General features: G+C 60.7%; 50 protein-coding genes and 4 pseudogenes (2 of these 54 cut by a window edge). 41 read left to right on the plus strand and 13 right to left on the minus strand.

Annotation, left to right across the window (positions count from 1 at the left end):
* From potE to HJC04_RS18135, 6 genes are all read left to right on the plus strand, one after another.
* Positions 1 to 255: the 3' end of a putrescine-ornithine antiporter gene (potE, locus tag HJC04_RS18110; protein ID WP_210628824.1), read on the plus strand. The gene continues 1104 nt to the left of window position 1, outside the view; only the last 255 of its 1359 coding nucleotides appear in the window; the start codon falls outside the window, past its left edge; it ends in the stop codon at positions 253 to 255.
* Positions 256 to 271: 16 nt separating this feature from the next.
* Positions 272 to 1198: an amino acid ABC transporter substrate-binding protein gene (locus HJC04_RS18115; RefSeq protein ID WP_221120441.1), complete on the plus strand. Its 927-nt coding sequence runs from the start codon at positions 272 to 274 to the stop codon at positions 1196 to 1198.
* Positions 1199 to 1304: 106 nt separating this feature from the next.
* Complete coding sequence (gene cax / locus HJC04_RS18120; RefSeq protein WP_210628822.1) at positions 1305 to 2396, plus strand: calcium/proton exchanger; 1092 nt, start codon at positions 1305 to 1307, stop codon at positions 2394 to 2396.
* Positions 2397 to 2584: 188 nt separating this feature from the next.
* Entirely contained in the window at positions 2585 to 2890 is a 306-nt protein-coding gene (locus HJC04_RS18125; protein WP_210631680.1) for a potassium channel family protein, read from the plus strand.
* Positions 2891 to 3040: 150 nt separating this feature from the next.
* Positions 3041 to 3286 carry a hypothetical protein gene (locus HJC04_RS18130; RefSeq protein WP_221124265.1) on the plus strand — a complete coding sequence of 82 codons (246 nt, stop codon included), beginning with the start codon at positions 3041 to 3043 and terminating at the stop codon, positions 3284 to 3286.
* A 486-nt stretch (positions 3287 to 3772) separates the two neighbouring features.
* Positions 3773 to 4729 (plus strand): hypothetical protein, encoded by a 957-nt coding sequence (locus tag HJC04_RS18135; protein WP_221146771.1) that lies wholly within the window; start codon positions 3773 to 3775, stop codon positions 4727 to 4729.
* A gap of 5 nt (positions 4730 to 4734) precedes the next feature.
* Here the strand turns inward: HJC04_RS18135 and HJC04_RS18140 are convergent, their stop codons facing one another.
* Positions 4735 to 6510: a hypothetical protein gene (locus HJC04_RS18140; protein ID WP_221122586.1), complete on the minus strand. Its 1776-nt coding sequence runs from the start codon at positions 6508 to 6510 to the stop codon at positions 4735 to 4737.
* Between the two features lie 280 nt (positions 6511 to 6790).
* On the opposite strand from HJC04_RS18140, the gene HJC04_RS18145 reads away from it, so the two are divergent.
* Positions 6791 to 7027, plus strand: coding sequence for a hypothetical protein (locus tag HJC04_RS18145; RefSeq protein WP_210628818.1), 237 nt, complete (start codon positions 6791 to 6793; stop codon positions 7025 to 7027).
* A 12-nt stretch (positions 7028 to 7039) separates the two neighbouring features.
* Here HJC04_RS18145 and HJC04_RS18150 read toward each other — a convergent pair whose 3' ends face one another.
* The 3 genes from HJC04_RS18150 to HJC04_RS18160 are packed head-to-tail and all read right to left on the minus strand — an operon-like array spanning position 7040 to position 10791.
* The gene (locus tag HJC04_RS18150) at positions 7040 to 8188 is read right to left on the minus strand and encodes an AI-2E family transporter (RefSeq protein ID WP_210628817.1); all 1149 of its coding nucleotides are present in this window, start codon (positions 8186 to 8188) and stop codon (positions 7040 to 7042) included.
* Positions 8189 to 8226: 38 nt separating this feature from the next.
* Positions 8227 to 9069, minus strand: coding sequence for a polyphosphate kinase 2 (gene ppk2, locus HJC04_RS18155; protein WP_210628816.1), 843 nt, complete (start codon positions 9067 to 9069; stop codon positions 8227 to 8229).
* A gap of 21 nt (positions 9070 to 9090) precedes the next feature.
* Entirely contained in the window at positions 9091 to 10791 is a 1701-nt protein-coding gene (locus HJC04_RS18160) for a SulP family inorganic anion transporter (RefSeq protein ID WP_221146882.1), read from the minus strand.
* A gap of 4 nt (positions 10792 to 10795) precedes the next feature.
* On the opposite strand from HJC04_RS18160, the gene HJC04_RS18165 reads away from it, so the two are divergent.
* The 4 genes from HJC04_RS18165 (at position 10796) to HJC04_RS18180 (ending at position 14088) form a co-directional block, all read left to right on the plus strand.
* On the plus strand, positions 10796 to 10960 hold the full coding sequence (locus HJC04_RS18165) for a hypothetical protein (RefSeq protein ID WP_221146772.1): 165 nt from the start codon (positions 10796 to 10798) through the stop codon (positions 10958 to 10960).
* A gap of 387 nt (positions 10961 to 11347) precedes the next feature.
* On the plus strand, positions 11348 to 11662 hold the full coding sequence (locus HJC04_RS18170) for a hypothetical protein (protein ID WP_210628813.1): 315 nt from the start codon (positions 11348 to 11350) through the stop codon (positions 11660 to 11662).
* Positions 11663 to 11701: 39 nt separating this feature from the next.
* A complete protein-coding gene (locus tag HJC04_RS18175) occupies positions 11702 to 13120 on the plus strand; it encodes a DUF3300 domain-containing protein (RefSeq protein WP_210628812.1) in 1419 nt (472 codons plus the stop codon).
* Positions 13121 to 13149: 29 nt separating this feature from the next.
* A complete protein-coding gene (locus tag HJC04_RS18180; RefSeq protein WP_210628811.1) occupies positions 13150 to 14088 on the plus strand; it encodes a DUF2950 family protein in 939 nt (312 codons plus the stop codon).
* A gap of 4 nt (positions 14089 to 14092) precedes the next feature.
* Here HJC04_RS18180 and HJC04_RS18185 read toward each other — a convergent pair whose 3' ends face one another.
* Positions 14093 to 14581 carry a CYTH domain-containing protein gene (locus HJC04_RS18185; RefSeq protein ID WP_210628810.1) on the minus strand — a complete coding sequence of 163 codons (489 nt, stop codon included), beginning with the start codon at positions 14579 to 14581 and terminating at the stop codon, positions 14093 to 14095.
* A 35-nt stretch (positions 14582 to 14616) separates the two neighbouring features.
* Positions 14617 to 15084, minus strand: a complete 468-nt coding sequence (locus HJC04_RS18190) for a hypothetical protein (RefSeq protein ID WP_210628809.1) — start codon at positions 15082 to 15084, stop codon at positions 14617 to 14619.
* A gap of 260 nt (positions 15085 to 15344) precedes the next feature.
* On the opposite strand from HJC04_RS18190, the gene HJC04_RS18195 reads away from it, so the two are divergent.
* The 5 genes from HJC04_RS18195 to HJC04_RS18215 all read left to right on the plus strand — a co-directional run bounded on the left by HJC04_RS18195 (position 15345) and on the right by HJC04_RS18215 (position 22563).
* Positions 15345 to 17144, plus strand: a complete 1800-nt coding sequence (locus tag HJC04_RS18195; protein ID WP_221146773.1) for a hypothetical protein — start codon at positions 15345 to 15347, stop codon at positions 17142 to 17144.
* A 244-nt stretch (positions 17145 to 17388) separates the two neighbouring features.
* Positions 17389 to 18600, plus strand: a complete 1212-nt coding sequence (locus HJC04_RS18200) for an alpha/beta hydrolase (RefSeq protein WP_210631679.1) — start codon at positions 17389 to 17391, stop codon at positions 18598 to 18600.
* Between the two features lie 37 nt (positions 18601 to 18637).
* Positions 18638 to 20791 (plus strand): mechanosensitive ion channel family protein, encoded by a 2154-nt coding sequence (locus HJC04_RS18205; RefSeq protein ID WP_221146774.1) that lies wholly within the window; start codon positions 18638 to 18640, stop codon positions 20789 to 20791.
* 60 nt (positions 20792 to 20851) lie between these two features.
* Positions 20852 to 21334, plus strand: a complete 483-nt coding sequence (locus HJC04_RS18210; RefSeq protein WP_210628806.1) for a hypothetical protein — start codon at positions 20852 to 20854, stop codon at positions 21332 to 21334.
* Between the two features lie 2 nt (positions 21335 to 21336).
* The gene (locus tag HJC04_RS18215) at positions 21337 to 22563 is read left to right on the plus strand and encodes an HlyD family secretion protein (RefSeq protein ID WP_210628805.1); all 1227 of its coding nucleotides are present in this window, start codon (positions 21337 to 21339) and stop codon (positions 22561 to 22563) included.
* Between the two features lie 206 nt (positions 22564 to 22769).
* On the opposite strand, the gene HJC04_RS18220 is transcribed toward HJC04_RS18215, so the two are convergent.
* On the minus strand, positions 22770 to 23351 hold the full coding sequence (locus HJC04_RS18220; RefSeq protein WP_210628804.1) for a dihydrofolate reductase family protein: 582 nt from the start codon (positions 23349 to 23351) through the stop codon (positions 22770 to 22772).
* Between the two features lie 186 nt (positions 23352 to 23537).
* On the minus strand, positions 23538 to 25244 hold the full coding sequence (locus tag HJC04_RS18225; protein ID WP_221146775.1) for an adenylate/guanylate cyclase domain-containing protein: 1707 nt from the start codon (positions 25242 to 25244) through the stop codon (positions 23538 to 23540).
* Between the two features lie 566 nt (positions 25245 to 25810).
* Here HJC04_RS18225 and HJC04_RS18230 point away from each other — a divergent pair.
* The 4 genes and pseudogenes from HJC04_RS18230 to HJC04_RS18245 form a co-directional block, all read left to right on the plus strand.
* Positions 25811 to 26007, plus strand: a pseudogene (locus HJC04_RS18230) (hypothetical protein); the annotation flags it as partial.
* 94 nt (positions 26008 to 26101) lie between these two features.
* A complete protein-coding gene (locus HJC04_RS18235; RefSeq protein ID WP_221122593.1) occupies positions 26102 to 27034 on the plus strand; it encodes an L-lactate dehydrogenase in 933 nt (310 codons plus the stop codon).
* A 64-nt stretch (positions 27035 to 27098) separates the two neighbouring features.
* Positions 27099 to 27353: pseudogene (locus HJC04_RS32240) on the plus strand (tetratricopeptide repeat protein); the annotation flags it as partial.
* A gap of 250 nt (positions 27354 to 27603) precedes the next feature.
* Positions 27604 to 28229, plus strand: a pseudogene (locus HJC04_RS18245) (tyrosine-type recombinase/integrase).
* 189 nt (positions 28230 to 28418) lie between these two features.
* On the opposite strand, the gene HJC04_RS18250 reads toward HJC04_RS18245, so the two are convergent.
* Positions 28419 to 29528 carry a sulfite oxidase gene (locus HJC04_RS18250; RefSeq protein WP_210628800.1) on the minus strand — a complete coding sequence of 370 codons (1110 nt, stop codon included), beginning with the start codon at positions 29526 to 29528 and terminating at the stop codon, positions 28419 to 28421.
* A 348-nt stretch (positions 29529 to 29876) separates the two neighbouring features.
* A complete protein-coding gene (locus HJC04_RS18255; protein ID WP_210628799.1) occupies positions 29877 to 30827 on the minus strand; it encodes a LysR family transcriptional regulator in 951 nt (316 codons plus the stop codon).
* Between the two features lie 98 nt (positions 30828 to 30925).
* Here HJC04_RS18255 and HJC04_RS18260 point away from each other — a divergent pair, with 98 nt between their 5' ends.
* From HJC04_RS18260 to HJC04_RS18300, 9 genes are read left to right on the plus strand one after another with little or no spacing between them, the layout of a single operon-like run.
* On the plus strand, positions 30926 to 31801 hold the full coding sequence (locus HJC04_RS18260) for a dioxygenase (protein ID WP_221146776.1): 876 nt from the start codon (positions 30926 to 30928) through the stop codon (positions 31799 to 31801).
* Positions 31798 to 32859 (plus strand): maleylacetate reductase, encoded by a 1062-nt coding sequence (locus HJC04_RS18265; RefSeq protein ID WP_221146777.1) that lies wholly within the window; start codon positions 31798 to 31800, stop codon positions 32857 to 32859. The genes HJC04_RS18260 and HJC04_RS18265 overlap by 4 nt, the downstream gene beginning before the upstream one ends.
* Before the next feature lie 56 nt (positions 32860 to 32915).
* Positions 32916 to 34196, plus strand: a complete 1281-nt coding sequence (locus HJC04_RS18270; protein WP_210628796.1) for an ABC transporter substrate-binding protein — start codon at positions 32916 to 32918, stop codon at positions 34194 to 34196.
* Between the two features lie 50 nt (positions 34197 to 34246).
* The gene (locus HJC04_RS18275; RefSeq protein ID WP_210628795.1) at positions 34247 to 34966 is read left to right on the plus strand and encodes an ABC transporter ATP-binding protein; all 720 of its coding nucleotides are present in this window, start codon (positions 34247 to 34249) and stop codon (positions 34964 to 34966) included.
* 2 nt (positions 34967 to 34968) lie between these two features.
* Positions 34969 to 35688 carry an ABC transporter ATP-binding protein gene (locus HJC04_RS18280; protein WP_210628794.1) on the plus strand — a complete coding sequence of 240 codons (720 nt, stop codon included), beginning with the start codon at positions 34969 to 34971 and terminating at the stop codon, positions 35686 to 35688.
* Positions 35675 to 36538 carry a branched-chain amino acid ABC transporter permease gene (locus HJC04_RS18285; RefSeq protein WP_210628793.1) on the plus strand — a complete coding sequence of 288 codons (864 nt, stop codon included), beginning with the start codon at positions 35675 to 35677 and terminating at the stop codon, positions 36536 to 36538. The genes HJC04_RS18280 and HJC04_RS18285 overlap by 14 nt, the downstream gene beginning before the upstream one ends.
* A gap of 7 nt (positions 36539 to 36545) precedes the next feature.
* On the plus strand, positions 36546 to 37661 hold the full coding sequence (locus tag HJC04_RS18290; RefSeq protein ID WP_210628792.1) for a branched-chain amino acid ABC transporter permease: 1116 nt from the start codon (positions 36546 to 36548) through the stop codon (positions 37659 to 37661).
* A complete protein-coding gene (locus HJC04_RS18295) occupies positions 37654 to 39408 on the plus strand; it encodes an FAD-dependent monooxygenase (RefSeq protein WP_221146778.1) in 1755 nt (584 codons plus the stop codon). Before HJC04_RS18290 ends, HJC04_RS18295 begins: the two co-directional genes overlap by 8 nt.
* Positions 39409 to 39415: 7 nt before the next feature.
* Positions 39416 to 40306: an intradiol ring-cleavage dioxygenase gene (locus tag HJC04_RS18300; protein ID WP_221146779.1), complete on the plus strand. Its 891-nt coding sequence runs from the start codon at positions 39416 to 39418 to the stop codon at positions 40304 to 40306.
* Between the two features lie 161 nt (positions 40307 to 40467).
* Here the strand turns inward: HJC04_RS18300 and zwf are convergent, their stop codons facing one another.
* Positions 40468 to 41937 carry a glucose-6-phosphate dehydrogenase gene (gene zwf, locus HJC04_RS18305; RefSeq protein ID WP_210628789.1) on the minus strand — a complete coding sequence of 490 codons (1470 nt, stop codon included), beginning with the start codon at positions 41935 to 41937 and terminating at the stop codon, positions 40468 to 40470.
* 495 nt (positions 41938 to 42432) lie between these two features.
* On the opposite strand from zwf, the gene HJC04_RS18310 reads away from it, so the two are divergent.
* The 4 genes and pseudogenes from HJC04_RS18310 (at position 42433) to HJC04_RS18325 (ending at position 47908) form a co-directional block, all read left to right on the plus strand.
* The gene (locus HJC04_RS18310; RefSeq protein WP_221146780.1) at positions 42433 to 44394 is read left to right on the plus strand and encodes an elongation factor G; all 1962 of its coding nucleotides are present in this window, start codon (positions 42433 to 42435) and stop codon (positions 44392 to 44394) included.
* A gap of 459 nt (positions 44395 to 44853) precedes the next feature.
* A complete protein-coding gene (locus tag HJC04_RS18315; RefSeq protein WP_221146884.1) occupies positions 44854 to 45387 on the plus strand; it encodes a TetR/AcrR family transcriptional regulator in 534 nt (177 codons plus the stop codon).
* A gap of 84 nt (positions 45388 to 45471) precedes the next feature.
* Positions 45472 to 46892: pseudogene (locus HJC04_RS18320) on the plus strand (MFS transporter).
* 326 nt (positions 46893 to 47218) lie between these two features.
* Positions 47219 to 47908, plus strand: coding sequence for an aspartate/glutamate racemase family protein (locus HJC04_RS18325; RefSeq protein ID WP_221146781.1), 690 nt, complete (start codon positions 47219 to 47221; stop codon positions 47906 to 47908).
* Positions 47909 to 47963: 55 nt separating this feature from the next.
* Here HJC04_RS18325 and HJC04_RS18330 read toward each other — a convergent pair whose 3' ends face one another.
* Positions 47964 to 48890: an AraC family transcriptional regulator gene (locus HJC04_RS18330; protein ID WP_221146782.1), complete on the minus strand. Its 927-nt coding sequence runs from the start codon at positions 48888 to 48890 to the stop codon at positions 47964 to 47966.
* 77 nt (positions 48891 to 48967) lie between these two features.
* Between HJC04_RS18330 and HJC04_RS18335 the strand changes: the two genes are divergently transcribed.
* From HJC04_RS18335 to HJC04_RS18355, 5 genes are all read left to right on the plus strand, one after another.
* Entirely contained in the window at positions 48968 to 49795 is an 828-nt protein-coding gene (locus HJC04_RS18335; RefSeq protein ID WP_221146783.1) for an oxidoreductase, read from the plus strand.
* 56 nt (positions 49796 to 49851) lie between these two features.
* On the plus strand, positions 49852 to 50442 hold the full coding sequence (locus HJC04_RS18340) for a TetR/AcrR family transcriptional regulator (RefSeq protein WP_221146784.1): 591 nt from the start codon (positions 49852 to 49854) through the stop codon (positions 50440 to 50442).
* 66 nt (positions 50443 to 50508) lie between these two features.
* On the plus strand, positions 50509 to 51135 hold the full coding sequence (locus tag HJC04_RS18345; protein WP_221146785.1) for a hypothetical protein: 627 nt from the start codon (positions 50509 to 50511) through the stop codon (positions 51133 to 51135).
* 109 nt (positions 51136 to 51244) lie between these two features.
* The gene (locus HJC04_RS18350) at positions 51245 to 52099 is read left to right on the plus strand and encodes a cytochrome b/b6 domain-containing protein (RefSeq protein WP_210628781.1); all 855 of its coding nucleotides are present in this window, start codon (positions 51245 to 51247) and stop codon (positions 52097 to 52099) included.
* Positions 52096 to 52872: a molybdopterin-binding protein gene (locus HJC04_RS18355; protein ID WP_221146786.1), complete on the plus strand. Its 777-nt coding sequence runs from the start codon at positions 52096 to 52098 to the stop codon at positions 52870 to 52872. The genes HJC04_RS18350 and HJC04_RS18355 overlap by 4 nt, the downstream gene beginning before the upstream one ends.
* Positions 52873 to 53140: 268 nt before the next feature.
* Here the strand turns inward: HJC04_RS18355 and HJC04_RS18360 are convergent, their stop codons facing one another.
* Positions 53141 to 55489 carry a PAS domain S-box protein gene (locus HJC04_RS18360; RefSeq protein ID WP_221146787.1) on the minus strand — a complete coding sequence of 783 codons (2349 nt, stop codon included), beginning with the start codon at positions 55487 to 55489 and terminating at the stop codon, positions 53141 to 53143.
* A 343-nt stretch (positions 55490 to 55832) separates the two neighbouring features.
* Here HJC04_RS18360 and HJC04_RS18365 point away from each other — a divergent pair, with 343 nt between their 5' ends.
* The 3 genes from HJC04_RS18365 to HJC04_RS18375 form a co-directional block, all read left to right on the plus strand.
* Complete coding sequence (locus HJC04_RS18365) at positions 55833 to 56033, plus strand: hypothetical protein (RefSeq protein WP_210631676.1); 201 nt, start codon at positions 55833 to 55835, stop codon at positions 56031 to 56033.
* Between the two features lie 2 nt (positions 56034 to 56035).
* A complete protein-coding gene (locus HJC04_RS18370; protein ID WP_221146788.1) occupies positions 56036 to 56356 on the plus strand; it encodes a hypothetical protein in 321 nt (106 codons plus the stop codon).
* 256 nt (positions 56357 to 56612) lie between these two features.
* Positions 56613 to 57362, plus strand: the 5' portion of a protein-coding gene (locus HJC04_RS18375; RefSeq protein ID WP_221146789.1) for an SOS response-associated peptidase. The gene runs 21 nt beyond the window's last position; only the first 750 of its 771 coding nucleotides appear in the window; its start codon is at positions 56613 to 56615; the stop codon falls past the right edge of the window.

A 57362-nucleotide genomic window follows, 5' to 3' on the forward strand; every position in this document is an offset into this window, starting at 1 on the left:
ACCAACGTACTGCCCTATATCATCGCGCTGTCTGCCCTTTTCGTCATGATGAAGGCCGCCCGCGTGCCACAGCCGAAATATCGGCTGAACGCCACCATCGCCTTGGTCGGCATGGCCTACAGCGTCTTCGCCATCTATGCCTCCGGCAAGGACGCGGTTCTCGGCGGCATGATCGTCACAGGCATCGGTTTCATCATCTACGGCCTGATCGCCCCGCGTTTCGCCAGCAACACGAACCAGCTTCCGGCCGAGTAAGAGAGGAGGATCAGACATGTCAGGAACAAATGATCGCTGGGCGGGTATCGCCGCCTCTGTCCTCACCGCGGCGGCCATGTTGGCCTTCGGCATGCCCGTGCAGGCTCAGACGCTCGACCGTATCAAAGCGGGCAGCGCTCTGAAGCTCGGCTACGATCCGGATGCAAGGCCCTTTTCCTTCAACGGGGAACAGGGACGGCCGGACGGCTATGCCGTCGCCCTCTGCAACAAGATTGCCGATAGTCTTAGGGCACAGCTGAACCTGCCGAAGCTCGATGTCGAATGGGTTTCGCTTTCAGGCGACGCCAAGATGCAGGCAATAGGAAGCAGTACGGCTGATCTTGTCTGCGCTGCGGAGCCGGTGACATTGACGCGGCGGCAGCAGGTGTCGTTTTCCATCCCGATTTTCCCAAGCGGCACCGGCGCGCTCTTGAGCACCAGCTCGCCGCTGGCTTTGCGCGAAGTGCTGCAATATGGCGAACCCTCGAGCCGTCCGCTCTGGCGTGGTTCACCGGCCCGCACGATCCTGGAGCACAAGACCTTCTCCTCGATCGCGGGCACGACGAGCGAAGGCTGGCTGAGCGACAGGATCAAGACTTTTCAACTCGCGGCAACGGCTGCGCCGGTCGACAACTACCAGCAGGGGATCGAGCGCGTCATGGACGGCAGTTCGGCGGTGCTCTTCGGCGACATGCCGATCCTCATGGATGCCGCCGCCCGCAGTGACAATTCCGGTAATCTGATCGTCCTGCAGCGCCACTTCACCTACGAAGCGCTCGCTCTTGAGTTGGCGCGCGGCGATGAGGACTTCCGCCTTGCCGTCGATCGTGCGCTCAGCCAAACCTATGCCGGGCCGGATTTCCGGACATTCTTCACAACCTGGTTCGGGCCGCCGGATGAGGCGACGGTGACATTCTTCCGGCAAACAGCGCTGCCGGAGTAGCCCTGCATGACGGATCATCAACCGTCAAGCAACTGGCGCGCCCGGAGCAGGTCATATTGACCCGTAACCCGCGGCACGCCTGAAGCAACTGAACGGGGAGTGACGGGTGAACCTCCTTTGGAAAGAAATTCGTGCCAACCCCATGCTTTGGCTGCTCGTTGCGGTGCCGGTGGTCTTTGTCGCGGCGCGCGTTGCCCCCGAGGCTCACACGTTGCTGTTCATCTTGTCGGTCCTTGCCGTGATACCCCTGGCTGGCCTCCTCAGTCACGCCACCGAGTCCGTTGCGGCAAAAACCGGCGACGCCGCTGGCGGACTGCTCAACGCCACGCTGGGAAATCTGACGGAGCTTGTCATCGCCTTGGCCGCCCTGCGTGCCGGACAGTATACGCTGGTAAAATCATCGGTTGCCGGTGCAATCGTCACCAACACGCTGTTCATGCTTGGAGCCTCGTTTTTGCTCGGCGGCCTGAAGCATCACACTCAGGAATTCAACCGAGCCAATGCGCGTCTTCAGGCCGGCCTGCTGTTCCTCGCCACCATCGCCCTGCTGATACCGTCGGCGGTTGCTTCAGATTCGACCTCGGCTACGGAAGTGCTTAACAAGCTCAGCTTAGGCTTGGCCATCCTGCTTATTGTCGGATACGCGCTGGGACTGCTGTTCACGCTGAAGACGCACCGCGAGCTCTTTGCCGCCGCCGAGCACGCCGAGGCGGACGAAACCCCGTGGCCGATTGGCCTGGCATTGTCCACGCTTGCCGGTGTCACGATACTGGTCGCGCTGGTCAGCGAGATCTTCGTCGAGTCCGTGCAGGAGGCTGCCAAGGTTTTTGGAATGACGCCTGCCTTTGTCGGTTTCATCGTCGTCGCACTGGTCGGCGGCGCAGCCGAAATGGCTTCGGCATTTTCCGGTGCGCGCAAGAACCGCCTCGACTTGAGCGTCGGCATCGCGCTCGGAAGCGCCTCGCAGATAGCTTTGTTCGTGGCGCCCGTGCTTGTGCTGTTGAGCTACGTCATCGGTCCGACACCGATGGATCTGCAGTTTTCGCCGGGCGTTGTCGTCATGGTTTTCCTGGCGACCATGACGGCGATGTTCGTTACCAACAGCGGGCGTTCGGCGTGGTTCGTCGGCATATTGGTGCTGATGGTTTACATGATCTTCGCCACGACTTTATATGTTCTGCCCGATCGGGGCTTATGAAGCGGGTCTGGAGAGCATCGAGGTAGGGCACCGCAGCGGTTGCCTTGGCAAGCATGGTGCACGGGATGAATGTGGGGCGCGCGGATTCCAGCCCCATGGACTGCGTCAGTCTTATGAATGTCCTGAACCAATTGCAGGGAGGTCGAAAGGTGTCGGTAAGAACTGGCCGAATATCGAACCCTAGACAGATGCGGCGGCTGTTTTTCGTCGCGCTCGCAAGGCAGCTTCATGTGATCTGGCCAATCGTCTCAGCGATCGTCTCCCTGATGGTCGGATCCGGGCTCGCAATCTGGCGTATCGAAAACTGGCGCATTGACGAAGCCATGTATTTCACTTTCGTCACCGGCTTGACGATCGGCTACGGCGATTTTACCCCCAAACATATCTCGTCGCGGATATTGGCGTTGATGATCGGCTTTGCGGGCATTGTGCTGACCGGCATCGTCGCCGCAGTCACCGTGAAAGCCCTGGATGCGGACGACCGGGAGCCTTGAATCCTGTTCTGCTGCACATTGACCTGGAAATGCGCATCCGTTCTGCGAGCGCACCGCCGGACGGATGATCGGAGCAGGTGAGGGGGAACGAACGGGGTTCCATCGAGTTCGGATTGTTTACCGGTGCGTGCAAATATCCGGAGTTACACTATGAGCCGAGAGCGTGGACGAAGGAAATTGATGCTCCGCCTGCCCGATGTTCGTCATCGTCTCGCTGACGTGACCAGCGAGACACTGGGGGAGATGTTTGAAGCCTATGACCTTGCCGTCGATGCATTGGATCGGTTCCGAAATGAGCGTCCGAGAGAAGATACGCTGATCACCGAATATGAGCAGCTCTGCCGCGAAATAGAGCAGGAAGTCGTCGCCTATTGCACTGGAGCTTTTCCGGGTTAGATTGAAGTATTGTGTTGGCTCAAACGGAGTCGGATGGTCGACCGGCCGGCGCGCGTCGTAGCCCAGCCCTACGGCCAAGCCGGCCGGTCGATCAGCCGCCCTGTTTCAGCCAACCCTCCCGCAGATTTGGCTGGCAAATCTGCAAGACTTCAGAATCGCCGGACGCACATCGCTTCGCCACGGCGAAGCGGTGCGGCCGGTGGGCCGGGCATCTCTAGCCAGGATCAAAGGCGATTGGCTCGGACGTACCTTGGGGTATGCCCTTCGCCAATCGCCTTTGCCCTGACGAAAACCTGCTCCGGCAGAATGCTTCAATCTAACCCGGAAAGGCTCTAGGCGGTGAAGCGTCCGAGTCGGCTGTGAACCGTCATCTGATCCGGCAATGTCGCTGGCGGCCAGGTCCAGGCTCTCATTTACGTATTGCTACGGAAGTCCTGAACCATCGACAGGTGTATAAGGCAACAGGTGGCGTCGCGGGAGGGCTCGATGGTATCGGATGAGGAGGAAACCAGCCGCGAACCCTACGACCCTGCAGCCGTTCGCGCGCAGCTTGAGCGCATCCTCGCCAGTCCCGAATTTCATGCTCCTGAGCGTGGGCGGCGTTTCCTGCGGTATATCGTTGAGGAGACGCTGGAAGGACGCAGCGAACAACTCAAGGCCTATACGATTGCGCAGGCGGTTTTCGCGCGGGGCGCCTCCTTCGATGCGCAGAATGATCCGGTCGTCCGCATCGAGGCGGGGCGTATCCGTCGCGCACTTGAGCGATATTATCTCGTCAGCGGAAGCAGTGACCCGATCGGGATTACCATCCCCAAGGGAGGCTATTCGCCGCAATTTTCGAGCAGCAATGGCAGCGCGAATCCAGGCGAAGGGAGGGATTTGCAAAACCGCGGAAACAAGAGGGTCGGCCTGGAGCGCTCTGTCGCCTATCGCGATCTTCTGCTGCCGATCGGCGTACCGGCGCTGTTCGGCGTGATCGCGGTTTTGGCTCTCATCCGCCCGTTGGAAGCCTATTTTTCAAGGCCGAGAGCGCCGCCGGCGCCCGCCGCGTCGACGGTCGCGAGCAAGGTCAGCATTGTGGTCGAGCCCTTCGCGGCCCTCGGCGGCAGCTCCGAAGGCGTGAATTTTGCGAAAGGCCTGGCCGACCAGCTGCTGACGAAGCTGATGAAAGCGGAAAATCTTGTCGTGCTCGCGCCCGACAGATCCGACACCCAACCGATCGTTCCGCTGTTCAGTCTGCAGGGAAGCGTGGTTATCGAGGGCGCCGTCCTTCATCTGCATGTCCGAATGATCAATGGCGCCGACGGCACGGTGATATGGGCAAATCAATATGATCGCCAACTGCGCGGCCGGACCTTTCTCGATGTCGAGGACGAGATCGCCATGCAAATCGCTCTGGAGATTTCGAACCGCAAGCAGAGCGCCGCACCGACCAATCGATAGCGGCCTTATCTTGCCGGGGTGGCGTCGATATCAAGTCCCGAGGCACGCAATCCATTCAGGACGCGCTCCTGATCGTCAAGCCGTTGCAAGCGCAGCGAAATTTCCTCGCGGATGTTAGCCATCAATGCCGGCGCATGGCTATGAAGCCAATGCTCTTCCGCTTTGGCCTCCTCGGTCTTCCCGGCGGCCCCCAGAATGGATAGCAGCACGAGACGATGGACGGGGTTCGAGCCGAGATCGGACTTTCGCGACCAGCGCTCCGCCTGTTCGAGATCGCCCTTCATGAATGCACACAGCGCCATGCCGGCTTCGTAGTAGCCACTAGGACCGACGCCCCTGTTGACGGCGATCGAGAGCAGTTCGCAGCCTGATTGCCATTTCCCGGAAAGCGCCAGTCGATAACCATATTCGCCGGCGAGTTCGACGTCACCGGGATCGGCGGCATAGGCCGCCATGCCAGCCTCCAGGGCCTTGTCGATGTCTCCGCGGAAGAAGCTCACCAACATCAGCGCCTGCAGCACGCGGGGATCGCCGGGCGCGAGAGATGCCGCCCGCTCCACCGCAGCGGTTGCCAATTCGAGCGGTTGAACCGAAGAGGAAGTGCCGAGCTGGTAGCGATATCGCAGCTCGTCAAGATAGACTATGGACAGCAATGTCCAGGACGCAGCGTTATCGGGGAAGCGCTGCGTCGCCTGCCGCAGGCATTCCAGCGTCGAGCCGTGGCTTTGCGCGGTCATGGCCTGACGGTAGCTGTAATAGGCGCGCGTGCAGGCATAGGCATCCTGGTCGCCATTTTGAGCCGGTCCGACGATCTGGTTCGTTCCGGTTTGAAGGATCGCCCCATCAGGATGCGCGATCGCACTGGAGATCTGCCGGGAGATGTTGCCTTGGATGACAAGCTTGCTCTCGGCTTGAAGATCGGCATCGAAGTTCCTGGCCCAGACGACCGCGCCATCCGATTGACGCACCAGCCTGACCGCGGCGCGCAACCTGCTTTTGTCGAGCTGGATATTGCTCTGGAGCGAATAGTCGGCGCCGGCGGCACGCCCGGCGCGCAGCGGATCGGCGACAATGACAATGTCGTCGAAGCGGGCAAGCTGGCCGATCACGTCGTCCCTCAGGCCGCGAGCGATATCCGAACCAGCGCCGGTGGAACCGCTTTCGGAAAAGAATTCGACGATCACCTTCGGATGAGCGGTCGCCGGCGGCGTTGACGCAGTCGGTCGCCCATTCGGAACAGACAATGCATATGCAAGGGCTAAGGCAAACAGAGCAACCACGACGATTATGACGATCCCGAAGCCGTGAGCGGCCGAAAGCATCGGAGCACGCATCTTCCGAGGAGAGCCTTCTTGCGCATTGAACTCTGCGGCCTGGGCCTGCTCCAGGCCGCCCGCCGATGGAAGCGGCAATCCCTGAGCATATTCGAAATGCGGTACATATCCGCCTTTGGGCACGGTGATGATGACCTCGTCCGTGCGCCCCGCGACGAGATAATAGCGCTCGAGCGCCTTTCTGATCCGACCGGCCTCGATCCGGACGACCGGGTCATTCTGCGGGTCAAATGAAGCTTCCCGGCCGAAAACGACATTCGCTATGGTGAAGGCTTTCAGGAACTCCGAGCGGCCGGCAAGCGTCTCATTGACGACGAACTCGAGGAAATCCCGCCCCCGCTTCGGCGCGTGAAATTCCTCGCTTCCGAGAATTCGCTCGACCTGACGGCAGATTTCATCCACCGTCGGCTCAAGACTGCCCAAAACATTGACCTTTGCGTTCCTCATGATCGCCCCACGATAAGTCACGCAATTATCTAAGCTACTTCTAATACATCATAGCGCGCGAGCCCCTGGTTGCAAGCTTTGCTTTAGGGTTCGCCCATAAGGCCACAAATTTGGGCGCGGACCGTTCTTGACGGGAATGAGCGACACCGATTGTCCGCTACCGAACTAAGTTGGCAAGAATGGCTTGCGGTCTGATACAGTAATTGTGACCTCGGGAACAATTCGGCACCTTACTGTCTTCTTATCAATTGCAGACGCGGTACCAATGCGGAGCTAGTTCATGAGCCAAGAACGCGGCCGCAGAAAACTGATGTTGCGGCTTCCAGATATCCGCCATCTGCTGGCGGACGTTACCAACGAGACCCTCGGCGAACTGTTCGAGGCCTACGATCTTGCAGTCGACGCGCTGGCTCGGTTCCGGACCCAGAACCCGAGGGAAGACAAGCTCGTTGCGGAATATGAGGAGCTCTGTCGCGACCTAGAGCAGGAGGTCGTCGTCTACTGTACCAACAGGTAGACCGGCCGTGGCCTATCCGGCACGCTCGGTTTCCACGCTGAGAGCCCGTGCGTCATCATGTTCTGATCCTTCCGCCATTGCCGCAGGCCAGGCCCAGGCTCTCAGCAGCTCGTAAAAGACACTGAGAACGACCGGTCCCAGAAAAAGCCCCAGCAGCCCATGGGCCAGAGTGCCGCCGATCACGCCGATCAGGATGACGGGCATGGGAGTGGAGAGGCCTCTCGCCATCAGGATAGGCTTCAGGATGTTGTCGACAATCGAGATCGGCACCGCAAGGCAGGTAAAGGCAAAGGCGCCGGCGAACGGCCAGGAGAACCAGGCCCAGATGACGAGGGGCAGGAGGACCAGCGCTGGCCCGAGTTGCATGACGCACAGTAAGAAGACGACGAAGGTCAGCGCTCCACGCGCTGGAACGTCGAAGACGGCAAAGCACAGTCCGCAGAGCAGGGTCTGCAGGAAAGCCACGCCGATGACACCGCGTGATACATTCCGCACCGTGCTTCCCGACAGCCGGGCGAAACCGACGCCCTTGTCGCCGGCGACCCGGCTTGCCAGAACCTGTATCGCCGCGGCCAAACGCGTTGACTGGGTGAGAAACAGGCCGGAGAGCATGATGGAGACGACAAAACTCAGCACGTCGCCGCCGATCGAGGCTAGTTTTGCCACAACAGCGCCCATGACCTCACGAATCGGCGCCTGAAACTTGATGATCGTCGAAGCCAGATCGCTGGCGACGCGATTCCAGATATCATGGAGCCGCTCGCCGACGACAGGCCAATTCCTGATGGCGTCAGGCGCTGCCGGCAGGGTAAATTCTCCGGTCCGCAACCTGCCGATCAACGCCTCTACGGTGTCGGCGAAATTGACTGCGACGAGGGCGAGCGGTGCTATGATCAGCACGAGGCAACCGGCGACTATAACGATGGCAGCGATCACCGGCCGGTTTCCGATCAACCGCGAGAGCGTCGCAAACATCGGGTAGAGAGCAACGGCAAGGATGGCGGCCCAGATGAGGATAAGCGCGAAAGGAGCAATCAGCGTCATCGTCCAGTAAGCGAACAATCCGATGATGCCCAAGCGGACCAGATCGCTTACTCTCGCCTCTATCGAAATCTGACCCGCGCCGGTCCCTGGCGTTGTCGTATCAACTGTCTGCTCCATCGTCACATCCGTGAGGTTACAGGCCGGACCCACCATGCCTATGACGTCGTGTCAGGCACGACATGGCGGATGCTGCGGTCCTCAGTGAAGTCGGCCGGTCGTTTCTGCCGTTTCCCCAGATCGGGCTCGTCAAATTTCACTCGTTCATACGGAATGGACTGCAGGATGTGAGAGATGCAGTTGATCCGTGCCCGTTTCTTGTCGTCGGAAGGCACGATCCACCACGGTGCATGGTTGGAGTCGGTCATCCGCAGCATCTCGTCATAGGCGCGCGTATAATCCCACCAGCGCTGGTAGGATTCGACATCCATGGGACTGAGCTTCCATTGCCGCACCGGATCATGGATCCGGCGCCTGAAGCGGCGCTCCTGTTCCTCCTCGGTGACCGTCAGGAAATATTTGAGAAGGATGACGCCGCTTTCGACGATGGCGGCTTCGAAGCGGGGCGCGAGTTCGAGAAAGCGCTGCGCCTTCTTGTCACTGCAGAAGCCCATGACACGATCGACGCCGGCACGGTTATACCAGCTGCGGTCGAATATCACGACTTCGCCGGCTGCCGGCAGGTGGGCGATGTAACGCTGCATGTAGATCTGCGACTTTTCCCGGTCGGTGGGAGCCGGCAGAGCCACAACGCGGAAAACACGCGGGCTGAGCCGTTCCATGATCCGCTTGATCATGCCGCCCTTGCCGGCGGCGTCGCGCCCTTCGAAGATGATGACGATCCTTGCGCCTGACTTCTTCACCCAGGCCTGAAGGTAAGCCAGCTCCACCTGCAGCCGGCCGATTTCCTTGTCATAATCCCAGGATTTCTTCTTCTTTTTATCTTTGCCGTTGCGGGTTGCCTCTGCTTCTGCCTCTCTCGGCTCGTAGTTTTCGTCCATGGCTCTCCCTCCTTCTCTCAACTAGGGTATATTGGCGGCCGGGACGGTGCGGTCGGGCTGGTCGATGTCGCCGATCAGCGTCCGCAAGGCTTCTTCCCTGCCATTGAAAAGATTGTCGGCGCCGATCGCGTTGATCACGCCGGCACGATCAAGAATCGCGCGGCTTTCCTCGCTGAGATCGGCGATCGCGAAGGTGATGTTGCGCTTCGCAAGCATGTCAGCGACAGCCTCGAGCGCGGTCGCGCCGGTGCTGTCGATATAGGTAATGGCGCTTGCATCGAGCACCAGGTATTTGGTTTCGGCGGGAAGCGCCTTGATCACCGAAATCATCCGCAAACGCACGTAATCGGCGTTGTAAAACAGGATGCTGCCCTGGACCGCGAAGACGGCCGCCCCCTCGATCGGACGGGCTTCCGGAAAGCGCTGCAGATCGAAGAAGCCGTGCCGCCCCTCGATGCGGCCAAGAAGGCCATCGCGCGGAAACATCGTCTGACGCAGCAGATAGGCGAAGGTCGCCGCGATCGCGACAATCACGCCGTTAAGGACGCCGAAGCTGATCGCTCCCCACATGGCGATCAGCGCAAAGATGAATTCGATACGGCTGATGCGCCAGATCTTCCTGAGCTCATCGATATCGATGAGGCTGATGGCAGCCGTTGCCAGGATCGCCGCCAGCGCCGGGATCGGGAGAATGCTCAGCGCATCATTCAGGAACACCAGGGCCGCGATCAAGGTGGCGGCCGAAACCAGCCCTGCAAGCTGAGAGACGCCTCCCGTCGACAGGTTTATGGCCGTGCGGGAATCGGACATGCTGATCGGAAACGAGCCGAAAAGGCCAGGTGCGATATTGGCGGCGCCAAGTCCGATCAACTCCTGGTTCGCGTCGACTTCCTCGCCGGTGCGTGACCCGAAGCTGCGCGCCGTCACTATTCCGGCGCCGAAGCTGACGAGAAAAATCGCGGCTGAACCGAGCACGGTCTTGTCGAGAGGCATCTGATGAAATGCTGGCAGGGAGAGGGCCGGCAGGCCACTCGGCAGGTCGCCGATCACGGCGATGCCGCGGCCGCGGAAATCGAAGATGGCTGACAGGACGACCGAGACCACCACTACCAGCACCGGGCCCGGAACCTTCAACTGCAGAGCCCGGACGACCCAAAGCAGCGCAAACATGGCAAGGCCGAGGATCAGGGAAGGCCAATGGATGAGGCCGCTCTTGGCGAGCATTTCGATGAGCGGAGCGATGAGCCCGTCGGATTCGATCTTCACTCTCGTAAAGCGGCCGATCTGTCCGACGAGAATTGAAAGCGACACCCCGGCGAAAAACCCGACCAGAATCGGCCGGGACAGGAAGCTCGCGAGAACGCCGAGCCTCAATAGTTTCGCGGCGATGTAGAAGACGCCGACGCCGATCGCAAGCGCCGAAGCGATCGCCACCCGGTCGACAGCGGTTCCGGGCGGCGCGACCGCGATGATGGCGCCCATGGCAGCGGCAAGCACCGTCATCGTCGCCGCGTCAGGCCCGACGATCAAGAGCCGCGAGGGGCCGAAAATCGCGTAGGCGATCGGCGCGAGGATGCTGGCATAGATGCCGGTCTCCGGCGGCAGGCCGGCGATTGCCGGGTAGGCGATGGCGCTCGGCAGGCCGACGGCAGCGATCGACAGCCCGGCGGGGATATCGCTGCGAAGCCAATCCCGGCTGAAACCGCTCAGGCCCCGCAACATCGGAATGCTACCTATCACCGCTGGCTCCTATGCTCTCACCGTTGGTCCTTCCCAGGTCATCACACTGCTTGGCCGCACGGTCGGGATTGGCGTCAACTGGCACGGCCAGATCGCAACAACCACCCGTTCGGCAGTGTTCAGCGGCGTGCTGATGGGCGCGGCGTGCTGATGGGGTGGTTTCGTGCGTTGGCGATCAGATCTGGAACGTCGATCGCGATCATGATGCTAATCGAAACACGGCCGCTCCCTTCCGGCCGGTCTGGCACTACCGCTAGATCGCTATCAAACGCCGATATTAGGCCTGTTTCGGAGTCGAGGCTCGTAGCATCGTGTAATCTCTATCGGGTCGCGGCCATCCAGATACTCGAGGAGATCGTCTGCGCTCAGGAGCGGAGGGACGCGACCGGCTTGATACATGCCATTGCGGCCAACGCTTCGAATTCGTCCGGCGCTTGGAAGGCCGGCTACCGTAGGTTCGCGTATTTTACGTCAGCCGCCGCTGCGCCTGTTGTATAGTTTCGACATCTGCTGAGCGCAGTCGGCGGCGGGGGCGGAGATGGCGTCGGGAGATAAAAGTTCGACATATCTATCCGCCCTTGAGACGGCCGAGACTTATTTTCCCAACCAGACGCGGCTGGTACAGCGGCTTTTCTACGTAAACGAGCCCTTTCACAGCATGTGCGAGGATCTCGCGGATGCCGCCCAGGCTCTGGCGCATGTCGAGGCTCTGCCGGAAGCGGTTCGAGAGGCGCGGCGGCTGGAATATGCGGGTCTGGTCGAGGCGCTGCTGCAGGAGATGGGAGAGGCAATCGCCCAATCGAAAGTAGTCGTTCTGGGGCGACCGCCTCTCATCGGTCCGAAGTCTTCATGAAGGCGTCCGTCAAAGTTTGATCCAAGGGAGGTCGGTGCGATGAAAGCAATTCCCCACAAAGTGTCTGGGGCTCAATTTTTCGCCGGCCAACTCATTGCTGGATTGTCGGTGGTTGCGATCATCACATTGCAGCTGGCCTTGCCCGCGCGCGCCCAGGCGCCTGCACCAGCGGCCGCGCCGACCCAGACGGCTGCCGAACAGCCTGCTGCGGCGCTTCTGTCAGACGATGAGCTGGAAGTGCTCGTGGCGCGCATTGCCCTTTATCCGGACGAATTGGTTGCAGCGATTTCGGCTGCCTCGCTCTTCCCGCTGCAGATCGTCGAGGCACAGCGGTTCCTCGAGGCAAAAAAGAAGAATTCCGATCTCAAGCCGAAGAGCGATTGGGACGGGAGCGTCATTTCGCTGCTCAACTATCCCGACGTCGTCAAGATGATGAGCGAAGACCTCGACTGGACGCAATCGCTGGCGGATGCGCTCACCAATCAGCAAAAGGATGTTCTGATTGCCATTCAGCAGCTTCGCGACGAAGCGGTGGAAAAGAACATCATCAAGACGGATGACAAGGTGACCGTCGTTACCGAAAACGAAAATATCATCATCCGACCGACCGATCCCGAGAAGATCTACATCCCGCAATACCCGCCGGAAATGCTTTATGAACCGGGTTATGCCTCGGAGCCCATCTCTTACTATCCGGATTATTACGACAGCTATTATTACCCAGGGGCGGGCTTTTTCGCCGCTGCGGTCACGGGTCTGACCTGGGCAGCCATCGTCAACTGGGACGACTGGGGCGTCTGGGGCGGCCGCTGGGACGGCGATATTGATATCGACTGCAACAATTGCCTGAACGACCGCAACTTCAATGGGAAGCTTAAGTTTAACGACGTCGACTGGAGCAATGTCGACCGCAGCAAACTGAGTATAGGCAAGGACCAGTTCGCGAAGCTGGACCGGTCGTCGATCAAATCCAGTCTCCAGAGCGACAATCGCAACCAGCTGCGCAACAGAGCCAATGATATCCAGGCAAGTCAGAGGCCTGGGAATCGCGGTAACGCCGCACGCGCTGAAGATATCCGCAAGAACACGGCGCAAGGTCTGAAGGCCAAGCCCGCCGCCAATAGACCGGCAGCAAGCGATCGGCAGGGAGCGTCGAGGCCTGAGGCGCGTCCTCAGAAGGCCGCCAATCGCCCCGCCAAGCCCGCCCAGAAATCCGTCAAGAAGGCCAACAAGCCGCAAATGGCTTCGAGACCTGATAATCGCGGACGCCAGCCGAGCGCTCTCGGCAACCCGCAATCCGGTCGCCGGGAGGCCGTCTCCTCGCACCGGGGGGCGCAGAGCATGGGCCAGCGTCCTTCGGCCCGTCCACCTCAGTATAGCCGCCCTTCAGGCGGCGGCGGTGGCCGCGGTGGCGGTGGTCGTGGCGGCGGTGGCCGTGGCGGCGGTGGACGGCGGTAAGACCTGTTTCCAGCTCAGGGAGTGACATCATGAGACGCCAATCGACCGTAATTTCGCTCATGTTCGCAGCAGCGCTGTGCACGTTTTCGGCAACGCCGACGCTCCTACTGGCGCAGACGGATCTCTCCGCGTACAAGGCGGCGACGTCTTCGCCGAAGTTCGACAGCGCGCAGCTTGCGATCGACAAACTGAAGTCGGTGCTGGCTTCCAACAATATCGACGATCTTGCCGCCTTGCTCGGCCTCAACGCCGACAAGCTCCGTTCCAGCAACGAGGCGATGATCGCCTACGGATTGATCCGGGAGGGCGCAGAGCGCCAGGTGGTTCTGAAGGATCTCGGCAATCTGAAGGTCGCCGCAATCGGCGATCGGCTTTGGCCGCTGCCGTTTCCGCTGGCCGAAGACAAGGACGGCAAATGGTTCTTCGACACGCAGCGTGGCCTTGAAGAAATCATCAATCGCCGCGTCGGCGAGAACGAGCTCGCCACCATCGATACCATGCACGAATATGTGGCGGCCCAATACTGGTACGCATCCGAGGATCGTGACGGCGACGGCATCTATGAGTTCGCGAAGAAATTGATCAGCAGCCCTGGCAAGCTCGATGGCCTTTACTGGGATCCGAGCGTCTACCCCGAGGAAAGCCCGGCAAGCGCGCTGGTCGAAACGGCCGCGTTCGGAGCCGCCAAACGCGGCGAGGGTTATTACGGCTATCGCTACCGTATCCTGACATCCCAGGGAGACAATGTCCTTGGCGGCAAGCAAAGTTATGTCATCAACGGCTATATGACCGGCGGTTTTGCGCTGATTGCCTGGCCGGTCAAATATAGGGTGACCGGCGTGCAGACGTTCATGGTCAACGGAATGAGCGTCATCTACCAGCGTGATCTCGGCCCGACGACGGAAGAGCAGGCTGCGGCGATCAAGGATTTCAATCCGGACGCAAATTGGACCGTCGTAAAGGATTAAGGTTTCAGCCGGCGCCGCCCTGCGCCGCCGGCTGTTGTGGGGGCGGGGCAGCTGCCATGGCGCGGTTGGAGTATCGCCGCTCGCCCGTGACCTCGCGCCCCAGCCATTGCGGCAGGTTGAACCGGTCATCCTCACTCGCCATTTCGATTTCGGCGAGTGTTAATCCCTGGTAAGCGCCGGCGAACACGTCCACCTCCCAGCTTTGGCCGTCATGCAGGACGCGGTATCGGGTCTTTTCAAGGACATGACCTGCGTGGAGAAGGAGATCGCGTGCCTCCTCGACCGGAATGTCATACTCAAATTCCTCGCGGGCCAGGCCTGGCGAGCGGAATTTGATTGTCAGGCGCGCGGAACGCCCGTCGATCAGGCGGACGCGCACGCAGTTCTGATCGACGCCAAGATAGGCCTGTTGCAGGACGCGCGGCGCGTCGGCGTAAACGCGCCAACTGTCGTCCCGGACCAGGAACTTTCGCTCGATCTCTATCGCTTTCAACAGGATATTCCCTCGCTCGTGCCTGCTCTTTGGCGTCAGTCGACAGGGGGTTCCCAAGTGAGGAAGAAGCCGACGTCTCCAGGCATCCCGTCGGGGAAATTGATGATCATCGCCTTCAGACCGTAGCCTTGCGGCTTGGCGACCTCCTCGAACAGTCCATACAGCTCCTTCGCCTTCCCCTGCAGCGTCTTCTGCCATCCGGCAAGGTTATTGTTGATCGCGCGGCCGCTGTCCGTGCAGAAGGTCGATGGAAAGCTGTAGATCAGCGCCTCGTATTTGCCATCCGCGGCCGCTTTCATCACCAGGCGTTTGATGACGGCGCGTTCCGCTTCTCCAATCTGCTTGCGGAAGAAATCCTCGACGAAATCAGCATGTTTCTTCGCTTCACGCGCCTTGATCTTGTCGCTGCGCTCCATTTCCACGAGCTGGAGTTCCAAAGCGCGCTTGCGCAGCTCCTCGGCGCTCGTCATAGCATGGGATGTGGACGTTTCAGGTGATGTCATCGCCGCCTCCTCCGGAATGTTCAGGTGATGATAGAGTGCACGGAGAGACGAAGGCAGTAAAATACATGTCCGCCCAGGTAGGATACGGTATCCTACGCCGGTACGAGCTATACAGGCCTGTATTGGCCCCTGGCGACCGTTGAATAAAGCGATCCTTAATTAGCTTATTCTTCTGAAGAGCATTGCCGTTGTGTCGACGCAGGTCTATCGTCGATGACTGCATGCTGCAGGTTGTTCGCAATCGGAGTCTGGGGGAGCCGATGCCAAATGCAGACGTTGACAGGGCGAGCAGCGACATTTCTTCACCCGAAGAGGTGCAGCGGCAACTTGAGCGTATTCTGTCCAGTCCCGAGTTTCGTCTTCCGGAGCGAGCGGGGAGGTTCCTCGAATTCGTGGTGACCGAGACGCTTGCCGGCCGTCGCGACTACCTGAAGGCATTTACCATCGCGCAGGCGGTTTTCGGCCGAGATGCAAATTTCGATGCTCAGCAGGATCCCTGTGTCCGTATCGAAGCAGGACGACTGCGCAGGGAACTGGAACATTATTACCTGACCGCCGGCGCCGCGGACCGGGTCGTCATTACAATTCCCAGAGGCGGCTATGCGCCTGTCTTCGAGGTGAGGCAAGGAGCCCAGCCTGCAGATATGCCGCAAACCGGACAGGCCGTTCCGCTGACACCTCCGGCAGATGAGGGGCAGCAAGGCGCCCGGGCAGCGGATACGGACGGCCGAGACAAGGCGAACCGGCGTGTGGCATGGTCCCGATATTGGCTTTCCGCAGGAGGCGCGGCGGTCGTGTTCGTCGCCGCCGCCGCGATGCTTCAGCACGGGGGGACGTTCAAAACCGAAAACGACATGCCGTCTGGAGCCGTCGGCCACCCCATCATTGTCGTCGAACGTTTCGAAAGCGCCTCCGGCAGCGGGGTTGCATCCGACATTTCCCGCGGCATCACCGATGACATCATCGAAAAGCTCGTTCCCTTCAATGACATCGTCGTCGCCGCCGCTTTGCCGCGCAATCGGGAGGGCCAGTGGTCGTCGCAACCGATCTATGCCTTGCAGGGGAGTATCAGGCTGGAAGGCGAAACGCTGCGCTCGACGGCCAGACTTGTGCGGCGAGCCGATGGCACCGTCATCTGGGCAAACAATTACGATGCGGACATGAAGGTCCAGGGCGTCTTGCAGGCGCAGGCAGGTCTTGCCGAGGACATTGCGACGGCGGTCGCGCGCCCATTCGGCGTTATATTCGAGACGGACACCGCCAGCATCGCCGGAAACGCGGACGCGTTTTCCTGCATTCTGTCCTACTACAGCTATCGGAGCGAAATGACCCCGCAGGCGCAGGAAGCGGCAAAATCCTGCCTGCAGCATGCTGTGGAAAAGATGCCCGATGATTCCAATGTCACTGCCTTTCTTTCGCTCACCTATCTCGACGAATTCCGCTTTCCATATCAGCTGAACACGAAACCAACCGCCGCCACGCTGGCGATTGCCAAGGAGCTTGCCGAACGCGCCGTGCGTCTCGATCCGAAGAATGCCCGAGCTCTGCAGGCGTTGATGCTTGCCAACTTTTTCGGCAATGACCCAACCGAGGCCTTGCGGGCCGGCGAAGCTGCGTATGCCAGCAATCCAAACGACACCGAAGTGGCGGGCGAATACGGCCTGCGCCTGGCGATGTCGGGAAAATGGGACAGGGGCTGCGAGCTGATTTCGGAGGCGGTCGGCAAGAATGCCGGACCACAGGGATACTATGAGGTAGGAATGGCGCTCTGCGCCTTCATGCGGGGCGATATCCAGGCTGCCGAATTATGGTCGCGCATGTCGGACCTCAACTACAATCCGATGCATCGCCTCGTCCTGCTTTCGATTCTCGGCACCCTCGGAAAATCGGCGGAGGCAAAGGAGCAAATCGACTGGATCGAGGCCCGATCGCCCGCCTTGATCCCGAATGTCCGGCGGGAGGTCGTCCGGCGGCTGGCAAGAATCGAGGACCAAGAACGATTCTTCTCCGGGCTGGAGGCTGCCGGCCTGCCAGTTCAAAACGACCAGCCGGCGAATTGACGGCGGTGTGTCCGACCGGCTGTCCTCGCCATCGGCCGAACGACGCGCAGGGTGCTGTTACCTGTAACATACAGGATCATACATGCCTGCGGATGCGTCTTTGGCCCAATCTCTTCCATGCAGGACCGGGTCGACCCCGGCAGCACGCGTCAGGGTGGGGAGCAGTGTGAACATAAGCAACATGCGCGGCACTCAGGCCGCTTTTCGGCAGACGCTTCGACGGCTTCTGGTCTGCGTTACGGTGATGTGCCTGTCAGGCTGCGGCGGGCATCCGAAAGGCGTGCTAACCCCGGTCGCCGAAACCTCCCCCCGCGCCGATCGCGTCGACATGCTGGTCGCCACGACGCGCAGCCGCTCGCCTGTTCCCGGAGAGATGTTCAGCGGCGAGCGCGCCCGCCAGCCCACCTTCGCCGATATCACCGTCTCGATCCCGCCTGGGCGCAAGGAAGGTGAAGTCGCCTGGCCGAAGAAGTTGCCGTCCAATCCCAAGACCGATTTTGCGACGCTCAAGGCAACCGAGTTGGATGTCGATGCCGCAAAGGCCTGGCTCAGCGCCAGCGTGCGCAAGAGCCCCGACAAGAGCGTTTTCGTCTTCATCCACGGCTACAACACCCGCTTCGAGGACTCCGTCTACCGTTTTGCCCAGATCGTTCATGATTCCGGCGTTCATAGCGCGCCGGTGCTGGTGACGTGGCCCTCGCGCGGACGGCTGCTGGCCTACGGCTATGATCGGGAGAGCACCAATTACACCCGCAACGCGCTGGAGAAGCTCTTTCAATATCTCTACCATGATCCGGAGATCAAGGAAGTCTCGATCCTCGCCCATTCGATGGGCAATTGGCTTGCTATGGAGGGCCTGCGGCAGATGGCGATCCGCAATGGCCGCCTGCCGGCGAAATTCAAGAACGTCATGCTCGCGGCTCCCGACGTCGATGTCGACGTGTTCCGCCAGCAGATCGCCGACATGGGAAAGCAGCACCCCCAATTCACCCTCTTCGTATCCCGTGACGATAAGGCGCTCGCCGTCTCCCGAAGGGTCTGGGGCGATGTCGCCCGTCTCGGCTCGATCGATCCGGAGCAGGCGCCTTACAAGCAGGAACTCGAGGAATACGACATCAATGTCATCGACTTGACGAAGGTGAAGACCAGCGACCCTCTCAACCACGCCAAGTTCGCGGCTTCGCCCGCGATCGTCCAGCTGATCGGCGCCCGTATCTCGGAAGGACAGACGCTGACTGACAGCCGAGTCGGTCTCGGGGAGAGAATTCTTGCGGCGACGACGGAAACGGCGGCCGCCGCGGGCAATGCTGCGGGTCTGGTGTTGGCGGCGCCTGCCGCCGTCGTCGATCGGGACACACGCGACGCCTATGCCGCCGAGGTCAGCGCGGTTGCCGGGCCCGGCGGCAAGTCGAAGCCGGCCTGTGGCAATGCTTTCAGGACGGAATGCCGGCCATAGGGCGCGCAGTGCGCGATACGCGGGATTGGGAGTGATCATGTCGATAGTGTCATCAAGGAACGTTCTTCGGACGCTGCTCCTGGCGGTGATCGCATCCCTCGCCGCCGCACTGACGGCCATGCCCGCGATGTCGCAGACACCGCCGGCCGCACTGCCGGCCGAACGGATCGAGCAGTTCATAGCCTTGTCCACCGATCCGGCGGTGCAGGACTGGCTGAAGCAGCAGGCAGCGGCAAAAGCCGCTGCCGAACCAGGCGAGGCGAAGCCAACCGATCCCTCTTTTTCCGAATTCGCCACACGCTTCCGCCGGCATTCCTCCGATCTGATGAATGCTGCGACCTCGTTTCCATCGCAGATGATGGCGGCCGCGGCGGTGCTCGAGCGTGATATCCAGGCGAACGGCGGCACCCGGCCGGTGGTGCTCTTGATCGCCTTCATGGCGGCAGGTTTTGCCGCCCAGTGGTTTTTCCGGCGGATCAGCGGCGGCTGGCGCGCCTGGATGGAGCAGGCGTCCTTTGCGACCGTCCGGGAGCGGCTTGTCCTTCTCGGCGCCAAACTTCTCTGGGAAGCATGCCACGTGTTCGCTTTCGCGCTCGGCAGCATCGGCTTCTTCCTCATCTTCGACTGGCCGCCGCTCGTGCGCGAAATCGTCGTCGGCTACCTCTTCGCCTTCGTCGCCTTCCGCCTAGCCGCCGCGCTCCTGCGCATTTGGCTCGCGCCCCCCGCCGCCGCGGCGCAGCCAGGATTTCGCGTGGTCCCCGTCAGCGATCCGGCCGCGGCCCATTGGGCGCGCCGCCTCGCCTATCTCTGCGGCTGGTTCGCCTTCGGCTGGGTGACGGTGCGGCTGCTTGCAACGCTCGGCCTTCCCCCCGCCTCGCGGCTGCTCGTCGCCTATACGCTGGGTGTCGTGCTGTTGGCGATCGCGATCGAAAGCCTGTGGCGCCGGCCGGTGGACGCGCCGGTCGAGAGCCGGATGCCCCGCATCGGCCGGACGATCCGCAATTGGCTATGGACCGCCTATTTCATCGGTCTCTGGGCTCTCTGGGTCGTCGGCGCGATGAAGCTCTTCTGGATCGTCGCGGTGTGCGCCGCATTGCCGGCCATCCTTGCGCTCACCCGCGTCTCCATCGCCAATATTCTGTCCTCTCCCGCCGGCGCGGAAAAGGCCGAGCGGGCAAGCATCGCCTCCGTGCTGGTGGAGCGCGGTGTGCGGGCAGTGGTCATCGTCGGGGCCATCCTCCTGCTCGCCCGTGCCCTCGATGTCGAGTTGACCCGCATGACGATGCAGGACACCCCGATGCTGCGCATCGTCAGGGGCATGCTCAGCGCCGGCATCATCCTTCTCGTCATCGATCTCGCCTGGAGCCTGGTGCGCGTCGTCATCGACCGCAAGCTTGGCGAGACCGATACGCCCCAAGAGGCCGGCAGCGACACGGCCCGCCGCCGGGCGCGGATCCGCACGCTGCTGCCGATCCTGCGCAACGTTCTGATGATCCTCTTTGCCGCAATTGCAGTGATGATGGCGCTGTCTTCGCTCGGCGTCGAGATCGGGCCGCTGATCGCCGGCGCCGGCGTCGTCGGCGTTGCGATCGGCTTCGGCGCCCAGACCGTCGTCAAGGACATCATCAGCGGCGTATTCTACCTGCTCGACGACGCTTTCCGCGTCGGCGAATACATCCAGAGCGGCAATTACAAGGGAAGCGTCGAATCCTTCAGCCTTCGATCGGTGAAGCTCAGGCATCACCGCGGCGCCGTCTACATCGTGCCCTTCAGCGAATTGGGCGCGATCCAGAACATGAGCCGCGACTGGGTGATCGAGAAGATGACGGTCAGCGTGGCCTATGATTCCGACGTCGAGAAGGCCCGCAAGATCATCAAGAAGATCGGCCAGGAACTGTTCGCCGACCCCGAGTTCAAACCCATCACGATCGAGCCGCTGAAAATGCAGGGCATCGACAGCCTGGGCGACTCCGGGTTGCTGCTACGCATGAAGTTCATGACGCTTCCCGGAGAGCAGTTCACGCTGAAGCGCCGGGCGCTGCGGATGATCTATGAGGCCTTCCATGAAAACGGCATCCGCCTTGCCGTGCCGACCGTCCAGGTCGCCGGCGACAAGGTTGCCGATACGGCCGCAGCTGCTCAGCAGGCTCTGACGGCGCACAAACAGGCCCTGGCGGCAGGCGCCGGCTGACATGATCCATGCGGCCTGCCGGCTGGCAGGCGACTATCGCGTTCAGGAAAGGAGATTTCGATGGAAGACTATCACTCCGCTCTCACCGATCACGTGCCCGGCTTCATCACCGAGCCGGGCCAGACCGACTATTTGTTTGTCGGCGTCATCGTCTTTCTGATCGTGATGATTCTGGTGGTCGGCAACCTCTACTTCCAGCTTCACGCCATCCCCGAACGCATCGCCCACCGCACCAACAAGGTGCAGATGGAGATTGTCGCGGTTCTGGCGCTGATCTCGCTCTTCACCCACAATCACCTTTACTGGATCCTTGGTCTGCTCCTGGCCTTCGTTCGGTTTCCCGATTTTACGACCCCGCTCTATTCGATCGCCCGCTCGCTCGCCAGGCTCGCCGGACGCGACCCGGACGAGCTCGAGGATGAGGCGCCGGTCGCAGCCGATCACCCGGAACCGGTCCGCGCGCCGACGCCAGCGCCAGAAGCAGTGGCAGAGGCACCACCCGCCCGGACGCCCGCCAAGACACTGCACGAAGAGGGGATCTGATCATGTTCGAATTAATGCTCTGCTCAATGCTGACCATCTTCCCGGACTATCTCTATCGACGCTATGTCCAGGGCAAGCGCATCGGCCAGGAGATCACCCTTTACAGCATGTGGTACGAACTGCGCTGGGGCATTTCCGCCTGCCTGATCCTGACCGTTTCGCTGATCACCATGATCTTCTATTTCCATCCCTCGACAAAAACGGTCACGGCCATATTCCGCACGGTCACGATCCTGCCGGAGGCCTCCGGCCGGGTGGATGAGGTCTTTGTCGGCGTCAACGAAAAGGTCGCCGCCGGCGCGCCGCTCTTCCGCCTCGACGATTCACAGCAGAAGGCGGCATTCGAAACCGCCAGCCGGCAAATCGCCGAAGTCGAAGCCGAAGCGAAGGTCGCGCAGACCGAGCTTGCGAGCATGGACGGCCAGATTCAGGAGGCCGACGGCGCCCTGAAAGTGGCTGAGGACGAGTTGGAGATGAAGACCCAGCTCCTGAAAAACGATGCCGTCGCCCGCCGGGAGGTGGTCCGCCTCACCAATACGGTCGAAGGCCGCAAAGGCTCCCTCAGCGCTGCGCTTGCCAAGAAACAGACGCTGGAAACCAAACTCAGCGTTCTCCTGCCGGCGCAGAAGGCGAGCGCCGAGGCCGCCCGGGCGGAGGCGCAGGTGGAACTCGACAAGACCGTCGTCAAGGCGGGGGTAGCGGGCACAGTCCAGCAATTCACATTGCGCCCCGGCGATGTGCTGAACACCATGCTGCGTCCTGCCGGCATCCTGGTGCCGAGCGAAGCGGGCCGCGGAACGCTGATCGCCGGTTTTGGGCAGATCGAGGCGCAGGTGATGAAACCCGGAATGGTCGCGGAGGCCGTCTGCGTCGGCAAGCCGTTCACCATCATCCCGCTCGTGGTGACCGAGGTGCAGGACGTGATCGCGGCCGGCCAGCTGCGCCCCACCGACCAGCTGCTCGACGTACAGCAGCTGGCAAAACCCGGCACGCTGACGGTGTTCCTGCAGCCGCTGTTCGACGGCGGCCTGGATGATGTGCCGCCAGGCAGCAGTTGCATCGCCAATGCCTATACCAACAATCACGATGCGCTCGCTGATCCCAACATCAGCACCCCGCGCTGGTTATTCCTGCATGTGGTCGACACGGTCGGTCTCGTGCATGCCATGATCCTGCGTATACAGGCGATGTTCCTGCCGGTTCAGACCCTGGTTTTCGCCGGGCATTGAGCTCGATGCGCATTGTCCGCCAGGACGCCACGGCCCATTTCGATGGTGCTGGCCTTTTACGGCCATGTATGGCCAGAGGCTGACCGGCGTGAGCAGCCGATCGAATGGCCGTCGGCGGACCAGCTGAAAATGCGCCTTTGCATCGAGCAGATGTTCGTGGCTGCCCAGCTTCAGGCAATAGTAGGCCGCCGCGGTCTCGTCAGACGCTAGGAACTGGATTGGCGACGGACACGATAGCGGATGTGTGTCGCCGCCGGCGTGTCGATTACCCTGACAAGCTCCAGTTCGATCTCTGACGGCAAAACATCGAACAGCCGGCGGCCGCGACCGAGCAGCACCGGGATCAGATGGATCTGGATCTCGTCCAGCACCCCGGCCCGGAGTGCTTCTTGCGCCGTATAACCACCCCGCAGTTGTACGTCCCGATCGCCGGCCGCAGCCTTCGCCAGCGCCATCGCGCTCTCGATTCCGTCATTCACGTAGGTCACCAACGGATAACCCCAACGGGCGGCGGGCGGCGGAGGCCGGTGACTGGGCACGAAGATCGGGGCGCCGCCATGACTGCCTCCCCAGTGATCCATGAGCTCGGCGGTCCGCCGGCCGGCAAGGACTGAACCGGCCGCCTTCCATTCGGCTTCAAATTCACGCACGGGCCCGGCCTGAGCGGATCCCCCGTCGGCGTCCGCCCAGTGGTGCAGCCGCTCTCCATCCTCGCCTCCAAGATAATCGTTATCGTCGGCGATATACCCATCGAGGGACATCGACATGTCGAGGATGGATTTGGACATTTCGTTCTCCTGTGACGACTTAAGGTCAAGTGTGCGAAGGGTGCTGTCGGCAGGTGCTGTGGGCGCCGTGCCGGGATTCGATCGTTCGGCGCGTTAGACGTATTCACGACGATCAATGTTGCACGGCAATTGGACTGTCGAAAGAACCGATTGTCACCAACCCGTCGGGATTGTCCCCGCCCGCTGTCACGTCTCCGGCAGGCCAGCCTTTCGGAAGCCGTCGACAAAGTGGTCTCGTACAGATGCATCGCGCAGCGGCTGGGAACTGAGCCAATGAGCGATCGTGAAATGAGGGTGGGCGATCAGGAACAATTCTGCTTCTCGCCGCGCCTCCTCGCGGTGGCCCAACTGCGCAAGCGCAGCAGCCAGGAATTTGCGTGAGTTGGTGCGATAGGTTTCTTTCCTGCGGAGTGTAGCGGTTGCCGCCTCGTAGTCACCTGCGGCGTATTGCGCCTGCCCAAGATGACAAAGATACCAGCAGGCCGGATAGGGATTGAGCCGCAGAGCTTTTTCGATCTGCGCCAGTCCGTCGGCAATCCTGCCGTCCAGCACGGACATATCAGACATGGCGGCCCAGGTGTCGGCGTGATTGGGGTCGAGTTTCAGGGCCATGGCGAAAGCGGCATCCGATTCCTCCCATCGCCGCTCATAAGCCAAAATGGTCCCCAGAACGTAGCGGCAGCCGGCATCGTTGGGATCCAGGTCGACCGCCTTCTGCGCTGATGTCACCGCCATCCGGCGGTTAGGATCTTCGGGCTCGCCGAAATGCGTCCAGGCAAGCCAACGGTTATAGGCGAGCAGACCGAGCGCCTCGGCATAGGATGGCTCGAGCTTGACCGCGCGTTGGAGCAGCATATAGGCCTCACGCTCGGTTTGCGGCGACTCCTCCGTCAGGAGACGGGCGCGCACACACAGATCGTAGGCCTCGAAGTTCTTCGGCCGATTGCGCGGCGTCGGGATGGTCAGCCGGCCGACGAGGGCTTCAACAATCTTGGCGTTGACCTCATCCTGTAATTCGAAAACATCTTCCACCGTCCTGTCGAACCGTTCGGCCCACAAGTGCTGGCCGCCAAGCGCGTCGATCAATTGGGCATTGATGCGGACACGGCCCATTGCGCGTCTGGCGCTCCCCTCTAGGACGTAGCGGACGCCGAGTTCCTGGGCGACCAGCTTTACGTCGACCGGCTTGCCCTTGTAGCCCCACACGGAATTGCGCGCGATGACGAACAGGCCAGCCGTGCGGGAAAGGTCGGTGATCAGGTCTTCGGTCAAGCCGTCGACGAAAGGCGCGTCCGCTTCATCCCCACTCATGTTCGTGAACGGCAATACAGCGATCGAGGGACATTCGGGCAGCGGCAAAACGCTCTGCAGCGCATCCGGCCAATGCCACAGGTGGACCGGGCGAGTGAGGTTCTTCAGGTAGCGTTCGCCTGCATCGAAGAACCGGTCGCCAATCTTGCCGACGATCTCGCCGTGAACGCTGGCTGAAATGCAGATGCCTCCCGGCGCGGCCAGCGTCTGGAGGCGCGCCGCGACATTGACGCCGTCGCCGAGGACGTCCGAACCGTCGTCAATGACATCTCCCAGATTGACGCCGACACGCAAAAGCAGGCGCCGGTCTTCGGTAGCCTCAACAGCAGTGGCGGCCCGCTGCATTTCCAAGGCTGCTGCGACCGCGTCCACCGCGCTGCCGAATTCGATCAGGAAGCCGTCGCCCGCGACCTTGAAGATGCGACCGTTGTGACGCATCACAGCCGGCTCGATAACGCCGGAACGGAGTTCCCTGAGGTTCTCAAGCGTTGCGGCTTCATCAGCCTCCATCAGGCGTGAATATCCCACCACATCGGCAACGACGATGGCGGCAAGGCGACGCTGAAGAGAATGGTTCGTCATTTGAGGACAAGCCCAACGACCGGGTTCTTAACGTATTGTTCAAGCGCGGGTGAGTCAACAAATGGTAAGAGGTAATGCCCGGGCGACCTCCACCTCCATCAGGCCGTCATCCCTCTTTGTGACCGAGGACGTCGAAGTAATGAGTATCCACGGAAAGCGGACGGTTCTTGAACGTCCGGTGATGGGCGCCCAGGCGGCTGGTGGCAAGCGGCGGTTTCCGCTGAGATGGGAGTGAAAATTGCGCGCTTCTTCAGCGCGCATACTCGGATATCCAGGCTCAAGGCCCGGAATGACGGAGGCCGGAGGTGCGCTTCCATCCAACTCGCCAGCGGCGCGGCCTCTCGCAAATCGCCACAATGATCGGCTTTGGCGCAATCATCGCTAGCGCTGTTTGCTTCGCACCTTGACTAAGCGCGTGTTGCCGTTTCGAATAATAGCGCTGTGACAGTTATGGCAGCTTTGCGCCCCAAAGCCGCCGTTCCACGTCCCGCGCTATTTGTCGGCAGGTGATTTCCGAAGCGAGGCGCATAAATTGGCAACCTTCAAGATGAATGGAGGATGTACCGATGCTCCGCTTTCTTGCCGTTTACACCAGAAGCCCGAGGACTTGGCGTCCTTTCGAAACCTGTCCAAAGCCGAGCAGGATGCAGTCGACGCCGTCGGTATAAAAGAGTGGTCGGCGTGGGAAGAAAGAAATGCTTCGTCCATCCTTGATCCTGGCGGAATAGTGGGCAAGACGACTCCCATGACCAAGGAGGGCGTCGTCACGCGGTGAATTGCGGGAACTCCGCTGACGGCCTGTTAATGGCGAGCTTCCGCGCTAAGTCTTACTTAACTCCGACAGGGAGGCAAACGGGATGAAGGTCGGCATTGTTGGAGCCGGCATGGTTGGCAGCGCGACTGCGTACGCCCTTGGCTTACGCGGTGTCGCGAGCGAGGTTGTGCTGGTCGATCTCGATCCAGCTCTGGCCGAAGCACAAGCCCTTGATATCGCACATGCGATGCCGTTTGCCTCAGGAACCTCGATTTCTCATGGAGACTACGATCATCTTCGGAATGCTGGTGTTGTCGTAATAGCCGCAGGGGTCGCGCAACGATCCGGGGAGACGCGAACCGATCTGCTGAGCCGCAACGCCGCGGTCTTCCGAACAGTTGTAGGCGAGATCATGCGTGTCTGTCCCGACGCGATTTTGCTGGTTGCATCCAACCCGGTCGACATCATGACACAGATCGCCGAAGCGTACTCCGGACTGCCAAACCATCGCGTGATCGGATCGGGGACAATTCTCGATACCGCGCGGTTTCGTAGCCTGCTGGGGGCTCACCTTCGTGTGTCGCCGCGATCCATTCATGCCTATGTGCTGGGCGAACACGGCGACAGCCAAGTCTTGGCGTGGTCCGGCGCCAGGGCAGGTACAGTTCCGATTGCTCTCTTCGGTGCACAGATTGGCGCTCCCATTACCGAAGCTGTCCGGACAGATATCGACAGCAAGACTCGCAACGCCGCCTATACCATCATCAAGGGCAAAGGCTCTACCTACTACGGGATTGGAGCAGGTCTTGCCCGGATCGTCGGCGCGGTAAGGCAGGATGAACAGGCGGTGCTTTCAGTCTCGAGCGTCACCGCGCTGATCGAAGGTGTGCGCGATGTAGCTTTATCGGTTCCCCGCGTTGTGGGCCGCGAAGGCATTTCCACTGAATTGCTTCCTGACCTTGACACACATGAGCGCGCTGCGCTTCAACGAAGCGCTTCTAAACTTAGAGGCCTGTTCGAGGCGGTGACGCTCTGATTCGAACCCATGCTGAGCGCGTGCGTGGGCGGACGTCGGCGTCGGCGCCGCCCATTTCGTCGACGGGCGATACGACGATGCGATTACCTGGATCCAAAGAGGCCTTAGCCAGCAGCCTGACGCGAGTTGGGCTCTGCGGTGGCTCGTCAGCGCCTATGTGCACGCCGGCAGATTGGATGAGGCACGACGTGCCTGCCTTCGACTGCGAGAGAGCCATCCCGACCTTACGCTTGCCAAAGTCAGGGATACATGGTGGCCCTCTGCTATTATGGCGCGGATCTTATCGGGTCTGCGTGACGCTGGCTTGCCCGAAGGCTGACTGGACCGGCTCAACCGAGGGTCTTCACCGAGATCCACAAACTTCATCGAAGGTCATGAATCCCTCCTTTGTGCCGTTCCGGTATTGCAATCCAAACGGCAGCTTCGGGTCAATCCCAGACTTTCGCGGCAAGTACTTTGATGTCCGCGTGTTGAGTGTCCAAGGAGCGGACGGTCGGCCACCGGCCCCGTCATATAACCAGAAGGTGCGCGTTCTCCCTCTGGCCAACGGTGGCCATAGGAGAACTGGAATGGGTGTCTCGCAATATGATCCTGCCGCACTGGGTCGACCGGCTTGGAACGCAGGCAAGGAAGTTGGCGTCAAGAAGCCCCTCAAGCAGCGCCAGATCTGGGCAGTCCGTTTCTTCCTCGACCGAGGAGGAAGGATGAGAGATCGCGCGCTTTTCGATCTCGCCATCGACAGCAAGCTCCGCGGCCGCGATCTGGTAAAACTGAAAATCGGGACTCTCGTCACGGGGCACGAAATTCGAACTCGCGCAATGGTCGTCCAGCAGAAGACTGGACGGCCCGTGCAGTTCGAAATCACGACCGAGGTTAGAGCTAGTCTGCTTGCCTGGCTTCAACGAAGGGGAGGAACAGTCGATGACTATGCCTTTCCCAGTCGGATCGACCACGGTAATCATCTCAGTACTCGGCAGTACGCCTGGCTGGTAGATGAGTGGGTGACGGCGATCGGCCTCCGTCGGGAGGATTACGGGCCGCATTCCCTGCGGCGAACGAAGGCCGCCACGAACTCTAAGGCCCGGCAACCGGCGATCCAGATCCTGCTGGCCATACCAAGATCGAGAACACGGTCAGGTATCTTGGCGTCGACATTGAGGATGCACTGGAACTGGCCGAGCGGACTGAGATCTGAATAGAGACTGCCCTGCACGTCGTGGGGCCGTTCCTCTTTGCTCTGAGAGGCTCTAACGAGATTCGATCAGCTTTGCGCCTTTCTCATGGTCATTCAGCCAAAGGGGCGCTATTGCTGCAAAGCGACATGACGCAGTGACAACGCGGGTCACACTTGCGCCGAGAGCCCCATTCCGCACCATGCGGGTGATTAGATCACGAATTCCTCCTCGTATTTTCGTTGCTCGGGAACGACGGTAACCTCCACCGGAACGATCCAATTGGCCGCGTAGCTCTCGCAGTCGGAACGCGGAAGGTCGGGCTGCACGCACCCCGCCCCATCGATCGCGCGACATCGCAGTGTATATCGCCCCACTTCTTCAGGGGTCCATATGTACTCCCACAAGCGCCATGCAAAGGGACGTTCTGTTTCGAGGAGCCTTCCCTCGCGCCATCCCCTGCCATCTCCCGTGCAGACCTGCACCTGCCGGATAGCAGCCTCTCCGCTCCAAGCGGCTCCGAAAATCCGGTAGGGTTGGCCGGCAATGAGGTGCGCCCCCTCTACGGGACGCGCGATCTGCGCTTTGACCTCCATCTCCGCAAGGGGAACCAGCGTGGGTTCCCCGAGGCTGCGTTCCCAACGGAAATAGTCGCGCGCCTGCCAGTAGCCGAGGAACGGTTGTTCCACAACCGTGATATCCGTAATCCACTTGATCCAAGCCATGCCGAACCAGCCACCCACCACCGCTCGTAGTGGGTAGCCGTGATCGCGCGTCAACGGCTCCTCGTTCATCGAATAGGCAAGGATCGTGCTGTCAGCGATGGCCTTCTCAAGCGGTAAACTGCGCGCAAAAGCGATGGGGCCAGGAGAAGCCGTTTTCTTGTTCGTGTCGACGACGCCGCTGTCGGCGCCTGTCAGCAGAACCTCACGTGCGGTTCGCTTAACGCCGGCCATTTCCAAAACCTCGCGCAGAAGAACACCTGTCCAGGCGGCGTTGCCGACGGCTCCGTTCTGCCACTGTAACCCCTCCTTCGGTGGCACATAGTAGACGCGCCCGTTCCCTGCGCACTCCACGACGGCAGTGAAAGTCGTGCTCCGCATCGCCTTGATGCTGTCGAGGTCAAGTTCGATCGGCCGCTCTACCGCCCCGCCAACGCGCAGTCTCCAGTCTCGCGCATCGAGCTCCGGCGACGGGAAATGGTTTCGCACGAAGAACAACTCGGCTGGGATCAGCCAATCGGAGAGCGACGCAAACGGAAACTCGATGTTCGGTGGGGATTTCTGTCGAACTATTAGACTGGGTTGCTGTGGTGTCGCCATCGTCCTCGTCTCCCCTCCAAAAGTACAACGTCGGCTCTCCGTCGCGCGTATTTCGGATCGATCACAAGCCCGTCGCAGTGCGTCTGTCGCATTCCGCCGGCCGCATACTAGCACATACCGCACGTCCTCGGATCGATCTCGAGCGGCAGCAAAAGGGGTCAATCTCAGGCCTCGGCGGCAATAATTCTGATGTCCGCTTTTGGTGTTGGGTGTCTCGTAGCGGACGGTCGGCCACCGGCCCCAAATCGGTCATTCCTTCTCGGCCTCAGCCGAGCCTGCTGCTGGAACATCGGAGATATGGGACTTCTAGCCAAGGACGCGGTCCCGGTTCGTATCCCATGGGGGCTCTCAAACGCCCCAAATCACCGACTCCTCATGACGTTTGATCAGATGCCGAAGATCTTGGAAACCCAGGCGGACGAATTCGGCAAATTGATCGACTGCGGGAGCTCGTGGAGCATCGACGCGCTTGAGGATCGCAAGGGCGCGCTCTGGATGAGGGATGGTGATTGGCAGTGCGGTGATCGTCTTTTCCTTGCGCTGCGCGAAGACGACGCTGTGCGGCATGACGGTCAGCGCATCCGCCGATTTCAGGTAGTTGATTACACTCATCAGCGAGCCGCCGGTATAGCGGATCTTGATCTCGGTGGCGCCGAAGGAGAGCAGCAGCGCGCGCAGGTCCGCCAGCAGCGGGCTTCCCGGTGGCGGCGCAATCCACGGATAGTCGAGCAGTTGGCTCGGCTGCGGCCGCCGTTTCAGAAGCAGCGGATGGGTTACCCGACAGGCCACGACATTGCGGCCTGGGAGAATCTGCTGGAATTCGAGCCCGGAACCCTCGTCGAGTATGTCGATCGGGCATATGGCGAGGTCGATCTGATCTGCCTTCAGCGCTGCGCGCAGATCCGGGAAATAACCGTAGCTTTGATCGATCCGCACGTCCGGACGGCTTGTCTGAAACTCCGCGCACAGCCCGGCAATCAGCGCATCCATGAAGAAGGGCGTGCCGCCGATCCGTACGACGCCGCTCTTGCCGACGCGGAAGCTTTCGACGAGATCGGAGGCCTTGCGTGAGGCTGCGAGCATGACGAGGCCGTGTTCGGCGAGCGAAAGACCAAACGGCGTCGGCTGCAATGGCCGGCGACCCTTGACGAAGAGCGGCTCGGCCACCCTTTTCTCCAACATGGACAAGGTGCGCGAAACGGCAGGCTGAGCGAGGCCCAGCAAGGCCGCGCCTTCGGTTACGCCGCCTGTTTTGACGACGGCGGCAAGCTGGATCAGGTGACGTTCGTCGAACTTCATAACGATCCGTTATATTGTTTTGCAACAAAATCATCAATCCATGCAATTCCGGCTGTTAGTATCAACCTCGGGTACACGTGAGATCGTGGAGGATGAGCATGGCGGAGCGGGCAAAGGCGCTCACATTCAGCGAGGCGACGTCGGCGGAGGTTTTCTCGGAACGCTTCTCCGCTGGCAGTGACGGCAATCTTTCACGGCTGATCGCTGCCGCCGTCATCCATGTTCATGATCTCATCAAGCAGTTTCGCCCGACCCAGGACGAGTGGCGCAAGGTCGTTGCCTTCCTGACCGATGTCGGCCATGCCTCGGACGAGCGGCGACAGGAATGGGTGCTTCTGTCGGATCTCATCGGCGCGTCGGCCCTGGTCGAGGAAATCAATTCGCGGCGGCCGAAAGCGGCGACGCCGAATACCATTCGCGGACCGTTTTTCCGCAATGATGCCCCAGAAAGGGTATCGGGTTCTTCGATCTCGCTCGACGGGATCGGCGAGCCGCTGGCGGTGTCCGTGCGGGTGCAGGATCTCGATGGCCTGCCGATCGCAGGCGCCGAGGTCGTAACCTGGCAGGCGAATGCCGAGGGCTTTTACGAGAACCAGCAGCCGGATTTGCAGCCGGAACATAATCTGCGCGGCCTCTTCCATACCGATATCAACGGACGGTTCCATTACCGCTCCGTCATGCCGTCGGGTTATGGCGTGCCGGACGATGGCCCGGTCGGGCGGCTGCTCGCCGAGGCGGGCTATCCGCTGCGCCGCCCGGCGAACCTGCATTTCGTCGTTCGTGCCAAGGGCTTCGAGACGATCACCACCCAGATTTACGATGCGAGCGATCCACACCTTGGCGAAGACGCCCTCTTCGGCGTGCGGCCCGAGCTCATTGCCTGCTTCGAGCCGTCCGAGATCGATGGACAGCGCGCCAAGGCGTTGAGCCTCACCTTCGTGATGGTGCGAGCAAAGCCGGGGAGGGCGGCATGACCCAGGATTTTTCCTATGCGGGCAGTCCCGCCCAAATCGTCTTCGGTGCCGGCAGCCGCAACCGGGTCGCGCAATGGGTCGCCAAAGCCGGCTGCAAGCGGGCCCTGATCCTCTCGACGCCGCAGCAGAAGGCTGATGCACAGGCGCTGGCCGAAGAGATCGAGCCGCTTGCCTGCGGCGTCTTCTCAGGCGCGACCATGCACACGCCCGTCGAGGTGACGGAGGCGGCGATGCGGGTGGTCGAGGAAACCGCGGCGGACTGCGTCGTCTGCCTCGGCGGCGGATCGACAACGGGGCTCGGCAAGGCGATTGCCTATCGCACCGATCTTCTCCAGATCGTCATTCCCACGACCTATGCCGGGTCGGAGGTGACGCCGATCCTCGGGCAGACCGAAGGCGGCCGCAAGACGACGGTGCGCGATGCCAGGATATTGCCGGAGATCGTGATTTACGATCCCGCGCTGACGCTCGGCCTGCCGGTCGCCATGAGCGTGACGAGTGGGCTGAACGCCATGGCCCATGCCGTCGAAGGGCTTTACGCGCAAGACCGCAATCCGATTTCGAGCCTGATGGCGCTGGAAGGCCTGCGCGCCTTTGCCCGAAGCCTGCCGGTTATCGTCAACGATCCGAAGAACGCTGAGGCGCGCAGCGATGCCCTTTACGGCGCCTGGCTCTGCGGCTCGGTGCTCGGCACGGTCGGCATGGCGTTGCATCACAAGATTTGTCACACGCTCGGCGGTTCCTTCGATACGCCGCATGCCGAAACCCATGCGGTGATGCTGCCGCATACGGCCGCTTTCAATGCCGCAGCCGCGGCATCGGAGCTGGCAGGAGCGGCCGAGATTTTCGGCGGCGCCATCGGTGGCGGGCTCTGGGATTTCGCCAGGGCGATCGGATCGCCCCTATCGCTCAAGGAATTCGGGCTGACAGAAATCGATCTCGATCGCGCGGCTGCGATCGCTGTCGAGAATCCCTACTGGAATCCGCGGCCGATCGAACGGAGTGCGATCCGCCAGCTTCTGCAGGACGCTTGGGAGGGCCGACGGCCTATGGAATGAGACACAGGCGCCTGCGGGCGCACTCTTTGGGAGGAGAGACAATGGGAGGAGGAAACATGTTCACAAGACGCGATTTTCTGAAGACGACGGCGGCCGGCGGCGCATTGATTGCAACCTCGGGCCTGCCCATGCCGGCGATTGCCAAGAATGCGGCAATCAAGCTCGGCTATGTCAGCCCGCAGACGGGGCCGCTCGCCGCTTTCGGCGAAGCCGACAAGTTCGTCATCGATGCCTTCCTGGCGACAACGAAGGCAAAGGGCCTGAACTACGAGGTCGTGGTCAAGGACAGCCAGTCGAACCCGAACCGCGCCGCCGAAGTCGCTAAGGAGCTGATCGTCGACAGCCAGATCAACCTGATGCTCGTATCCTCGACACCGGAGACGACCAATCCGGTTTCCACGACCTGCGAGGGCGAGGAGATGCCCTGCATTTCCACGGTCGCGCCGTGGCAGCCCTGGTTCATCGGCCAGCAGGGCAATCCCGGCGATCCGGCCTCCTGGAAGCCCTTCAATTACGCCTATCATTTCTTCTGGGGCCTTGAGGATATCATCGCCGTCTTTACCGGCATGTGGAGCCAAATCGAGACGAATAAAAAGGTCGGTGGCCTGTTCCCGAATGATGGTGACGGCAATGCCTGGGGCGACAAGGTCGTCGGCTTCCCGCCGGTCCTGGAAAAGCTCGGCTACGGGCTGACGGATACCGGCCGCTACCAGAATCTGACGGATGATTTCTCGGCGCAGATCAATGCCTTCAAGCAGGCAGGCACCGATATCCTGACCGGGGTGATGATCCCCCCCGACCTCACCACTTTCTGGAACCAGGCCAAGCAGCAAGGCCTGAAGCCGAAGGTCGCCTCGATCGGCAAGGCGCTTCTCTTCCCGCAGACCGTCGAAGCGTTGGGAAATGCCGGGCACAATCTCTCGACCGAGGTTTGGTGGACCCCGACGCATCCGTTCAAATCGTCGCTGACGGGCGAGACCGCTGCCGCCGTGGCGGCTGCCTTCACCAAGACAACCGGACGCCCATGGACCCAGCCGATCGGCTTTGCCCATGCACTGTTCGAGCTCGCCGTCGATATCATGACGCGGAGCGAGGATGCGGGCGATGCCGATGCCGTCGCCAAGGCGATCGGCGAAACCAAGCTCGACACGCTCGTCGGGCCGGTTGCCTGGGGCAATGAGAAGCTGCCGCCGTTCGCGCAAAAGAATGTCGCCAAGACGCCGCTGGTCGGCGGCCAATGGCGGCTGAAATCCGGCGGCGGCTATGATCTCGTCGTCGTCGAAAACGGCCTGGCGCCGAACGTACCGCTTGGCGGCAAGCTCGAAGCCCTTGCGTGAAAGCAGGGTTGCCCGGCACTCGGTCGGGCGGCCTCCAACGGAGAACGACAATGCCCCTACTGGAATTGAAGGGAGTCTCGAAGGCGTTCGGCGCGCTCGTCGTCGCCGAGGATATCGGCTTCTCTGTCGAGCCTGGCGAGGCGCTCGGAGTCATCGGGCCGAACGGCGCCGGTAAATCGACGCTGTTCAACCTTATCAACGGCAATCTCTCCGTTGCCGGAGGATCGATCCGGTTCGACGGCCGCGATGTCACCCATGTGCCGCCGATGCAACGTTGCCTTGCCGGCATGGGCCGCACCTTCCAGATCCCGCAGCCTTTCGCGCGTCTGACGGCCTATGAAAACCTGCTGGTTGCCGGTGCTTTCGGTGCCAAGGCGAGGGAAAGCGACGTCTCGGCTTCGTGCGCGGACATCCTTGTCGAGACCGGCTTGATCGCCAAAGCCAATGTGCCTGCCGGATCGTTGACCCTGCTTGAACGCAAGCGGCTGGAATTGGCGCGTGCGCTCGCCACCCAGCCGAAGCTGTTGCTTCTCGACGAGATCGCCGGCGGTCTGACGGAAGGCGAATGCCGCCAGCTCGTCGCGACGATCAAGCGGGTTCACCAGCGCGGCATCGCAATCATCTGGATCGAACATGTGCTGCACGCTCTTACAGCTGTGGCCGAGCGCATCCTCGTTCTCAATTTCGGCCGGGTGATCGGCATCGGCAAGTCCGACGCGATCATGGCGTCGAGCGAGGTGCGCGAAATCTATCTCGGGATGGAGGTCTGACGATGAGCCTCATCGAAACTCGCGGCCTCACGGCCTCCTACGGCGATTTCCAGGCCGTGCTCGGCGTTGATCTCAGGCTCGAGGCCGGCGAGACCATCGCCATTATCGGCGCCAATGGTGCGGGGAAATCGACATTGATGCGCTCGATCGCCGGTGTCATCGCCAACAAGCCCGATATGGTCCTGCACCATGGCGAGCCGATTGGGGCGATGCTTGCATCCGATGTCGTGCGGCGCGGCATCGCGCTCGTGCCGGAGGGGCGGAAGCTGTTCCCGTCGCTGACGGTGGAGGAAAATCTGAAGATCGGCCGCTATGGCCGCCGCGTCGCCGGACCCTGGGCGCTCGACAGCATCTATTCGCTATTTCCCGTCCTGAAGGAGAGACGCCGCAATCCGGCGACGGCGCTCTCGGGCGGGCAACAGCAGATGGTCGCCATCGGCCGGGCGCTGATGTCCAATCCGGAGGTTCTTCTGTGCGACGAGCTGAGCCTCGGCCTCGCCCCCGTGGTCATCAAGGACATTTATGCCGCCTTTTCCCATATCCGCGCTGCGGGTGCGGCCACCGTCATCGTCGAGCAGGATATCGCCCAGGCGCTGAAGGTGGCCGATCGCATCTACTGCATGATGGAGGGCCGCATCACCCTGACAGGCCGCCCCGCAGAACTCGATCGCGCCGATATCCATGCGGCCTATTTTGGAACGGACACCCATGAACTGGCTTGATACGCTTCTGCAAGGTGTTCTGCTCGGGGGGCTCTATGCGCTGTTCGCGGCAGGTCTCAGCCTCGTCTTCGGCATCATGCGCCTGGTCAATCTCGCCCATGGCGATCTCATCGTCCTGGCGGCTTTCCTGATCCTGGTACTTGTCTCTTTGTTGGGGCTCAATCCCTTCCTGGCTGCGCTGATCGCCGCCCCCTTGATGTTCGCCGTCGGTTGGCTGTTGCAATATCACCTGCTGAACCGAACCCTTGGCAACGACATCCTGCCACCGTTGCTCGTCACCTTCGGCCTGTCGATCGTCATTCAGAACGGTCTGTTGGAGAGCTTCACGGCCGATAGCCGGCGGATCTCCGCGGGCGCCCTCGAAACGGCTTCACTGCAATTCGGGGGTGTCGGCGCCGGCCTGATGCCGCTCATCACCTTTGCCTCGGCAGTCCTCGTCATCGTCGGTCTCAACCAGCTCATCTACCGCACCGAGCTCGGCTGCGCCTTCCGGGCCACCTCGGACGATGTGGTGACGGCGAGCCTGATGGGCATTCGGCCGAATACGATCTTCGCCGTCGCGACCGGCCTTGCGATGATGATCGTGACGGTTGCTGCCCTTTATCTCGGTATGCGGGCGAACTTCGATCCGACGGCTGGGCCGGCGCGGCTGATCTACGCCTTCGAAGCCGTCATCATCGGTGGTCTCGGCTCGCTCTGGGGCACGCTTGCAGGCGGCGTCATCCTGGGAGTTGCCCAGACGGTCGGCGCTGCGGTCGATCCCGAATGGCAGATTCTTGCCGGGCATATCGCCTTCCTGCTCGTGCTGGTCTTCCGGCCGCGCGGTCTTTTCCCCCGCGCCGTGGATTGAGGGCGCCATGACTCCGGGTTTCGAAACAATGCCGACCGAAATTGCTGCACCGCCGGGCTGGCGGGTGGAAACGCGGACGCGGCTTTCGAGCATCTTCATCATCCTCTCGCTTGTCGCGGCGGCCGCGCTCGCCGCTGCACCCTTCATGGTGTCGCGCGGGGTCGTGCAGGATCTGTTCTTCATCCTGACGATGCTGGCGCTGGCGCAGAGTTGGAACCTGCTTGCCGGCTATGCCGGACTGATCTCGGTCGGGCAGCAGCTCTTTGTCGGCTCCGGCGCCTATGCGCTGTTCGGCTTCGTCATTCTTGCCGGTGTCGATCCGATCCTTGCCATTCCGCTCGCCGGCCTCTTCGCAATGCTGATCGCAGCGCCGGCCGCATTCTTTTCCTTCCGGCTCTACGGCCCCTATTTTGCGATCGGCACCTGGGTCATCGCCGAAGTCGGGCGGTTGCTATTCGCCCAGTGGAAGATGCTCGGCGGCGGAACGGGAACTTCGCTGCCGCGCGAAGCCACCAAGGATATGCTCGGTATCTCGGTGCTGCAGAACTGGTTCGGCATGCGCTCCGCGGCAGCGGCCGATGCGCTCACCTATTGGCTGGCGCTGGCTCTCGTCGCGCTGACGATCGGCTTCATCTATCGACTGCTGCGCAGCAAGCAGGGCCTTGGCCTTGCCGCCGTGCGCGACAATGAGACAGCGGCCCGTGCGCTCGGCGTCGATGCGCGGCGGCTGAAGATCCTTGTCTATCTGGCAACCGCTTCCGTGACCGGCATGGTCGGTGCGCTCATCTACCTGCAGAAGGCGCGCATATCGCCGGATGCCGCCTTCTCGCTCACCGACTGGACCGCCTATGTCGTGTTCATTGTCGTCATAGGCGGCATCGGCACCATCGAAGGGCCGCTCGTCGGCGTGCTCGTCTTCTTCCTGCTGCAGAATGCCTTTTCGAGCTACGGCTCCTGGTATCTCCTGGCGCTCGGGGCGCTTGCTATCGTCACGATGCTGTGCGCCCCACGCGGTCTGTGGGGTGTCATATCCAGCCGTACCGGTTGGGAACTCTTTCCGGTCCGTCGCCTGCTGAGAGGCGGATCAACGCTACATGATGAAAAGGGAGGGCCAAATGGCTGACATCACCACCGACGTTCTGATCATCGGTACGGGACCCGCCGGCTCGGCGACCGCGGCGCTGCTTGCGACCTACGGCCTCGAGCCGATGGTGATCAACCGTTATCGCTGGCTGGCAAGCACGCCGCGCGCGCACATCACCAACCAGCGGACGATGGAGGTTCTGCGCGATCTCGGTCGCGACGTCGAGGAGGAGGCCTATCTCTTCGCGGTCGAACAGGATTTGATGGGGCAGAATGTCTTCTGCACGGCGGTTGCCGGCGAGGAAATCGGCCGCATGCAGAGCTGGGGCAACCACCCGCTGTCGCGTGCCGAGCACCTTCTTTCATCGCCCGCCCACATGAACGACCTGCCGCAGACTTACATGGAGCCGCTGCTGTTCAAGACAGCCTGCTCGCGCGGCGCCCAGGCCCGCATGTCGACTGAGTATGTGAGCCATGTTCAGGATGCCGAAGGGGTCACGACCACCTGTCTCGACCGCTTGACCGGCAGGGAGCTGGTTATCCGCTCGAAATTCCTGATCGGCGCCGATGGCGGCAACTCCAAGGTGGCGGAGCATGCCAATCTGACCTTCGAAGGCAAGATGGGTGTTGCCGGCTCGATGAACATTCTGTTCGAGGCTGATCTCTCGCGCTATGTCGCCCATCGCCCGTCGGTGCTTTACTGGGTGCTGCAGCCCGGCGCCGATGTCGGCGGCATCGGCATGGGCCTTGTGCGCATGGTGCGGCCATGGAACGAATGGCTGATCGTATGGGGCTACGACATCAATCAGCCCGCGCCTCAGGTCGACGATGCTTTCGCCACCAAGGTCGTGCGCGAACTGGTCGGCGTTGCCGATCTCAAGCCGAAGATCAAATCCGTCTCGACCTGGACTGTGAACAACATGTACGCGACGAGCGTGTCGAACGGTCGGGTGTTCTGCATGGGTGATGCCGTCCATCGCCATCCGCCTTCGAACGGCCTCGGCTCCAACACCTCGATCCAGGATGGCTTCAACCTCGCCTGGAAGCTCGCATTGGTCCTTAAGGGTCAGGCGGGCATGGCCCTGCTCGAGAGCTACCAGGCCGAACGTGCGCCAGTCGCCAAGCAGATCGTTACCCGCGCCAACAAGTCGATCGAGGAATTCGGCCCGATCTTCAAGTCGCTGGGTCTGCTCGATTCCGTCGATCCGGTGAAAATGCAGCAGAACATGGATGCGCGCTGCGATGATACCGCCGATGCCGAACGCCAGCGCACGGCAATCCGCGAGGCGATCGCCTATAAGGTCTACGAGTTCGACGCGCATGGCGTGGAGATGAACCATCGCTACGCTTCGAATGCCGTCATCAAGGACGGGCAGCCGGAGCCAGCCTACGAGAAGGATGCCGAGCTACATTTCCAACCGACGACGTGGCCGGGCGCGCGGCTGCCGCATGCCTGGCTGTTCAACGACAGCGGCAGGAAAGTTTCGAGCCTCGATCTCACCGGTCATGGCGTCTTCACCCTGTTGACCGGTATCGGTGGCGACGGCTGGATTGCGGCGGCGAGGGCTTTGTCGAAGGAGTTCGGCCTGCCGATCACGGCTCATAAGATCGGCCCGAGGCAGGAATGGCAGGACCTGACGGGAGACTGGGCGCGCGCCCGCGAAATCCGCGATGCCGGCGTTCTGCTCGTGCGTCCGGACCATCATGTCGGCTGGCGTTCGCATGCCGCAGTCGCCGATCCGGAAAACGAGCTGCGTCGTGTATTGAGAGCAATTCTGGATCGGTGAGGCGACGATGAGCATCGAAGAAAAAGGCTATTTCACTGAGGAAAACTCTGTCGAGGTCGTCACCGGCCGCAACACCAATGCACGCGATGCGCGGCTGAAGCAGGTGATGGAGGTGGTGACCCGCAAGCTGCATGAGGCGGTGAAAGAGCTGGAGCCGACCCAGGACGAATGGATGGAAGCGATCCTCTTTCTCACCCGCACCGGTCACACCTGCACCGACTGGCGGCAGGAATTCATTCTGCTGTCGGACGTGCTCGGCGTATCGATGTTGGTCGACGCAATCAACAACCGTAAACCATCGGGCGCGTCCGAAAGCACGGTTCTCGGCCCCTTCCATGTCGCGGATGCGCCGGAACTGCCGATGGGCGCCAATATCTGCCTCGACCAGAAGGGTGAGGACATGGTGATCAGCGGCCGAATCCTCGATACTGAAGGCCGCCCGATCGAAAATGCGGTGCTCGACGTCTGGCAGGCGAACGACGAAGGGTTCTATGACGTCCAGCAGAAGGGAATCCAGCCCGATTTCAATTTGCGCGGTGTATTCCGCACCGGCAAGGACGGGCTCTATTGGTTCCGCGCGGTGAAGCCGAAATACTATCCGATCCCAAACGATGGTCCCGTTGGGCAACTGCTCGGTGCGCTCGGCCGTCACCCCTACCGACCTGCCCATCTGCACTATATTATCAAGGCGGACGGGTTTGAGACGCTGACGACCCATATTTTCGATCCCGACGATCGCTACATCCATTCCGATGCGGTCTTCGGCGTCAAGGAGAGTTTGCTGGCCGAATTCAAGCTGATGGACGATCCCACAAGGGCAAGGGAGCTCGGTTTCGCAGGATCATTCTGGCAGGTCGAGCACGATTTCGTGCTGGCGCCGGTACGAAAGCGAAAATAGTCCAGCCTCCGAGCTTTCGCGGCGCTGCAGGCGCAGACGAGCTCCCGGCAATGTTTGGAGCGGTTGAACCGCTTCGGCCACCTGCGCGCAATCTGGCATTGGGATCTTTGGCAATTGGTCGGCGCCATTCTGGTCGCCGGCACCGATCCAACGGTTGACCCTCAATCACGCTTTGCCGCATCCCTCCAGGCGCGCTCGAACGGTAGGCGCCAGGCGTGCGGGGCAATGAGTTGGTGGATCGACTTCGGCCCCCAGCCGCCCTGGTCGTAGAGGCGTACGGGCGGCGGGTTATCGAGGAGAGATTGGGAAACCTCCCAGAGCCGCTCAATACCCTCGGCCGTAGTGAACAGCGTGTGGTCGCCGCGCATGGCGTCGAGGATCAGACGCTCATAGGCCTCCAGAACTTCGCCAATCAGGCCGGTTTCGCTCATGGCAAATTGCAGCGAGAGCTTGTCGAGCCGGAAGCCCGGTCCAGGGCGCTTGCCATAGAAGGACAGCGAGACCTTGGAGGCATCAGCAAGGTCGAAGGTAAGGTGGTCAGGGCCCTGTGCCCCCACGCCAGAGCCCGGAGGGAACATCGATTTCGGGGGCTCGCGGAATGCGATCGAAATAATGCGCTGCCCCTCTGCCATGCGCTTGCCGGTACGCAGGTAGAAGGGCACGCCAGCCCAGCGCCAGTTGTCGATGGCGCATTTCAGGGCGATGAAGGTGTCCGTGTCGCTTTCGGGATCGACGCCAGGCTCCTTACGGTAGCCGATGTATTGACCGCGCACCACGTCGCGCGGCTCAATCGGCAACATGGAGCGGAACACCTTGTTCTTCTCTTCCGAGATTGGCGCAGGCTCAAGGGCAGTGGGCGGCTCCATCGCCATGAAGGCGAGGATTTGGAAGAGGTGGGTCACCACCATGTCACGATAGGCGCCGGTGGTCTCGTAAAAGGCGGCGCGGGTGGAAAGGCCGAGCGTCTCCGGAACGTCGATCTGGACATGGTCGATGAAGTTGCGGTTCCAGATTGGTTCGAACAGGCCATTGGCAAATCGGAAGGCCAGGATGTTTTGCGCCGGCTCCTTGCCGAGGAAATGGTCAATGCGGAATATCTGCTTCTCGTCGAACACCTCGTGCAGCTTGTTGTTCAGTTCAACGGCACTGGCAAGGTCCGTGCCGAAGGGCTTTTCCATGATGATACGGGAGCGTTCAGTCAGCTCGGCCTGGGCGAGAAGTTGCACGGCCGGAAGGGCGGCGCTTGGTGGCACGGATAAATAATGCACGCGTCGCGTCTCGGCGCCCAGTGCTTTCTCGGCTCTATCGACCGCTTCCTTGAGAGCATTGGCGCCGGCAGCGAGCGGAACATAGTCGAGCGATGCGGCAAATGCTTCCCATTCGGACGGCGAGAACTTGCGAGTCAAGAATTTGTCCAGTGAGTCACGGGCGATGGTGCGGAAGGCATCGGCATCGATGTCGTCGAGCGAGACGCCGATAATGCGACATCCTGGGATGAAGCCCGCATTGGTGAGGTGGAACAGCCCGGTCAGTAGTTTGCGCCTTGAGAGATCGCCCGTCGCGCCGACGAGCACAACGACCTGTGGGTAGCCGGGGCCAACCCGAGTTGAATTCTTGCGCGCAACACTCATCCTCAAGCCTTCCGTTGTCGCTTGGGGATGGAGGTCGACCCCAGTTCCGCGCTGCCGCGAAGCGGCTATCTTCGTGCGTGATGCCATGACGTTGAAGCTCACCCCTCTAAGGTTAAATAGAGGCATGGATCGTGTAGCGGAGCAAGGGGGCGGCGATACCCTCTCGAAGTGCCTCGTCTTAGCGAGGTCCGTCGTTCCTTGTCGACTTTATTGATAACAATGTCCTGGCTCCATAGTCAGTAAGATGACCCAGCTCAGAGGCGCAGGGCGGTTATTGACAGCAAAACCAAAGCTGACAGCAGTCGTCGCTTCGATACAGTTGCCTTTGAATGCCGTTTGTCAAAGACCGAGTTTTGTAGTCGCTGACAATTCGAGAACAGCTCCTACGTCTATAGGTCAAAGCGTTGTGAGACTGAACACCTCTGGCGCCTTGCCGCGGTTCAGGGCATCCTATGACGGCTGAGAATTGTGTTTATGGCAGTTGGAGGAATGCCGATGCGCTGCTTTACCGTGCTTGGACCCTCGCAGACGGGAAAATCGACAGTCGTGGAAAAGCTCGGCTCGCTGGAGGGAACGCCGAGAAAATCCAGCTCCCCTTATGGACTGAACCTCACGGAATTCACCTTTGGAAACGAGGCGTGGTGCGCGCTTGATGCGCCAGGACCGAACGAAGCCTTGGCGCATGTGCAACACGCGCTTCTTGCCAGCGACGCCTGCATCCTGTGCGTTTCATCGGCACCGGAGGAGGCTGTGCTCGCCGCGCCCTATCTGCGGATCGTCGAAGCCTCGGGGACGCCGTGCATCCTTTTCGTCAACCGGATGGACGAACCGAGAGGGCGGCTGAGGGACGTGATCGCCGCGCTTCAAGACTACGCCAACCACACGCTTTTGCTTCGCCAGATCCCGATCCGCGAGGGAGACAGGGTCATCGGCAGTTGCGATCTGATTTCGGAACGGGCGTGGCGCTACCGCGAAGGCCAGACTTCGGCGCTGATCGCAATCCCCGAAAGCGCTGCCGAGCGCGAGCACGAAGCGCGCAGCGAGCTGCTGGAACACCTGTCCGAATTCGATGACTGGCTTCTCGAGGAACTGGTCGAAGATCGCGAGCCGCCCAGCGACGCCCTCTATGCCATTTCATCCCGGGTTCTGAGCGAAAACAGGGTCATTCCGGTCCTGATCGGTGCCGCAAGCCACGGCAACGGCATGATGAGGCTGATGAAGGCGCTGCGCCACGAGGCGCCGCCGGTAGGGGTGCTTCGACAGCGCCTGGCACGTGCGGTCAATGTCGATGAAAACAAGCTGACCGCCGTGAGCTTCCATGCCTATCATCGTCAGAATATCGGCAAGACGGTGCTGGTGCGTGCGTTTGGCGAGGGACTGCGGCAAGGCGCATCACTGGGCGGCTCCAGCCTCGGCGCCGTGCAGGATCCTGCAAACGGACGGTCCAGCTCGGCGATCACGCCTGCACCGGGGGATGTCTTCGCGACGGTCAAATCCGACCACTTGCCGGTCCCGTCGCTATTGACATCAGACGCGACGATCGCCCCGCCCGAATGGACCGAGCCACCGACGCCGATGCTTGAAAGGATCCTGGTCCCGGGCAGCGACCGCGATGAAAACAAGCTCTCCGAAACGCTGGCAAAACTTTCCGAGACGGATCGCGGTCTTGTCGTTTTGCAGGAGGAAGGCACGGGCGCCCAGCTCGTCCGCGCCCAGGGCCCGGTCCATCTGCGGGATCTCTGCCGAACCCTGTCCGAGGTCTTCCACATCGAGGTAACCGATCGAACGCCCAGTCCGATCTACCGCGAGACGATCGCGAAGCCCTCCGAGGTTCACTACCGGCATCGCAAACAGACCGGCGGCGCCGGCCAATTCGCGGATGTGAAGCTGAGCATTCGCCCCAACGAGCGCGGCCGAGGCTTCACCTTCAGCGAAACCGTCAAGGGTGGCGTCGTTCCGCGCAACTATATCCCTGCCGTCGAAGCCGGCGCGCGCGAAGCGATGGAGAAAGGGCCGCTCGGCTTCCAGGTCATCGATGTCGGCGTCACGCTGTTCGATGGTCAGCACCATGCCGTCGACAGTTCGGAACACGCCTTCAGGACTGCGTCGAAAATGGGAGTGCGGCAGGCGCTTTCCGAAGGATCGGCGGTTTTGATGCAACCGGTCTTCCGCAGCGAAATTCACATCCCGTCGATCTATTCCGGCAGCCTCGTCCAGATCGTCTCCGCTCTCAAGGGTCAGGTTCTCGGCTTCGACCGGGATGAAACCTCCAAGGGATGGGACATCTTCCGGGCACTTGTTCCAGGCGGCGCACTCGACGATCTGGCGCGGGCGCTGCGCTCGGCGACGCAGGGCATTGGTTACTTTTCCAAGACCTTCGACCACTTCGAGGAGCTATACGGCAAGGAAGCGGACGCCATCGTGAGGGCGCATGAGGAATCAGGCGTCGCACGCTGAAACGTTGGCGCCACTTCATGCGCGTTCGCAGATTGGGGCTTGTGCCGTTTGGCAGTTGACCGGGTTCTTCCTCGCTTTGTGCGGAGCGGTGATAGCATTCGGCCCTCGGCACCTGCCCGACCATACATTGCGCGCTTGAAGGGCTTGAGGCGGTCGATCTGGCCCTCGGCCTGTCCGTTGCTCCCAGGGCAGCTCGATGGCGTTGCTGACGGCATCGATGTCGCCTCGACTGATTGATTTCCGGGGAGCAGGGACTTGTTTCTTCAGGATCGCTGGCCTCGGCTGCTCAGACCATTGTTTCCAGTTTCATCCAGCCGTGTCCCCCCTGAAGTTCCGAAAATATCCCTTGCATTCGGAACCAAATGGTTCCATATAGCCCGCATGGCCAAACGCACTCAGACATCCCCCTCCGTTGGTCGCCCTCGCGAATTTGAACTCGATGATGCAGTTCGCAAGGCGATGGGCGTATTCTGGGAACGTGGATATCACGATGCGTCTCTTCCCGACCTGCTCGAAGGCATGGATCTGTCCAGAGGCAGTTTCTATAAAGCTTTTGTAGACAAGCGGGGCGTCTATCTCAGTGCTCTTGACGTCTATATCGAGGATGCCGTTCGCACGGTGGGCGAAACGCTGCATTCCAACCCATCGCCAAAAGGCGCAATTCGCGCAGCATTTTCGCAGCAGGTTCACTTTTCTTCCGGCAAAGAGGGATTGCGCGGATGTTTTGTTGTCTTGGCAGCTGTCGAGATGCTTCCAGCAGATGAAGAAGTTTCAGCTCGAATTTCCCGCCTGTTTCGACGACTGCAGGACCTTTATGCAGCCACGATTATCAGGGCTCAAGCTGCAGGCGAAATTGATCCCGCGTTGGACGAGCGGACACTTGCGAGGTTCCTCGTCTGCCAGATCCAGGGCATGCGGGTCCTGGGCAAGGTAGGAGCGGATCGCGAGGAGACGAGGGCCATGATCGACTTTGCCTTAAAGGCGCTTGACTGACTTCAATTTGGAACTGAATGGTTCCTAAATACTGTCGTTGCGACCGCTTTTCGGCGGACGTTTACGGACTTCAAGGAGATAAATGTGGAACGTTCCTGCAACCCCGAAGACAAGCTCGATCCGCGCAGATGGGTCGCGCTGGTCATCCTGTTGGCCGGGGCTTTTTTGCCGCCACTCGATTTCTTCATCGTCAACGTGGCGCTGCCCTCGATCCGGGACGACTTCCGGGCTTCTGCATCGACAATGCAGCTGATTATCTCAGGCTACGCCACCACCTATGCGGTCATGCTGATCACCGGTGGCAGGCTTGGAGATCTCTATGGTCGCCGGAATGTCTTTCTCTCTGGAATGGTAGCGTTTGCCGCCGCATCCGCCTTATGCGGATTTGCCTGGTCTCCATCGGTGCTGATCGTCGGCCGGGTCCTTCAAGGCTTCGCTGCGGCAATCATGGCACCGCAGGCTCTGGCGTCAATAAATGCAATTTTCCCAGACCACGAAAAATCAAAGGCGCTCAGCTTTTACGCCCTGACATTCGGTGTCGCATCGATGGCTGGTCTGTTTCTCGGTGGAGCGCTGATTGCACTGAATATCTTCGGTCTTGGATGGAGGGCCATCTTTCTGATCAACCTTCCGGTGATCGCGATCGCCGCGCCCTCCGCCTCTATCATGTTGCGCGAAACCCGATCGGAGCACCCAAGCAAACTGGATCTGGGCGGTGCATTGCTGATTGCGCTGGCGCTTTTTGCACTGATCGCGCCGCTGATCGAGGGCCGGGAGCAGGGGTGGCCGATCTGGTTGCTTCTGATGCTTGCCGCTTCCCCGCTGCTTTTTCTGCTATTCTGGCGCCATGAGCGAAACCTGGAGGCGGCGGGAGGAGATCCCATCCTTGCACCGAGCCTGCTTGAAGTTCCGGGATTGAAGCGCGGGCTGATAGCTGCCCTATTTTTCTATTCGCTCGCAGCATTCTGGCTGGTATTCTCGGTATACGAGCAGAGCGGCCTTGGTCGCACACCTTTCGAGGCCGGGCTGGCGATCCTTCCCGCGGCAGTCGGTTTTGTCCTTGGCCCTTTCGCAAGCGAGCGCATCCTCAGCGTCTTCGGAAGATATTCCGCTGCCGTTGGCATGGGGCTGCAAGCTGGCGGCTTGTTTGCAACAGCGGCCCTGATCTCAGGTGATCATGCGCAATTCCTCTTTCCTGCGCTCCTTCTCATCGGGATCGGGCAGGGGATCGCGCTTCCAAACCTTTTGAAAAGTGTCGTGCAACGGGTCGGCAGAACAGAGTCCGGATTGGCCTCCGGCCTCGTCAACTCGATGCTTCAGATTGGCGGTGCATTCGCGGCGGCAGTCGTCGGCGGGTTGTTCTTCTCGATTTTGGGGTCTGCAACGGACGTCGATTCCATCGGCCGGGCGTACAGCGTCGCAGCAATCGCGCGATAGCAATCTGTCTTCTCGTCGCCGGATGGTTTTCCGCTGGCCTTTCATCGAACAAAGCGGTCCGGCGATGAACACGAATATTGCTGGGTTTAATCATTGGCTCGTCCGCTGACGGCGTGACCATTCATACAGTCTCGGTCGGTCACCGGCAGACCATCATTTCTCTACAAAGCGAAACGGAAACTTTGAGGTACCACGCCATGATTCATATTCATTCGCGCTGCAAAAATGGGAGGCAATCAAGGAATATACACGCCTTGGAAATAGCGGCCTCTGTCGTTGGGTCTTCCTGACGACATGGTGTTGGTGCCGAGCTTGGCGGCAGGAGCGGGCCTGATTTCTGGTCAAGCGCCGGTTTGGCGGCAACAGACGAAACACGTGAATATGGAAAAAGCCTATGAAGACGATCGGCATACTTGGCGGAATGTCCGCGGCCTCGACGCAGATTTATTATCGTGAACTTTGCAGGCTTACGCGTGAGAGGCTCGGCGGACTGCATTCGCCGGAGCTTCTCATACGATCTGTTGACTTCGAAAAGATCGAAAAGCTACAGGCATCCTCCGATTGGGATGCGGCGGCAAATATCCTGAATGAAAAAGCCATTGCTCTGGAGCGCGGAGGTGCCGACCTCCTCATCATGGCGACGAATACCATGCACAAGGTGGCGGACAAGATCTTGGGCGGGGTGTCGATACCGTTCGTACACATCGCGGACGCAACTGCGACAGCTATCCTTGAGAGCGGTTTTCGCAGGCCGGGGCTGATGGCGACCGCCTTCACGATGGAACAGAACTTCTATACCGATCGCCTGGCCGCTCGAGGACTGTCGCCAACAATTCCTGAGGCCGACGATCGAGCGGAAACCCATCGCATCATCTATGACGAGCTGTGCCGCGATGTTGTTCGCGAGGAAAGTCGCTCGACGTATGAACTGATTGCGCAGCGACTGATCGATCGAGGCTGCGACTGTCTTATCCTTGGGTGCACGGAGGTAGGGATGCTGCTGAACCAGGATAATGTGGGCGTCCGCGTCTTCGATACAACCCTGGTTCATTGCGAAGCCGCCCTTCGAGCTGCTTTGCAATGACATGCCGCCCGTTTTGACTATTCGACCGACTTGCGAGAGAGTCCCGGGGCAATGGTCAAACCTGTTCTCCAAGGTGCTGCTGGACCCATTTCACCTCTTCCGATGCGGTACGCCCGAAATGCCGTTTGAAATCGCGACTGAAATGCGCCGGGCTGACATAGCCAACTGAAGCTGCCACCTCCGCGATCGTCCCGCTCTGGCGGGCGATCAAAAGTCTCGCCTCATGCAGGCGCATCGCCTTCACGTATTGCATCGGACTTGAGCCTGTCAGGTTCTTGAAATGAACGTGGTAGGAAGGAACGCTCATGCCCACCTCTCTGGCCAGATCCGCGACGGCAACTTCGCCGGCGTAGTTCTGCCGCAGCCACGCCACGCTCTCAACCAGTTTTCCGGACGTCCCTTTTCGCTGTAGAGCCGCGATGACCGCGCCGCCTTGGGGGCCGACCATGACCCGGTACTGCAGTTCACGCAGGATGGAGTCTCCAAGCACGGCGACCTCGACCGGGCTGCCGAGAGCCGTCAGCAAGCGCAGCAGGACGTCTTTGATACCGCTATCCATTCTGCTCGAGAGGAGCCCTCTCGGCTTGGCGTCTGCGGGACCGGCAAGTCTTTCGACCTGCATGGCGATCTCAGCCGCCAACTGCATATCGAACTCCAGATAGACCGCCAGCAGTGGCCGCTGTGGACTGGCCTTGGACGTCATCCGGAATGGGACCGGCACCGAGACGGCAAGATAATGGTCCTCGTCGTAGAGGTAGACTTCCCCTTCCAGAATGCCCTGCTTGCTCCCCTGCAATACGAACACGGCCCCAGGCTTGTAGAGGACTGGAATGTCGTTCAGCACCGCCTCGGTACGCAGGATACGGACAGAACTGACCGCAGTTTGATTGTACCCGATACGCGGGGCAAGTTGTCCGGCCAGTGCGACGAGTCCTTCATGTGTGGAATGCCGTTTTGTGCCGTTCATAGGATTTGACAACAATCTCAGAGAATTCGCAATCGATCTACCTGTCCCTGATATTATCTGGCACGTGCACGATTGATCAAGGAGTTTCGAAAATGTCGAGCAAGACCTTCTTCATTACAGGAGCGAATTCGGGCATCGGGCTGGCCATCGCCACTGCCGCCATCGAAGCCGGCCACACGGTCATCGGGACCGTCCGCTCCGAGGCCTCGCGTGAAGTGTTGTCAACCACGCTCCCCGCACTTCACCCGGTCCTTTGCGACGTCACCAATTTCGACCGCATCCCGGACGTGATTCAGCAAGCGGAGGAAGAACACGGCCCAGTCGATGTGCTGATCAACAATGCAGGATACGGGCACGAGGGCGTACTCGAGGAATCGCCGATCGATGAGATGCGCCGCCAGTTCGACGTGAACGTGTTTGGCGCCGTCGCGGTGGCCAAGGCTTTTCTTCCGAGGTTCCGTGAGCGCCGCCGCGGCTTTATCGTCAACGTCACGTCGATGGGCGGCATGATCACCATGCCTGGCATCGCTTACTACTGCGGCAGCAAGTTCGCGCTTCAGGGTATTTCCGAGGTCATGCGTTCGGAAATGGCGCCGTTCGGCATTCATGTGACAACCCTTTGCCCGGGCTCATTTCGGACAGATTGGGCGGGGCGTTCCATGATCCGCACAAAGAGGTCTATCGCAGATTACGACAGCCTGTTTGATCCGATCCGCGAGGCCCGACAGGCCGTGAGCGGCAAGCAGCTCGGTGATCCGCAAAAGCTGGCTGCTGCCGTTCTGAGACTCGTCGGTTCTGACAATCCTCCACCGCAACTTCTCCTTGGCAGCGATGCCCTCCGCCACGTCACAGCGCGGATCGATCGTTTGCAGGAGGAGATCGAAGCGTGGAAAGCCGTCACAGTTTCGACAGACGGATGACGGCAGAATGTTGAACTTACATTGACGTTCTGCCTACTAGAAGGTAGACAGTTCGCATGAGCAATCTTTCGACCACCTCCGACGATATCCTGGCCACCGCCCGAAACCTCATCATGAGCGGCGGCTACAATGGCTTCAGCTACGCCGATATCTCGGAGGTCGTCGGCATCCGCAAGGCCAGCATCCACCATCACTTCCCCAGCAAGGTCGACCTGGTGCGTGAGCTGGTCAAGCGTTATCGGGAAGATGCCCAGGCGAGCGTGGCGGCCCTTGAACAGAACGTTCCAGACGCATTGGACATCCTTAAAATCTATGCGACCCACTGGGCGAAATGCATCGAGGATGCGAGCAGACCTTATTGTGTGTGCGCCCTGCTTGCCAGTGAACTGCCATCCCTTCCGCCGGAAGTCGCAACAGAGGTTACGGCATTCTTTCGCTTTATCTCCTCGTGGCTGACGTCGGTCATGGAGCGTGGCGCCGGGGAAGGCTCCCTGGACCTCACCAGTGAGCCTCACGTCGAAGCCGAAGCATTTCTGGCGACGGTATACGGCGCAATGCTCTCTGCGAGAGCCTACGGGAAGCCGGAGGTATTCAGCACAATACTGACGCCCGCGCTGGACCGAATGACCCCAACCGTTTCTCACTAATCCTGCGTGGCCAGGCTACTCAGGCAAATCGCGCCCTCAAAACTACCAACTAGTAGGAAGAATCGAATGAAGAACGTGTTCCCCGCCTTGGCCCTTGGGCTGACCAGCATTTTTTCTGTGACAACCCTTGCGGCACCCGTCTATGCCGAAGATCAGAAAGCCGCGCCGATCCATGTCCGCGGCAGCATCGTCACCTATGCGGGATCCACGCTCAAGGTGAAAACGCGCGAAGGCGAGACCGTCGATGTCGCCCTGGCCGACGACTGGAAAGTGGCAAGCGTCGCAGATGCCAAAGTCGCCGACATCAAGCCGGGTGATTTTGTCGGCATCGCATCCTTGCCAAAGGCCAGCGGTGGCGATGGCGCGCTCGAAGTCCTGATCTTCCCACCGGCGATGAAGGGTCTTGGCGAAGGCAGCTACGGTTGGGATCTGAAGCCCGACAGCAGCATGACCAATGCGACGGTCGCCGATGCCGTCAAAGGCGTCGATGGTCGGACCGTCACTGTCACCTATCACGGCAAGGAAAAGAAGATCGCCATTCCGGATGGGACACCTGTCGTGACCATTGCTGCTGCAACCAAGGATGATCTCGTTCCCGGCGCCGTGGTCTTCATCACCGCCGAGAAATCTGCAGCCGGCCCCATCGCACATCAGGTTGTGGTCGGCAAGAATGGCGTGGTTCCCCCCATGTAAAGCCACGTCGTCACTGGCCGGAGCAGCCGCCCCAATGCTTCGGCCAGCGACTACAGATCGATGCTGCTTGATCTGCAGCCGTGAGATGTCACAGACGAAAGACGCTGAGATGAGCGAAGACGCCTCCAATGACAATGTTCAATATCCTCGGACGATCTTCATCCGCCGCCACTCCGTTGTGACCCGGCTTACGCACTGGCTGAACGTTCTCTGCCTGAGCTTCCTTCTCTTGAGCGGACTGCAGATCTTCAATGCCCACCCCGAGCTCTACTGGGGTCATTACGGCGCGAACGGCGATCCCGCGGTGCTGACAATCGGCTCCAATGATGAAGGCGGCATGCCAAACGGGTTCGTGCGTGTCGCGGGGCTACAGATTCCCACGACCGGCGTCCTCGGCGTTTCCAATGTTGATGGGGAGCCGACCGCGCGAGCTTTCCCGTCCTGGGCAACAATCCCATCCTTCCAGGATCTCGCGTCGGGACGTCGCTGGCACTTCTTCTTTGCCTGGCTGTTCGTCATCAACGGTATTCTCTACCTAAGCTTCAGCTTGCTGAACGGACATTTCAGGCGAGACCTGGCGCCGAAGGCCCGTCAACTCTCGCCGCGCCATCTCGCCCGGGAGGTTCTGGACCATGTCCGTCTTCGCTTCCCCGAAGGGGAGGAGGCCAAACATTACAATGCGCTTCAAAAGCTCACTTATCTAGCTGTCATTGTCATTCTGCTGCCGCTGATGGTCCTCACGGGTCTGACCATGTCGCCCGGGATCGACGCCGCAATTCCCGCTCTGGTCGATATCTTCGGCGGGCGCCAGTCCGCGCGCACGATCCACTTCATCACAGCATCAGCACTTGTCATCTTCGTTATCGTCCATGTGGCGATGGTCGTGCTTTCCGGGACCTGGAACAACATCCGCTCGATGATCACCGGACGCTATGCGATCGAGGAAAAAGGCCCTAAGTCATGAGTAAGCTTCTCACCCGACGCCGCTTTCTGATTGGCGGCACACTTGGCGCCAGCGCGCTGACCCTTTCAGGATGTGACCTGCTTGAGCAGAACGCACACGTCGCCAACGTCCTTCGTTCAGCCGAGCACCTTACCATGACGGTGCAGAGACTGCTTCAGGGGCGCGATGCCCTGGCGCGCGAGTTTGATGAAAAGGACATTTCCCCGTCGTTCCGGGTGAATGGAACGAGTGCTCCCGACAGCGACGAATACGTTGAACTGGCGGACGGCAAATTTGCAGCCTGGCGGTTGAAGATCGACGGTCTTGTCGATCGGCCTGGAGAGTTTTCGCTCGCCGATCTCAAGGCGCTTCCGGCCCGCACGCAGATCACCCGCCATGACTGTGTGGAGGGCTGGAGCGCCATCGGCAAATGGACGGGCGTTCCGCTTGCCAGCCTGCTGCGTCTGACCGGGCTCAAGCCAACGGCGCGTTATGTCGTGCTACATTGTGCCGACGAGCTCGAAAAGACGCTCGACGGGAGTGGCCGCTACTACGAGAGCATCGATCTCATCGATGCGGTTCATCCTCAAACCATCCTCGCTTACCAGATGAACGGCCAGGACCTCAGCGTCGGCCACGGCGCTCCCTTGCGCCTCAGGGTCGAACGGCAGCTCGGTTACAAACAGGTAAAATACATCATGCGCATCGAACTGGTCGACAGCTTCGCCGGTCTGTGGGGCGGAAAGGGCGGTTATTGGGAAGACCGCGGGTACGAGTGGTACGCCGGCATCTAATGCGATCAAGGTGAACCGCAGGGTGACAGTTCATGAGCAGACGCGAAGTTCAGAAAGTCATGCCGATTTCAGCGACCGCTTCTTCATGACAGGTCGAGATCAGCCAAACCAAATGCGAAACACGGGTTGCGCTGCAACGCTTCATCATGCCGTTGAGTTAACCGGGTTCTTCCTCACTTTGTGTGGAGCGGTGGCAGACTAATCCCGCAGTTACAGAGATGGCAGAAATGCGCGCCAAAAGGAGACATGTGCTGACACAGGTTTCGTCCTACAGTTTGCTGACCGCCTCGACGACATCACTCAGCGTGAACGGCTTTTGGAGCCTGGCGACATCAGCCAGTTCATCGGGGATCACATCCGGATTGTACCCCGTCAGGAAAACGAATGGCGTCCCGCGCTCAAGAAGTTTATGTGCGATCTCGAACCGCGGGCCACCTCCGCCAAGATTCAAGTCGAGCACAACTGCAGTTGGCGTCTCTTCATCGAGAAACCGCAGCGCGTCCTCCTCGGTCGGGCACGGGCCAAAGACCTCCGCACCGGCTCCTCGCAATGCTGCCGCCGTGTCAGATGCGATGTAATAGTCGTCCTCGACCACGAGAACGGTCTTTCCAGTGAGGTCCGGCGCTCCGGTCATGTCGAGAGTTCCTCCGTATAGTCGCGTTGGCGCCGGGGCGTCAGTCTCCAGTATGCTTTCAGCTTCTCTGAGCGGAAACTCAATGTGGCAGTGAGCACCGCTTGGCTCAATCGACATTTTGCCTGTGCCACGAAGTTCGTAGGGTATTTTCGCCTCGATCAATTCGGAGCCGAAGCCGCGGCGGGTCGGTGGCGGCCGCGATGGCGCGCCTTCCTCCACCCAGTCGATGGCGAGCCACGGCTTTTCCCGCTTCTCGAAGGGTGTCCACGTGACCGATACCTTGCCGCCATGGACCGACAAGGCGCCGTATTTCAAAGCATTGGTGGAAAGTTCGTGGAACGCCAAGGTCAAGACTTCGACGGCCTTGGGGGAGAGCATAAGATCGGGGCCGGTCAGTTCATACTGGTTTTCGGAATGCGCCTGCGCTCCGATTTCGCTCTCGAGGATACCGCGCAGCGATCCGCCGGCATTGGCTTGACACGTGAGCAATGTCTGAACCCGGGCCAAAGCCAACAGCCGACCAGCGAGCGACGTCTGGTAGCCCTGGACGTCGACAGCGCCGTCGGCAGACCGCACCACGGTGGATCGAATCATCGCCATGATGTTTCTGACGCGATGCTGCAGTTCGGCAAGCAGCACGCCCTGGTGCGGGACGGCCATCTTCGTCTCGGTGACGTCCTCAGCGATGCCGCCAACGCGCTCCACGTTGCGCTTCTCGTCATAGAGCGGGAAGCCTGTGTCCCTGATCCAACGGAATGAACCATCGTTCCGCCGGATGCGGAATTCATCGACGGCCGGCTCGCCGTGGCGCGCCTGATTGATGTGGTTCATGGCGGTCGCCCGATCCTCAGGTACGATCATCGCGGCCCACCGCCTGATGTCGCCGATGAAAGTGTCGGGTTCGGCGCCATAGATTGTCGCGATGGCCGGGCTGACGAATTCCATGTCGAGCGTCTCGGCGTCTCGGATCCACAGCGCTGCTGCGGAGGCGTTGGCGAACTGCTGAAACCGCTCTTCGCTCTCGCGCAGCGCCGCTTCGGCGCGGGCGCGCTCGACGGCCGCCCATGTTCGCTCCGCTGTTTCCTCAGTCAATTGGATCTCGTACGGCGTGAACGCATGCGGCGTGGCGTAGTTGACCCCCAGCCAGGCGACGAGTCTTCCCGCCTTTACCAACGGTACATCAAGGGACGCACCGATGCCCGCCTCGGCGAAAGCTCCTCTCTCCGCTTCGCTCAACCTTTCGTCCTGAGCCAGGTCGGGCTGGATGCGGTTATGCCCGGCGCGCAGATCCGCCAGGATGTCTGACCCGTAGTCAGCGTAGCGGAACGTCCCGGCCGTGTCGGGCGCGCCATCGACGTAGTTCGGGGACACGACGAAGCTCTCGCCATCCTCAGTGTCTTCTCCATAGGCGACGCGGCTTGCGCCGAGATATCGACCAAGGACCGTTGCGGCAGCGAGCCGGATCGCTGCCGGGTCCGCCAGGGGTCGAAGCGTATCGCTGAGTTCGAGCAGGAATGCCTGCCGCTCCCCGCTTTCGCGCAGGGCGATCTCGGCGCGTTTGCGTTCGGTGATGTCATAGAAAACGCTGACCAAGCGCCTGCTTCCAGAGCCGCCGACGCGTGCTGTAGAACTATGGATCCATCGTCCGGTGGGTTGGTGCCACCTTTCAATCTGCTCGGCCTCTCCGGTTTCAACCACCCGGCCAAATGTCTCAATCCAATATGCCTCCGTTCCAGGCATGACCTCACTGGCCAACTTGCCTGCGACATCCTTCAATCCGCTCTGTTTTTCGTAGGCAGCATTTGCTTCCAGAATCTTCCAGTCTACGGGCCTGCCAAGGTCGTCATAGATCATCTCGAAAATGCAGCAGGCTTCTATCATGGTTTCAAAAACGGCACGAAACTTAGCCTCGCTCTCCCGCAAGACTGCGTTCTCAGCCCTGCCGTCCGCGAGGAGTCGCTCTAATTCCCGTACGTCAGCCACCGCAAAGCTCCTCGAGTAGAACCTCGCCCACGAAGTCGATAAGCTGCACCGTATCACACAAGCTGGCGGTCGCTTGGCTCTTTCACTGCCAAAGCGGGACGCATTTTATCTCGTGGACGACAGGAAGCTGGACGATGCCTTTCAAGTGCTGGCGGGGAAAACATCTCGGCTGCCTTGTGACCCCTCAGCTTCCCTAGAGGACGGAACGGCCCTCCACGCCGCCAAGACGTCGGCCGCCCTCGAAAAGAAACAGAGGATTATTGACTCCATCGCGCGCGTGAACATAATAAGAACATCGGGCGAGGCGGCCGCCAATCTGAAAACTAAAGTATGGAGCACGGATATGCGCGAGCAGCCGATCGGCGAAGCCATTGTTGATGATGAGATTGCCGAGGTGCTTGCCTATCACAAAGGCGATGCGCAAGCGGCGATAGGAACGCTCCTGGCAGACATCCGTTACCTTCGCTGGCAGCTAGTGCTGACCGAAGGCGCGATGGGCCGAGGCATCACGCGCGGGTGGCGGCCGAGATACGGCCGAGACTGACAATGCCGGAAATGAACTATTCCAAGAAGTTGCGCGGGTGGACCCTGCGCGACGCGGCTGACGCTAATCAATTGCTCGAGGTGACGTGCCAGCTTTGTCGAAGGACTTACCGGTTTTTTCCGCGAGATCTGTTGAAGCTGACGAAGGACGTGAGCCTCGATCGCGTGGCGGGCCGGTTCCGTTGTCAGCTCTGCGACCGAAGGGAATACATGAACCTGAAGGTCGTCCAGATTTGGGGGTCTGAAATCGGCAAGCTTCCAGTGCGCCGACTGGTCAAAGTGACGTCGGTCAAAAAGCCAATTTGGGAAGACGGAGTTTTGTAGGATGGCGTCGCGTCGAGATAAGCCAGGCGGCGAACACCGCTATTCGGTTCGAGATCGAGGCAAGGTCATCACCTCGGCGCTCGTACTGGACAGCAGATCGAAGAGCTATAGCGCGTCGATCGAGTAGGATAGCTATCTTGTCTTTTGCTTCGGCAGCCGCGAAGCTGCGGAGCAATTCCGGGATTGTTGGAACGGCCAGTTCATCGACGCGAACGAAGTGGACAACAATGGCGTATGGACGCCGAGGGAGGGAGATGTGTGCAATTTATACCGGATGGACGCGAAGGATTGGGTGAATAAGTGGACCCAGGACGTCGAGAGTCTGGTCAACTTGATGCCGGCCTACCAGATGAACCCGGACCAGATGGGCCCGATCGTCCGCAACACAGCAGATGGCCGCAAGCAGCTTGTCCATGCGAGGTGGGGTCTTCCCTCGCCATTTTTCGTAATAAAGCAGGCGGCCGAGGCTCGGGCAGAGAAGTTGCGCCAGAAGGGCAAGCCCGTCGACATGGACATGCTCATCCGTATGGAGCCCGACAAGGGCGTTACCAACATCCGGAACCTGAATGTTCCCCACTGGAAGAAATGGTTCGGTGTCCAGAGCCGTTGCATAGTGCCGGTGACCAGCTTTGCCGAACCCGACCCCGCCAGCAAACAGGACGGGGGAAGCACCCCGAACGCTTGGTTCGCTCGTGACGAAGGCAAGCCGCTGATGTTTTTCGCGGGCGTCCACGTTCCGCAGTGGCAAAGCGTCCGCAAAGTCAAGGACGGATTGACGACCGACGACCTTTACGCGTTCCTCACAACCGAGCCGAACGATGTTGTACGGCCAATCCATCAAAGGGCGATGCCTGTGCTGCTGCTGACACAAGAAGAAGTCGACGTGTGGATGCGCGCCCCGTGGGAAGAGGCAAAGGCGCTCGCCCGCCCGCTGCCGAACGACGCAATCAGGGTGATCTCGCGCGAGGCCTACGGTTCGACCATCATCAGCAACGCCGGGGAGCCG

The sequence above is a fragment of the Rhizobium sp. NLR8a genome, from assembly GCF_019685235.1.
Lineage (GTDB): Bacteria > Pseudomonadota > Alphaproteobacteria > Rhizobiales > Rhizobiaceae > Rhizobium.

Bases quoted from the DNA above. Each gene is read 5' to 3' on its own strand.
- HJC04_RS18220 (WP_210628804.1), bottom strand. From the start codon at position 23,351: ATGTCCAAATCCATCCTCGACATGTCGATGTCCCTCGATGGGTATATC.
- HJC04_RS18150 (WP_210628817.1), bottom strand. From the start codon at position 8,188: ATGGAGCAGACAGTTGATACGACAACGCCAGGGACCGGCGCGGGTCAG.
- HJC04_RS18365 (WP_210631676.1), top strand. From the start codon at position 55,833: ATGCGCGAGCAGCCGATCGGCGAAGCCATTGTTGATGATGAGATTGCC.
- HJC04_RS18315 (WP_221146884.1), top strand. From the start codon at position 44,854: ATGGGCGTATTCTGGGAACGTGGATATCACGATGCGTCTCTTCCCGAC.
- HJC04_RS18270 (WP_210628796.1), top strand. From the start codon at position 32,916: ATGTTCACAAGACGCGATTTTCTGAAGACGACGGCGGCCGGCGGCGCA.
- HJC04_RS18170 (WP_210628813.1), top strand. From the start codon at position 11,348: ATGGCGTCGGGAGATAAAAGTTCGACATATCTATCCGCCCTTGAGACG.
- HJC04_RS18310 (WP_221146780.1), top strand. From the start codon at position 42,433: ATGCGCTGCTTTACCGTGCTTGGACCCTCGCAGACGGGAAAATCGACA.
- HJC04_RS18250 (WP_210628800.1), bottom strand. From the start codon at position 29,528: ATGGCGACACCACAGCAACCCAGTCTAATAGTTCGACAGAAATCCCCA.
- HJC04_RS18300 (WP_221146779.1), top strand. From the start codon at position 39,416: ATGAGCATCGAAGAAAAAGGCTATTTCACTGAGGAAAACTCTGTCGAG.
- HJC04_RS18130 (WP_221124265.1), top strand. From the start codon at position 3,041: ATGAGCCGAGAGCGTGGACGAAGGAAATTGATGCTCCGCCTGCCCGAT.
- HJC04_RS18205 (WP_221146774.1), top strand. From the start codon at position 18,638: ATGTCGATAGTGTCATCAAGGAACGTTCTTCGGACGCTGCTCCTGGCG.
- HJC04_RS18160 (WP_221146882.1), bottom strand. From the start codon at position 10,791: ATGTTGCGGGGCCTGAGCGGTTTCAGCCGGGATTGGCTTCGCAGCGAT.
- HJC04_RS18140 (WP_221122586.1), bottom strand. From the start codon at position 6,510: ATGAGGAACGCAAAGGTCAATGTTTTGGGCAGTCTTGAGCCGACGGTG.
- HJC04_RS18285 (WP_210628793.1), top strand. From the start codon at position 35,675: ATGAACTGGCTTGATACGCTTCTGCAAGGTGTTCTGCTCGGGGGGCTC.
- HJC04_RS18225 (WP_221146775.1), bottom strand. From the start codon at position 25,244: ATGACGAACCATTCTCTTCAGCGTCGCCTTGCCGCCATCGTCGTTGCC.
- HJC04_RS18355 (WP_221146786.1), top strand. From the start codon at position 52,096: ATGAGTAAGCTTCTCACCCGACGCCGCTTTCTGATTGGCGGCACACTT.
- HJC04_RS18255 (WP_210628799.1), bottom strand. From the start codon at position 30,827: ATGAAGTTCGACGAACGTCACCTGATCCAGCTTGCCGCCGTCGTCAAA.
- HJC04_RS18210 (WP_210628806.1), top strand. From the start codon at position 20,852: ATGGAAGACTATCACTCCGCTCTCACCGATCACGTGCCCGGCTTCATC.
- HJC04_RS18135 (WP_221146771.1), top strand. From the start codon at position 3,773: ATGGTATCGGATGAGGAGGAAACCAGCCGCGAACCCTACGACCCTGCA.
- HJC04_RS18165 (WP_221146772.1), top strand. From the start codon at position 10,796: ATGCTACCTATCACCGCTGGCTCCTATGCTCTCACCGTTGGTCCTTCC.
- HJC04_RS18295 (WP_221146778.1), top strand. From the start codon at position 37,654: ATGGCTGACATCACCACCGACGTTCTGATCATCGGTACGGGACCCGCC.
- zwf (WP_210628789.1), bottom strand. From the start codon at position 41,937: ATGAGTGTTGCGCGCAAGAATTCAACTCGGGTTGGCCCCGGCTACCCA.
- HJC04_RS18180 (WP_210628811.1), top strand. From the start codon at position 13,150: ATGAGACGCCAATCGACCGTAATTTCGCTCATGTTCGCAGCAGCGCTG.
- HJC04_RS18145 (WP_210628818.1), top strand. From the start codon at position 6,791: ATGAGCCAAGAACGCGGCCGCAGAAAACTGATGTTGCGGCTTCCAGAT.
- HJC04_RS18345 (WP_221146785.1), top strand. From the start codon at position 50,509: ATGAAGAACGTGTTCCCCGCCTTGGCCCTTGGGCTGACCAGCATTTTT.
- HJC04_RS18190 (WP_210628809.1), bottom strand. From the start codon at position 15,084: ATGACATCACCTGAAACGTCCACATCCCATGCTATGACGAGCGCCGAG.
- HJC04_RS18115 (WP_221120441.1), top strand. From the start codon at position 272: ATGTCAGGAACAAATGATCGCTGGGCGGGTATCGCCGCCTCTGTCCTC.
- ppk2 (WP_210628816.1), bottom strand. From the start codon at position 9,069: ATGGACGAAAACTACGAGCCGAGAGAGGCAGAAGCAGAGGCAACCCGC.
- HJC04_RS18200 (WP_210631679.1), top strand. From the start codon at position 17,389: ATGTGCCTGTCAGGCTGCGGCGGGCATCCGAAAGGCGTGCTAACCCCG.
- HJC04_RS18340 (WP_221146784.1), top strand. From the start codon at position 49,852: ATGAGCAATCTTTCGACCACCTCCGACGATATCCTGGCCACCGCCCGA.
- HJC04_RS18215 (WP_210628805.1), top strand. From the start codon at position 21,337: ATGTTCGAATTAATGCTCTGCTCAATGCTGACCATCTTCCCGGACTAT.
- HJC04_RS18350 (WP_210628781.1), top strand. From the start codon at position 51,245: ATGAGCGAAGACGCCTCCAATGACAATGTTCAATATCCTCGGACGATC.
- HJC04_RS18280 (WP_210628794.1), top strand. From the start codon at position 34,969: ATGAGCCTCATCGAAACTCGCGGCCTCACGGCCTCCTACGGCGATTTC.
- HJC04_RS18370 (WP_221146788.1), top strand. From the start codon at position 56,036: ATGCCGGAAATGAACTATTCCAAGAAGTTGCGCGGGTGGACCCTGCGC.
- HJC04_RS18335 (WP_221146783.1), top strand. From the start codon at position 48,968: ATGTCGAGCAAGACCTTCTTCATTACAGGAGCGAATTCGGGCATCGGG.
- HJC04_RS18175 (WP_210628812.1), top strand. From the start codon at position 11,702: ATGAAAGCAATTCCCCACAAAGTGTCTGGGGCTCAATTTTTCGCCGGC.
- HJC04_RS18265 (WP_221146777.1), top strand. From the start codon at position 31,798: ATGACCCAGGATTTTTCCTATGCGGGCAGTCCCGCCCAAATCGTCTTC.
- HJC04_RS18275 (WP_210628795.1), top strand. From the start codon at position 34,247: ATGCCCCTACTGGAATTGAAGGGAGTCTCGAAGGCGTTCGGCGCGCTC.
- HJC04_RS18195 (WP_221146773.1), top strand. From the start codon at position 15,345: ATGCCAAATGCAGACGTTGACAGGGCGAGCAGCGACATTTCTTCACCC.
- HJC04_RS18290 (WP_210628792.1), top strand. From the start codon at position 36,546: ATGACTCCGGGTTTCGAAACAATGCCGACCGAAATTGCTGCACCGCCG.
- HJC04_RS18325 (WP_221146781.1), top strand. From the start codon at position 47,219: ATGAAGACGATCGGCATACTTGGCGGAATGTCCGCGGCCTCGACGCAG.
- HJC04_RS18260 (WP_221146776.1), top strand. From the start codon at position 30,926: ATGGCGGAGCGGGCAAAGGCGCTCACATTCAGCGAGGCGACGTCGGCG.
- HJC04_RS18125 (WP_210631680.1), top strand. From the start codon at position 2,585: ATGCGGCGGCTGTTTTTCGTCGCGCTCGCAAGGCAGCTTCATGTGATC.
- HJC04_RS18235 (WP_221122593.1), top strand. From the start codon at position 26,102: ATGAAGGTCGGCATTGTTGGAGCCGGCATGGTTGGCAGCGCGACTGCG.